We start from the raw sequence: 55669 nt of genomic DNA on the forward strand, positions 1-55669 counted from the left end.
TGTCATGGCAGAGCTTCGTCGCGTTCGGTCTCGGCGGCGCGCTGCTCGTCGCGTTCGTCTTCATCGAACGACGTGCGGCCGAGCCCGTGCTGCCGTTGTGGGTGTTCTCGCGGCGGCTCATCGTCACGACGTCGCTGATCTCGCTCGGGGTGGGCGGCGTGCTCATCGGCCTCACGTCCTACGTGCCGACGTTCCTCGAAGCGACGGCGGATGCCTCTCCCCTCGTCTCGGGTCTCGCGGTGGCCGCGCTCACCCTTGGCTGGCCGATCGCCGCCTCGAACGCCGGACGCCTGTTCCTGCGCATTGGATTCCGCCGCACGGCGCTCATCGGACTGACGATCACCGTCATGGGCGCCGCCGCCCTGCTCGCGGCCTCGTTCGCGCCGAATGTCTGGACGACAGCGCTCGCCTGCTTCATCGTCGGCCTCGGGCTCGGACTCGTCGCCTCGCCCACGCTCATCGCCGCGCAGTCGTCGGTGCCGTGGGCCGAGCGCGGCGTGGTCACCGGGGCGAACATGTTCCTGCGCTCGCTCGGCAGCGCGGTCGGGGTCGCGATCTTCGGCGCGGTGGCGAACGGCGTGATCGCCCGCTCGGGTCTCGGCGAGCACTCCCCCGTCGCGATCCAGTCGGCCTCGGCCGCGGTGTTCCTCGCGGTGGTCGTGACCGCCGTCATCACGATCGCCGCCGCCGTCGCGATGCCCGCCGCCCACGTCGACGACGTCGAGCACCGCGAGGCCGAGACGGCACCGCTGGTCGAGTAGCGCTCGAGCGCCGGCGCTCAGAGCGCCGCGATCACCCGCTCGACGAACCAGAACAGCCCGACGGAACCGACCAGGGCGCCCGCGATCCAGGTCGTGGGTCGGCCGGCTGCGGTGCGCCTGACCAGCACGAGCAGCGGGAACATGACGGCGATGATCGCGAGCTGCACCGCCTCGATGCCGAGGTTGAACGCGATGAGCGACCACAACAGCTCCCACGACCAGGCCTCGTCGACTCCGAGCGCGCCCGCGAAGCCGAGCCCGTGGAGCAGTCCGAACGCGAACACGACCGGCATCCGCCAGCGCCCCGATGCGTCGCGGCTCGAGACGACGGCCACCGCCGCCGCGACGATCGACAGCGCGATGAGCGGTTCGACGATGATGGCCGGCAGGTTCACGACGCCCATCCCCGCGAGCAGGAACGTCACGCTGTGCGCCACGGTGAACATCGTGGCGGTGAGCGCGACGCTCCGGATGGTCCGGGCGCCGAGGAGCAGCGCGAACAGGAACAGCAGGTGGTCGAGCCCGATGAGCAGGTGCTCGGCGCCGAGCAGGAAGAACTCGCCGAACCGGGGCGACTGCCCGTCGAGCTCGAGCGTCGGCGACGCCGCATCGAGCAGTCCGTTGCCGCGTTCGCCGTCGAGGTCCCACGCCACGATGGTCTCGGTGCTGTGCACGAACCCCTCGGCGTCCGGGAACAGGGCGCTCGAGACGGCGATCGCGCCGGGTTCCCGTCCACCGCAGTCATAGCTGAAGCGCACCACCGCGAACGCGCGGTCGTTCCGCTCCCGGATGTCTCCCGTGCCGGCCCGTTCGGGAACGCACCGCCGCCCGTCCGCGTCGACGGCGAACCGCTCGGTCACGTATTCCTCGACCGCGTCGGCGTTCTCGGCGAGCTGGCGGAGCTGCTCGTCGCGCTCCTTCGCCTCGTACGCCTCGGCATACAGCCACGCCGACTTCATCAGCAGGTCGTACTCGAGCTCGAGCTCGGCCGTGATCGTCGAGCCGTGCCGTTCGACGACGGCATAGGCGTCCGACGTGGCGTCGTGCGCGGCGGCTCGCGGCGCCGACCCGCCGAGCGCGACCGACATCGCGGCGATCATGGCGATCACCACGACCATCGCGGCCCGCAGCACCGGACCCCATCCGCCTCTCGATCGCATGCTCGCGCCCCCTCCGTGGTGTCGGCTGCCGAAACCTCCGGCACGGAGGGACGATCCTGCATGCCACGCTCGCGAGCGCAGATGAACGCCCGGCGTGCTGCAGGCGACGGGACGGGGTCGCGCGGGCGACGTCGAGGCGAATGCTCAGCGAAGGCGAGCGGGGCCGATGACGTCGCCCTCGAGCGTGCGCACCCAGCGATCGCCCGTCGCGCGGTGCTGTGCGCGCGTCGCGAAGCGGTAGTGGTAGGCGCGCGCCCGCACCCACCGAGGTGCTTCGCCGTCGAACGGATCGTGTGCGAGCAGCTCGAGCGTCGGGACATCCGCCTGCAGCAGGCGCTTCAGGAACGTCTCGAACCAGGGTTCCCACATGCGCCCGAGCGGCAGGAACCACATCAGCCAGTCGAGGCGCAGGTGGTACGGCGCCCACTGCCGCGGCAGGGCGCGCACGTCGCCGGGCTTGCCCTTGAAGCCGTACTCGCGCCAGTCGGAGTCGTCATCGGGTGAGGCGTCGAGCGTGCCCGCGACGACGATCTCGATGCGCCGCTTCGTGACCGTGCCGAACGCGCCGTAGGCGTTCACGAGCATCCACCGGTTGAAGCTCGCGTTCATCAGCTGCCGGCGGGAGAGCAGGTTCCTGACCGGCCACCAGCTCAGCACGAGGAGCAGCACGCTCATCGCGGCGACGATGGCGAACCACCAGAGCGGTGTCGTCGCGGAATCCGTGCCCAGGTCGGCGGGGATCGCCGGGATGAGCCAGTGCCATGCCGAGTCGGAGATCGCCGAGGCCGCGAGCACGACGGTGATCCAGTTGAGCCACGCGAAGTTGCCCGTCGCGATGAGCCAGAGCTGGGTGAGGATGACGATCGTCGCGGCGACCGAGCCGACAGGCCCGGGGATGAACAGCAGGAACGGCACGACGAGCTGCGCGAAGTGGTTGCCGAGCACCTCGCCGCGATGGAACCAGGCCGGCAGCAGGTGGGCCTGACGGCTCAACGGGTTGGGCATCGGCTGCGTCTCGTGGTGGTACATGAGCGCCGTGAGATCGCGCCACTCGCGGCCTCCGCGGATCTTGATCATGCCGGCGCCGAACTCGAGCCGGAACACGAGCCACCAGATCGCGACGACGATCGTGATCGGCGGCGGCTGGTCGTTCGACCCGAGGAACGCCACGGTGAACAGCGCCTCGCACAGCAGCATCTCCCAGCCGAACCCGTAGAACGTCTGCCCTACGTTCACGATCGACAGGTAGCCGATCCAGAGCGCGAGGAACACGAGCATCGGCACCCACGGCGGCCCGAGCTGGGGCAGGCCGAGCACGACCGATCCCGCGAGCACCATGCCGGCGATCGCGAGCGCGACGAGCCGCCGGTCGGTGTAGCCCCAGCGGAACACAGTCGGCCCCCGCAGTCGCGATGCGCGCCCCAGCAGCACGGGAACCGGCAGCAGCCCGTGCTCGCCGAGCAGAGGACGGAACTGGTTCAGCGTCGACAGGAACGCGACGAACGCGAGCGCGCCCACCCCGCGTTGCAGCACCTGGCGGGCGATCTCGTAGTCGTGCGCGTCGAACCAGCCGACCCAGTCCACGCCCTCACGCTACGCCGAAGCGCTCGCGCAGCGCGAGCTTGGCCGCCCACCACCCGTTCATGCCGTGCACGGCCGGGCCGGGCGGCGTTGCGCTCGAGCAGAGGTACACGCCCTCGACGGGGGTGCGCCACGGCGCCGTCGACACCACCGGGCGCTTCACGAGCTGCAGCATCGAGAGCTCGCCGGCGTAGATGTCGCCGCCGACGTAGTTGCGGTTGTACGCGCCGATCTCGGCCGCCGACCTGGCCGTCGACGCGAGCACCACGTCGCGGAAGCCCGGCGCGAACCGCTCGATGGCCGAGGTCACGACCTCGGTCGCGTCGAGCGTCGAACCTGCGGGCACGTGCGTGTAGGCCCAGAGCACGCCCATGCCGGCGGGCGCGCGGGTCGGGTCGACGACGCTCGGCTGGGTGACGAGCACGTACGGATGCCGCGGGGCTCCCCCGCCCGCGATCCTGGGGTTGAGCCCGGGCTGAAGGCCCCGGGCGACGGCATTCTCGGCGGCGGCCATCTCGCGGCGGCTGCCGCCGACGTGCACGGTCGGGGCGAGCGCGACGGCGGGGTTCGCCCACGGCACCGGCTCCATGAGCGCGAAGTCGACCTTTGCGACGCCGGAGCCGTAGCGGTAGCGCCGCAGCGCCCGCTCGTAGCGCGGCGGCAGGTCGGCGGTCAGCAGCAGGTCGGGCGACGTGTCGAGCAGCACCGCCCGCGAGTCGGCGGTCACGGCGTCGAGCGCGTCGACCGGGGAGTCGGTCACGATCTCGACACCGCGCTCGACGAGCTCGGCGGCGAGCGCGTCGGCGATCGCCTGCGACCCGCCCTTGGGGAGCCCCCAGCCGACGCCGTGCGCGTGCATCGCGAGCAGCAGCGCCGCCCCGGCAGTGGCGAGCGAGGGCATGCCGCCCGCGGCATGTGCCGCGACGCCCGTGAAGAGGGCGGGGGCGACATCGCCCGAGAAGCGCGTGTTCCACGCGCCCGAGCCCTGTTCGAGGGCGCGCAGCCCGAAGCGAAGTGCGGCGATGGGGTCGCGCGGGACGCGCAGCAGCTGCCCGCCCGTGAAGTCGACGACACCGCGCTGTCGCGCGAGCAGCGGTGCGATGAGACGCCGCCACGCGGGCCCGTCGGCGCCGAGCCCCGCAGCGGTGCGGTCGAGGTCGCGCCACGCGATGCCCGCGCGCCCCCCGGGCAGCGGGTGCGCGTAGGACGCCTCGGGCACGATCCACTCGGGCGCGTGCGGGCCGTCGAACAGGCCGAGCTTGCGGAACACCGGCGAGGCGAGCCCCGCCGGGTGCACGGCCGAGCACACGTCGTGGCGGAATCCGGGCAGGGTGAGCTCGGCCGTGCGCACCCCGCCGCCGATCGTCGGCGCGGCCTCGAGCACGCGCACGCTCAGCCCGGCGCGGGCTGCGATGACGGCCGCGACGAGCCCGTTGGGCCCGCTGCCGACGACAGTGACGTCAGCCACGGTTCAGAACGCGCTCAGATAGACCCACGGCAGTGAGTCCATCACGAGTCGGTGGCGGGGTCCGGCAGCGCCCGCGGGCTCGGCGGCGGGGTCGTACTCGGCGTCCTCCTGCCAGAGGACCATGCGGCGAGCATCGTCGCGTCGCGCGCGGAAGTCGTGCACGCCGCGGCCGGCGAGGTCGGCGAGCGCCTCGTCGACGGATGCCGCGTGCGTGAAGCCGTGCAGGGTGACCCAGGTGGGCGGCCACAGCAGCATGGCGCCCTCGGCATGACGGTCGAGCGCGTCGGCCGGCCGCACCCATTCGGTCGAGACGACTTCGTCGGGCGCGAGCACGAGCTCGCCGTCGGGCACGCGCACGGCGAAGAACGTCGTCGTGAGGGGCTTCGGCGCCCCCTGCGGCGGAGTCCACACGGCGATCGGCACGAGCTCGTCGGCATCGACCTCGAGGCCGACCTCTTCGCGGGTCTCGCGCACGGCCGCACGACGGGCGGCCTCGATACTGCCGATCGCGTCGCCCGCGACATCCGCCGGCTCGACGGCTCCGCCGGGGAACACCCATGCGCCCGCGAACGAGCCCCGGTCGCCCGGTCGCTCTGCCAGCAGCACCTCGAGGCCGCGCTCGCCGTCGCGGAGCAGCACGACCGTCGCGGCCCAGCCCGCACCCTCGATCGGTCGGTTCGGTGCGTTGTCGGCCATGCGGTTCAGCCTATGCCCGGCGCGACACCCGCGCAGCGGCGGCGGATACACTGCGGGCATGGACGAGCCCCGACCGGCCGGAGTGGCGGCCACGACCTTCGCGCGGGTCGTGCTCGCGCCGAACCCCTCCCCCATGACCCTCGACGGCACGAACTCGTTCGTGCTGCGCGCGCCCGGGTCCGAAGGCGTCGTGGTGGTCGACCCCGGTCCCGCCGATGCCGGGCACCTCGCGCGCCTCGCGGGCTTCGGTCGGGTCGAGCTCGTGCTCGTCACCCACAACCACCGCGATCACACCGAGTCGCTCGCCGAGTTCGCGCGCATGACGGATGCCCCGGTCCGAGCGATCGACGCGGCGTTCTGCATCGGCGGCGACCCCCTCGTCGACGGCGAGCGCATCGACGTGGCCGGGCTCGTCATCGACGTCGTCGCGACACCGGGTCACACGGCCGACTCGGTGTGCTTCGCGCTGCCCGGTGACGCGCCGCTCGGCGATGGTGCGTCGCACGGTTCGGTGCTCACGGGCGACACGATCCTCGGCCGCGGCACCACGATCATCTCCGACCCCGACGGCGCGCTCGGCCCCTACCTCGCATCGCTCGAGCGACTGCGCGCACTCGGCACGCCCGGCCCGGTGGTGGCGCTCACGGGGCACGGCCCCGTGCTGCCCGACCTCGCCGCGATCTGCGACGCGTACCTCGCGCATCGCGCCGAGCGGCTCGACCAGGTGCGCGCAGCGCTGCGCGAGCTCGGCGACGACGCGACGACCGCGCAGGTCACCGACGTCGTCTACGCAGACACGGATGCCTCGGTGCGAGTCGCAGCCGAGGCATCCGTTCGTGCGCAATTGCGGTACCTGCGCGGCACCGCCTGAGTGGTTACGCGGCGACCGCGAACCCACCCGTCCACTGGATCTTCTCCTGCACCGCGAGGGTGAGCTGCAGGAAGCCGACGGCCTCGAGCTCGCGGGCGCGCTTGAGCGAACCGGCGTCGACGGCGGCGACGCCACCGGCGCGCACGATGTCGATGAGGGTGTTCTTGGCGTCGGCGTCGTCACCGGCGACGAGCACGGTGGTGGGCTGCCCGCCGACCTGCTTCGAGGCGAGGGTCGCCGCGAAGTTGGTGTTGAAGGCCTTGAGCACGCGCGAGTTCGGCAGGGCCGCGGCGATCTCGCCCGCCTTCGAGCCGTCGGCGGGGGCGACGAGCGAGTCGAAGGTCTCGAAGTTCAGGGGGTTCGTGATGTCGACGACGATCTTGCCGGCGAGCTGTGCGCCGCGCTGCTCGAGGATCTCGGCGACCGCGGGGTGCGCCACGGCGAGCACGACGATCTCGCCGTTGATGTCGGCGGTGTCGCGGTCGATGTACTCGACCGTGTGGCCGCCCGCGGCGATGATGCCGCCGATCGCAGAGCCCATGTTGCCGTTTCCGATGATGCTGACCGTCGTCATGATGTTCCTCCCCGCATCGATCTCGATGCGTTTACTTGTTCCGACAACCAATACCCTAGCCCACTTCAGTTGTTGCGTCAACTATTGCGGTAGACTGATCGCATGACGAGTGAAACGAAATGGCTGAACTCCGAGGAATCCGCCGCCTGGGTACGCCTCGTCGCGCTCGCAGAACTGCTGCCCGGGGCCCTCGACACGCAGCTGCTGCGCGACGCGGGACTCACGCATTTCGAGTACGGCGCGCTCATGGCGATCGCCGACGCCCCCGACCGCACCATGCGCATGACCGAGCTCGCGTCGCGCACGAACGCGACGCTGCCGCGACTCTCGCACGTCGCGCGCAGGCTCGAGGAGCGCGGGCTCATCCGCCGGTTCCCCTGTCCCGAAGACCGTCGCGCGACCAACGCCACAATCACCGACGCCGGCATGCAGCTCATCGCCGAGGCCGCCCCCGGGCATGTCGCCACCGTGCGCGAGACCGTGCTCGACGCACTCACGCCCGAGCAGCTCGAGCAGCTCTACGCGATCGCGGGCGCCGTGCTCACGCGGCTCGACCCCGACTCGCGCCTCACCGCGACCTCGTGCCAGTTCAGCGAGGGCCCGATCCTCGCCCACGCCGGCTGAACCGCTCACTGCACACCCGCGCCGCGCCTTCCCTTCACCGAGAGTGCAGTTCCCGCCTGATTCAGGGCGGGGAGTGCACTCTCGGCGCAGTCGAACAGGGCAGGTCGAAGCCCGCGCTGCCCACGGCAGTGCTGCCGTGAGCGGCATCGGCCCCACGGCGCGGGCATCGCGCGCAGGCTGGGGTCATGACCGATCACGAGACCCCACCGATCCATCCGATCGACGCCGAGCTCACCCGACGCCTCTTCCATGAGCGGGTGATCGTGCTCGGCGACGAACTCGACCAGGCGGGCGGCAACCGCCTCATCGCCCAGCTGCTCACGCTCGCGGCCGACGACCCGCGCCGGGACATCCGCTTCTTCATCAACTCGCCCGGCGGCTCGGTGCCCGCCATGCTCGCGATCATGGACGTGATGCGCGCCATCCCGAACGACGTCGCGACCGTCGCGATCGGATGGGCGGCGAGCGCAGGGCAGTTCCTGCTCACCGCGGGCACGCCCGGCAAGCGGCTCGCACTGCCGCACGCCCGGGTGCTCATGCACCAGGGCTCGGCGGGCATCGGCGGCACCGCGGTCGACGTCGAGCTGCAGGCCGACGACCTTCGATACACGCGCGACGTCGTGCTCGGCATCACCGCCGAGCTCACCGGCCAGCCGATCGAGCGCATCACGCAGGATTCGCTTCGCGACCGCTGGTACACGGCCGAGCAGGCCGTCGACTACGGCTTCGTCGACCGCGTCGTCGAGGAGTTCGACGAGCTGTACCCGAGTCCCGCGCACGCCGCAGCCGGATTGCGGGTACCGGCATGAGCGGTTACACGATCCCCTACGTGGTCGAGAGGCGCGGCAACAGCGAGCGCTCGCTCGACGTCTACAGCCGCCTGCTGTCGGAACGCATCGTCTACCTCGGCACCGAGATCGACGACGGTGTCGCGAACGTGCTCATCGCCCAGTTCCTGCACCTCGCGTCGGAGTCGAGCGAGACCCCCATCAGTCTGTACCTGAACTCCCCCGGCGGGTCGCCGAGCGCGGCCCTCGCGGTCTACGACACGATGCAGCACATCCGGCCGGATGTCGCGACCACGTGCGTCGGGCAGGCCGGTGGGCCGGCCGCAGTGCTATTGGCGGGCGGGGCCAAGGGGCAGCGCGCGATGCTGCCGCACAGCACGGTGACGCTGCACCAGCCGTCGACCCAGGGGCGCGGCACGGTGCCCGACCTCATCATCCACGCCGACGAGGTCGTGCGGGTGCGCGCCGAGCTCGAGGCGGCCCTGGCCGCCGACACCGGGCGCTCGGTCGAGGCGCTGCGCCACGACACCGATCGCGACCTGATCCTGCCCGCCGCGGCCGCCGTGGCGTACGGACTCGCCGATCACGTGCTCGCGGCGCAGGCGTGACGTCGGCGCAGGCGCGAGATCGGCGCCCGGCGTGAGCACGGCGCCCGACGTGAGATCGGCGGCCGGTGCTACCGTCGAAGCATGACCCCGCAGGAGCTCGAGACCCTCGCGCACCTGCGCCGCGCCAAGGACCTGATCGACCGCGACTACGCGAAGCCGCTCGACGTGCCGACCATGGCCGACAAGGCGCTCATGTCACCCGCGCACTTCTCACGCCAATTCCGTGCGGCCTACGGCGAAACACCGTACAGCTACCTCATGACGCGACGCATCGAACGGGCGATGGCGTTGCTGCGGGTCGGCATGAGCGTCACCGACGCGTGCATGGCGGTCGGCTGTACGTCGCTCGGCTCCTTCAGCTCGCGGTTCACCGAGATCGTCGGAATGACCCCGTCGGAGTACGGGCGCCACGAGCACGAAGCGATCAGGGCCATGCCCCCGTTCGTCGCGAAGACGCTCACACGCCCGGCCCGGAAGGCATCGAGCAGGATCGGAGAAGCGACCGGTCGAGCCGGCGCGTAGCGTCGCTGACATGACCATCGCACTCCAATTCCTCAACATCACCGTCAACGACGTCGACGAGTCGCTTCCCTTCTACCGCGACGCACTCGGCCTCGACGTGCAGAACGACGTGTCCTCCGGCGACTACCGCTGGGTCACCCTCGGCAGCGACGCCCAGCCGGGCCTCGGCATCGTGCTCTCGGTGCCTCACGCAGGCCGCTCGCAGGCCGACGGCGACGCACTTCAGGAGCTGCTGACCAAGGGCTCCCTGCCGCTGCTCGTGTTCCGCTCCGACGACCTCGACACCACGTTCGAGACCCTGCGCGCATCGGGCGCCGAAGTGCTGCAGGAGCCCATGGACCAGGGCTGGGGCCCGCGCGACTGCGCGTTCCGCGACCCGTCGGGCAACACCGTCCGCATCGCGCAGGCACCTGCCGCCTGACCGCGCGACTCGCAGCCCGGGCGCTCCACGCGAGCGCTCGGGCCGCGAACAGGACTCAGGCTGCCAGCAGGAACGTGTCCGCCGAGCGGCTCGCGGCTGCGACATCCGATTCGAATGCAGCGAGCGGATGCCGCGACGCGGCGTCGAGCCGGAACGCGAGCGACGCCTCGACGGCGAGCCGCTCGCGACGCTCGGCCTCGCGACGCTCGTCGTCGAGCCGGCTGGCGAGCCGCTCGCCGACGCGCCGCACGACGTCGAACAGGTCGAGGCCGAGGGCGTCGGCCACCGAGCCGAGGATCTCGCTCGACGGCTCCTTGCGACCGCGCTCGATCTCGGAGAGGTACTGCGGCGAGACGCCCGCCGTGGCGGCGACCTCGGTGAGGATGCGCTCCTGATCGAGGCGCTCTGCGCGCAGCACCTCGCCCAGCACATCGCGCCACAGTGGTTTCGAGATGCGCGGGCGAGTCTCCCGCGCGAACTCCACGACGTCACCCATGTCGAGAGGCTAACCGCCGGGCGGGTGGCCCGGAAGGTCGATCCGCTCAGAGCAGAATGATCGGGCGGTTCAACCTGCGGACATGTGTTCGACGTCGCGCTGATCGCGCAGCCGATCGAGCAGGCGCGCCGAACCGCTCGCGATGGCCGCCTTCTCGTCGGCGGTGAGCACGTCGAGGAAGTGGGTGCGGATCGCGGACGCGTGGTCGCGCATGGCACCGAGGAGGGCGCGCCGACCGTCATTGGTGAGCACGACGAGCGAGCCTCGGGCATCGGTGTCGCAGTCGACGCGCTCGACGAGCCCCCGCGCGGCCATGCGCGTGAGCTGGTGCGAGAGGCGGCTCTTCTCCCACCCGATCGCGTCGGCCAGCACGCCCGGGCGCAGCCGTCGGTCTTCGGCCTTGAAGAGCGTGAGCATGACGGTGTAGTCGCCCTGCGAGAGGCCGGCGTCGCTCATGAGCCGACGATCGAGCTCGCGGGCGAGTTCGCGGTGCACGAGCACGAAATCGGCCCACATCGCCCACTCGGATTCGTCGATCGCGGACACCTCGGACATGGTTCGACTCTACCGACGCGTGCGTCGGCAGCGTCGGGAGAGCTGGCAGCGTCCGCAACGTCGAACCCCGGACGGCGTCATCGGTCCTGATCACGGGCGCGCCGCCACCGCCGAGGCCTAATCGAGGTCGATGTCGACGTAGATCGCGGCGTGATCGGACGCGGCCTCGTGTTCGGCCTCGATGGTGTCGAAGTGAGGGAACAGGGTTCCGTTGATGCCGCCCCACACGCCCATGCGGAAGATTCCCGCGCTCGTGGCGCGGGCGAACAGGCCGGGTGACAGCAGCAGGTAGTCGATCTTGTTCGACTTCGTGCCGTTGCCGAACGTGCCGGGCCGATCCTCGTCGGGGTCGCCGTCGTCGAACGGCTGCACGGCCGCGATGTCCTTCAGGTCGGTCTCCGCGAGCAACGGCTGCAGCGCTTCGCTCTCGGGCGTGTCGTTGAGATCGCCGAGGACCACGACATGGTCGACGCCCGCGGCGCGGAGCTCGTCGTAGATGTCCGCGACCCGTTCGGCCTGGCGTTTGCGCCTGGCGATGCTCGCGGGGTTGTTGCCGCCGAACTTGCTCTTGAAGTGATTGACGAGCACGACCAGCTGCTGCCCGGCCAGCGCGGATCCCGCCGGGAAGGTGAACCAGTACTCGGGGCAGTCGCGACTGAACACCCGGTCGCCGAACGGACCGTCGTCGATGTGAGAACGCATCATGCCCAGCGGGAACTCCTTCGTCGCGAGGACGCCGACGTCGATGCCACGGGGATCGTTCCCGTCGATCACCATGACATGCGGGTACCGCGGCTCCGCGTCGACCGGGTCCAGAAGCAGGGAATCGGCGAACCGCGCGAGGGTCAAGCGGTCCTCGGCCTCGACGACGCCGACGATGTCCGCCTCGACTTCACGGATCACGCGGGCGGTGTTGGTGATCGCCTTCTCTTCGATGCGGTCCTTGATCAGCTCGACCCATCCCGTCCAGTCGCCTCGCCCGTTCGCGATCACGGTCACCTGCGACCCGTCGGGGTCGTTCCGAGGTCGCCGCAGCAGCCGCCCGCGGATGCGCCGCAGGATGGCGAACGTCGACGTGCGGGTCGCATCGCCGTCGTCGCGCAGCAGCCTGAGCTCGTCGAGCAGCAGAAGGATCTCAGCCTTCACCGCAGGCGTGTACACCTCCTGTTCGAACAGCTCATTCACTCGCGCATGCGCTCGCAGCACCGCTGCCGCGACCGCTACCGGCTGATTCATCGCGCGTGGACGCGAGAACAGGTTCTCCACGTTGTACGCCGCGATCCTGATCGAGTGCTGCACCATGGCTTCCCCCTCGGCCTGTACACCACCAGTGTGACAACTGCGCCGGTCACACGCCACGCGGCGCGGTCCCGGCGGACGCTCGTCTCAAGCGCCGGTCGGTCTCGGACGTCCGCGGAACGGCACCGATGCTGCGAGCGCGAGCGTGAGCACCGACCCTGCCCCGAGCACCGCCGTGAGTGCGCCACGCGGCTTGGACAGGGCGAGACGGGATCCGCCGATCGACGGCACGCTCGCGGCGGCACCGACTGCGATCGCCGCGGCGATCGCTCCCGTCGCCACCCGTGACCACTTCGGTCCCCGGCCGGCGACGGCATAGCCGCCGCCGATCGCCGCGAGGGCCACGCCGCTCGCAGCGCTGCCCTCGCCGGTCTGGCGCAGGGTCGCCACGGCTCCGGGCCGGGTGAGCGGGAGCAAACCGATCGCGATCGGGGCCGCGGCGATCGTGCGGCGGAGTGGGAGGTCCTCGCCGTTCGCTCGGCGCTGCTCGGCCCAGCCGAAGAGCGCCCCGACGGCTGCCGCGGGGAGGAGGATCGTGCCGAACGTGCCGTACCAGGTGACCTTCGACTCCGTGCCGACGAGCGACGCCATGTATTCGCGGAATCCGGCGGCCCACGTCAGGCCGGCGACGGCGCCGACGGCGACACCAGCGCCTGCGGGCATCATCGTGCCGCTCCGTTCAGGAGCGCCCCGCGCGGCGCGGCCCGACACGGTGTTCGTGGATTCGACCTGCGTGACAGCCATGTCGACGCACCCCCGATCTCGAGGCCGTTCACCGGGATGACCGGTGGTGCGGCCAGTCTATGACGGGGGCGTCGGACGCCATCGGGGCCAGCGGTTCCCCTGCGGACCGCCAAGGATGGCGGTACCATGAGTTCGACCTATGTCGCCGGGCTGACCGTTGGGGATGATCAGCGGCGGGCGTGGCTCGGCCGGTCCGTGATGCGGGGTGTTGCGCGACTGATTCACATGGGTGACGGTGTGCGAGGGGGCAGACATGATCCGTCGTCGGAGTCGGCTGGGGTTGGCGTTGGCAGCTGTGTCGCTCGCGGCGGTGATGTCGGTCGGCCTGGCCGGGCCGGCCCACGCGGCCGTCAGCGTCGAACGGGCTGAGGTGAGTGGCGACCGGCTGAGGATCGAGGGGTCGGCGATCGCCAACCGTGCGATCACCGTCGACGGTGTGCAGATGGCCACGAGCGACGGATCCGGAGAGTTCAAGATCGACCGGTCGGGTTACACGCGGCCCGCGGACTGCACGGTGGACGTGAACGACGGCTCGGCGACGGCCACCACCGTCGGGCTCTCGGGATGCACGGTGACCGCGGCCGCCCTCAGCTCGGTCACGCTGAGCCCGTCGACCGTGCAGGGAGGGGCCTCGGGCTCGGCAACGGTGACGCTCACGGCCGCCGCCCCATCCGGGGGCGCCGTCGTGTCGCTGACCAGCAGCAACACCGCCGCGGCCACCGTCCCCTCCAGCCTGACCGTCCCCGCGGGGGCCACGTCGGCCACGACGGCCTCCGTCGCGACAAGTTCCGTCACCTCCACCACCACGGCGGTGATCTCCGCGACCTACAACGGCATCACCCGAACGGCCACACTGACCGTCACCGCGCCGGCTCCGCCGCCGACGACGGCCGCACTCGACACGGTCAGCCTCAGTCCGGCGAGCGTGCAGGGAGGATCCGCGTCGTCGACGACCGTGACGCTCACCGCGCCCGCCCCTGCAGGCGGGGCCGTCGTCTCGTTCTCGAGCAGCAACACGGCCGTTGCGACGGTGCCGGCCACGATGACGGTGCCTGAGGGGGTCAACAGCAGGGTGGTGGTGAACTTCGTGTCCACCAGCCCGGTCTCGGCCACCACCACGTCGGTGATCTCCGCGACGTACAACGGGGTCACTCGGACGGCCACCCTGACCGTCACTCCGCCTCCACCACCGCAGCCGGGCGGCGCGCTCGCGTCGATCACGTTGAGTCCCTCGACCGTGCAGACGGGCACCACGAGCACCTCCGCCACGTTGACGTTCACCGCCCAGACGCCGACCGGCGGGGCGACCGTCTCGCTGGCGAGCAGCAATACGGCGATCGCCACGGTTCCCGCCACGGTGACGGTTCCGGCCTTCAGTTCGACCGGCGCGTTCCCGGTGACGATCAGCCCGTCGGCCGTCGGCACGGCCACCATCTCCGCGACCTACAACGGGGTCACCCGTTCGGCCGTGCTCACCGTCACCTCGCAGTCGTTGTTGCGGATCACGACGAACTCTCCACTCCCGAACGCACGGGTCGGGGCCAACTACGCCGGGTTCATCGAGGCGTGCTGCGGTCAGGGCAGCGGCCCGATCCGGTGGTCGCTCGTGAACGGCACCGTGCCCGACGGGCTCCGGTTCGCCGGCAACGACCTGAAGCTGTCCCAGACCACGGCCGTCACCGGTGTCGCGACGCGGGTCCAGACGACGACGTTCACCGTGCGGGCGCGTGACGGAGCGGGCAACACCGCCACCAAGACCTTCACGCTGACGGTGGATCCGGCGAGTCCACTGGTCATCACGAATGGCACCGACCAGCTCAGGGACGGCAACGTGGGCGTCGCCTACCAGGCCAGCCTCTTCCCGGGTGGCGGCACGCCGCCGTACTCGTGGTCGCGCATCGCGGGCACCCTCCCGCCGGGCCTGAGTGTGCAGGCATCCCCCGGCAGGGTCCTCGGCACACCCACGACTGCCGGTACCTACACCTTCACCGTTCGTGTCAATGACAGCGGCGGACAGACCGCGTCGCAGCAGTTCACCATCCGAATCCTTCCCTGAGTCCAGGTCGGGGTGACCGCTTGGAGGCAGCGTCGACGGTCGCTCCGACGAGCGCCTCCGGCACCGTCGTCGCACGGGGATCCGTCAGCGCGACCCTTCGTCGCGGCCGACTCGGATCACTGAGCGATCCAGCGGCAGTTCATCGTGGCGGATCCCGGCATCGACGCCTTCGAACGGCAGCTCTCCGGTGGGTTCGAGACCGAGGTTGTCGTCCCAGAGGCGTTCGGTGATGTGCCCGAGCAGTTCGAACTCATCGAAGACGTAGGGCACGCCGTCGGATGGGAAGAAGGTGGGCTCTGTCTGCAGATGGAAATGCAGGTGCGGGGTGGTGGAGTTTCCGCTGCTGCCGATGAGTCCGAGCTCCTGACCCGGCTCCACGCGGTCGCCGACTCGTACCCGCACCGATCCGGGATCCATGTGACCGTAGAGCGCGAAGATCCCCGGTTCGATCTCGACGACGACGTGGTTGCCGACCGTGTGCTCGATCGGCGGTATCGGCGGTGGTCCCGGCAGCGACGTGGTGTTCGGGATCCCGTCGATCGCCGCCACGACAGTGCCAGCGGCGGCCGCCACGATGGGCTGCTGGTAGGTGAAGTAGCTCGAGAGCTGACTGGGATCCCCCTCCCACGTGCGGTGCTCCTCGTCGAGCAGGTAGAAGTCGATCGCATAGCGCTGGGGAACGAGTGCCTCGCCGTTGATGGGCGCAAGACCCCGGCGGTGGTGAGTGCTCTCGGCGCAGCATCCTTCGCTCATGTACCAGATGCCGTCTTGCACGGGTACGCCGACAACGGTCGCGGACCGGTCATCCACCGCCGTCGTGCCGACGGTGGATGAGAACTCCGCGGGTTCGCCTTCCGGACGGATGATGGCCCCGGATGCCGCGAGCTCAAGTGCTTTCGGAACGTCGGCGTCGGTCGCGATCGGAACATCGACCCACGCGACCCAGGTTTCTGCCGGACCGAGGAGCAGTGGGTCGGTGCTGTCGACGCCATCGGCTGATTCGCCGAGACGCGTGACCGACAGGTTCAGTTGCGCGCCTTCCTCGGTCAACAGTGCATCGCCGGAATCCGCGTCACGCACCTCGAGACGATCGAGTTGCACCGGCAGGGAGGTGGCGTTGGTGATGAGGATGTCGTAGGTCAGATGAACCATCTCATCCGTGCCCTTCACCGGCATCGGCGGTGTGAGCACCGAGGTGGCGAGCGGGGTGAATCTCGTGTCCGGGTCGAGGTCACCGCCCTCGGCCGGCAGTGCAGTGCTCGCCGGCGGTGTGCTGCCCGCCGTGTCGGAGGGCCCGGCCGTGCACGCGGCGAGGACGCCGAGGACAGCCAACCCGACGCACAGTCGAGCGATGGTTCGCGATGGTGACGAATGGGAACGAAGCACCTCTACCCCCCGGTGAGATCCGCCCGCAGACTGTGTCCGATCACGCAAAAGACTTCGCCCCAGGACCTGAGGCGCAGATTATCACCACCCCGCCGCAGCGCCCACGGCACTCGGTGCCGACCGGCCGCGTTCGATTCCGCTGGAGTGTCAGCGAACCTCGTAGGTGAGGCAGTCGGCGCTGTCGGCGCCCGGGCCGATGCGCACCGAGGCCGCCGTGCACTCGAGGTTCGAGTTGTGGATGCATTCGCCGCGCTGGCACGCGCCCACGTGCGTCAGCACCTTGTCGAGCCCGCCCTTGCTGCTGAGCGGAATGAAGGTCGCGCATTCGGCGTGGTCGGCCGTGCCGGCGATCGTGACGGCTGCCGCGTGGCAGTGGGAATGGTCGTTGTAGGAGCATCCGGCCACCGAACACTCGGCGACAGCGGGCAGATCGTCGAGCGTCATGCTCATGGTGACCTCCAGAGGCGGTTTCGACCGTTCGCGTATCTGGATGGTAGCCCTGTGCACCTCGATCGCGCAGTACCCCGCTGGACGGTTTGCGCAGATCACGGCAACTTTTTACTTAGGTGAGGCTCACCTTTCGACGCCGGATCCCCGCGTCATGAGGTCGCTACGCCGGCGCGTTGTCGGGGTCGACCGACTCGATCGTGTCCTCTTCGACCGCGTTGTCGGCGTCGAGGTCGTTGGGGTCGTCGCCGCGCTGGAGCTCGCCGTCGATCTCGTCGTCGCTCGCGGGCACCTGCCGCCCGTCGTCGCGCCCGCCCTCGCGAGGCTCCAGCGGACGACCCCGTCCGAGATCTTCGTTGTTCGTCATGCGTCCAGCGTGCGCGGCGACCACGAGGCCCGTCAACGCCTTGACACGCGCCGCTCGGCGCTCAGTACTCGCGCACGTAGCCCAAGTGGGTGTGCGCGACCTCGAATCCGTGCGCCGTGTAGAGGCCGAGCGCGCCCGTGGGGTTCTCGGCGTCGACGTCGAGGGTGGCCTTCTCGAGCCCGGCGCGCCGGCAGGCCTCGAGGTGCTCGGCGAGCAGCGCCTGCGCGATGCGCCGTCCACGCCACTCGCGCACGACACCCACGAGTTGAACATACGACGACGTGAACCCCTGCCCGGCCCAGTCCGACTCGTTGCGCAGCGCGAGCACGAACCCGACGACCTCGGCACCGGGTCCGGCACCGGGACCGGCGCCCGCATCCGCGATCGCGAGGAACGAGAGCTCCGGCGCGAACTGCTCGCCGTCGACGAACCTCGCCCAGGCCTCGACGCCCCTCGACTGGCTGCCCCAGTGATCGGCGAACGCGGCATTGCGCGCGCGCCTCGTCGATTCCGACCAAGCCGCCGCCCAGTGCACGAACTCGACGCCGGCAGGAACGGGTGCGTGGCCGACCGGTGCCTCGAGTTCGCGCTCGAGGGTGAAGAAGTGGCGCTGCAGGGACAGCCCGGCGCGCTCGAGCAACGCCTGCGCGTCGGGCGCCCGCTGCTCGGCGTAGGCCATGATCCAGCCCGGCAGGAGCTTCTCGCTTGCCGCGAGCTGTTGCCGAGCACGAGCAAGCTCCCAGTCGAGCAGCGCCCGCCCGATGCCGCGGCCGCGGACGTCGGGTCGCACGGCACCGAGCACGATCGATCGCACGAGCGTCTCCTGTCCGGGTGGGCAGACCACCGAACCGCTCGCGAGGATGCGCCCGTCGGCGCCGACGCCGACGAGGGTGTCGCGCTCGGGTTCGATGTACGAGAGCTCGAACACCTCGACCACGTCGTCGCGCGTCTCGACCCAGTTCGGATGATCAGCGCGAGCGACCGCGGCGGCGAAGGCGAGCAGTTCGTCGGTGTCGCCGATCACCGCGGGACGCCAGGTCACGACGTCGGGGTGCAGGGGCAAGGCGACGGGTGGCACGGTGCCGAGTCGGGCGGCGAGCGGAAGGGCCGGGGCGGACATGCGTCCGATCCTCGCAGGTGCCGGCAGGTGCGATCCAGCGGCGCGCTGGCCCGTCGCGCGCCGACCGGTGCAGAATGGGACCACTGACGTGGAGGTGTGCGGTGTCAACCGAATTCGTGCTGTGGTCGATCATCGGACTGATCGGGCTGGTAGGCGGCGTGCTGTTCCTCGCCGCGGGCTGGGCGCTCGTGCGGCGACCCCCCGAGCGCTGACCTGCGGGCGCGCGGCCGCGGCGGGCGAAGCTGCGGCGCCCGTCAGCCGATCGCGTCGGCGATCGGCGTCTCGCCCGCGTTGAAGCGGATCGTGCGCCCGATCGTCGTGGGACGCTGCAGCACGGCCGCGGCGACGGCCGCCACGTCGGCACGGCTGACGCGATGACTTTCGGATGCCCCGGCGTCGATCAGTCCCGTCGCCTCGCCGTCGGTGAGCGTGCTCGGTCCGAGGATCGTCCAATCGAGGGCCGTCGTCGCGAGATGCTCGTCGGCGGCCGCCTTCGCCTCGGCATAGGCGTGGAACGAGTGCGACTCGGGCACGGAGTGGTCGGGCGAGCCGAAGTACGACACCATCACGTACCGGGAGGCGCCCGCCTGCTCGGCCGCCGACATGCTGCGGATCGCGGCGTCGCGGTCGACCGCGTAGGTGCGCGCGGGATCGCCGCCGCCGGCGCCCGCCGACCAGACGATCGCATCGCGCCCGCGGAACAGTTCGGCCAAGCCGTCGACGTCGAGCGTCTCGATGTCGGCAACCACGGGGGTCGCGCCGGTCGAGGCGACATCGAGCGCGTGATCGGGATTGCGGATGACTGCCTCGACCTCGTCGCCGTGGTCGGTCAGCAGACGTTCGAGCTGCAGCGCGACCTTTCCGTGACCCCCGATGAGTACGATGCGTGCCATGGGTGACTCCTTCGCGTGCGATGCGTGCGATACTCCACCACGTTATCGGGCACGCATGATGCGGCAAGGTGGCGTGCCGTGCCCGTGACGAGCGCGGGACTCCTGCTCTTCCGCGGCGCACCCGACCTCGAGGTGTTCATCGCACACATGGGCGGCCCCTTCTGGGCGGCGAAGCACGAGGGCGGTTGGACGATCCCGAAGGGCGAGTACTCCACCGACGAGGACCCGCTCGCGGCCGCGCGCCGCGAGTTCGCCGAGGAGATCGGAGTGCCCGCCCCCGACGCCGAATTGCTCGATCTCGGCGAGTTCCGGTACTCGAGCGGCAAGCTCGTGCACGTCTTCGCGGGCGCCGCGCCGACGTTCGAGATCGAGGCCGTGCAGAGCAACCTCTTCGAGCTCGAGTGGCCGCCGCGCTCGGGCCGCCGCGAGTCCTTCCCCGAAGTCGACGAGGCACGCTGGGTCGCGCTCGACGAGGCGCGCGTGCTGCTCACCAAGGGCCAGCGGCCGGTGCTCGACGCCCTCGTCGTCAGCCTTGGCCTCGTCTGAACGGCGACGCGCGATCAGCCGCCGTCGAGCACCTCGTCGACCCAGGCGGGCACGACCATGCTCGCCGGGCCGTGCCGCACCTCGTCGAACAGCGGGGTGATCTCGCTCGCGGCCAGGTTGAGCTCGATCGTGCGCGCGCCGCGCTCGGCCGCGACCATGACGAACCCGGCCGCGGGGTACACCGCGCCCGACGTGCCGATGGCCGCGAACTCATCGCACGCCAGCAGCGCCTCGTCGATGTGGTCGAGCTCATAGGGCACCTCGCCGAACCACACGACATCGGGGCGGAGCATCCGTTCGCCGCATTCAGGGCACGGGGGCCGCTCGACGAGGTCCGCGCGCACGGGCGATCGCGCACCGCACGCGGCGCACAGCGCCGACCCGAGCTCGCCGTGCATGTGCACCACCCGGTGCGACCCGGCCCGCTCGTGCAGGTCGTCGATGTTCTGCGTGACGATGAGCAGGTCGTCGACGAGCTCCGCCTCGAGCCGTGCGAGGGCCAGATGCGCGGGGTTCGGCTCCGTGAGCGCGACGGCGTGTCGACGCGCGTCGTAGAACCGCTGCACCGTGTCGGGGTCGCGATCGAACGCCTCGGGCGTGGCGACGTCTTCGACGCGATGGCCCTCCCACAGCCCGCCCGCGTCGCGGAATGTCGGCACGCCGCTCTCGGCCGAGATGCCGGCACCGGTGAGCACGACGAGTCGCATCCCCCCATTAGACCGTGTCGGCGCGACGTTCGACAGCCCTTCTGCCCTGGCCCCCGATCCGACAGGATGGTCTGCATGCCCGGCGACGCGCTCACCGAGATCGCGGCGGAGCTCTACGGCCTCCTCCCCGATGAGTTCACCGCGGCGCGCAACGAGCGCGGCCGAGCTGCGCGCGGCGACGATCGCGATCTCGCCGCGCGCATCCAAGACCTGAAGCGACCGTCGCCGGCGGCCTGGCTCGTCAACCAGCTCGTGCGCCATCGCTCCGCCGAGCTCGATACCGTGCTCGAGCTCGGCGCCGACCTGCGCGCGGCGCAGGACGACCTCGACGCGGCACAGCTCGCGCAGTTGACGAAGCAACGCCGGCAGCTCGTCGCGGCGATCGCGCGCGAGGCGGGCGCGCTCGCCGAGGAACTCGGCAATCCGGTGCGCGGCCCCGTGCTCGACCAGGTCGCGCAGACGCTGCAGGCCGCGATGTCGGATGTCGCCGCCACGGCCGCGGTGCGCACCGGCCGGCTCGTGCGCGGTCTCGAGGCCGTCGGCCTCGAGGTCGATCTCGACGGCGCGGTCGCCGGCGAGGTACCGGAGACCCCGGGGTCGGGTGGATTGAAAGACGACGAAGGAGCATCTCGAAACCTCGCTCGATCGCCCGGCGGGCGGGGGGCGGGCGCAGCCGGCGCGACTCGTGAGTCCCGCGAGGAGCGTGCCGCCCGAGAAGCGGCGGAAGCCCGCGAACGAGCGGCACGTGCAGCCGACGACGCGGAGCAGCTCGCCGACGAGGCATCCGATCAGCTCACCGAACTCGACGCTCGCGTGGCCGACCTGCAACGCGCGACCGAGGAGCGCACCGCGGCCCGCGATGAGCTCGAGGCGCAGCTTCGCCGGGCCGACGACGAGCTCGCCGAGACCGAACGGGAGTTGCGCGCGGTCACCCGCGATCGCGACCGCGCGGCGCGGGCCGCGACGGCAGCGCGGCGCTCGGCCGACGACGCGCGAGAGGCACTCGAAGCCCTCGAGGGCTAGCACTCACGCTCCGGGCGACCGCCCGTCGAACAGCAGCGTGGGCACGGGCCCGAACGGCAGCGATCGCACCCGCACTCGCCGCACGTCGGCTGGCTCGAACCCGGCGGCGGTGAGCGTGGCGAACGTGTCGCGGTCCCAATGGCAGCCGTGGCAGCAGCGCGAGGAGATCGGCGTGGCGACGCGTTGCACGGCGCGCTTCAGGGTTCGCGGCGGGGCGACGACGTGGTCGATGAACACGGCACGCCCGCCTGGCACGAGCACGCGACGCACCTCGGCGAGCGCGGCGGCGGGATCTGCGACCGAGCAGAGCACGTACGTGCCGACGACCGCGTCGACGGAGTGGTCGGGCAGCGGGATCGACTCGGCGACCGCGTCGAACGGCGTCGAGGTGTGGCCCCACTCGCGAGCTCGGGTCGCGAGCTCCTTGCGGCGCTCGCCGTCGGGCTCGAGTCCCATCCACAGCACGCCCGGATCGAACGCGCCGAAGTTCTCCCCCTCGCCTGCGCCGATCTCGAGCACTCGTCCGCGCACGCGCCCGACGAGCTCGCGCTCGAACTCCTCAAGCTGCTCGTCGTCGATCAGTGCGGGGGCTGCGCCGTTCGGGTACGTTCCCACCCCGCCATGCGAACACGTCGGTGCGCGCGAGTCAACCCCGCGCGTCAACCTGCGCGCCCGGTGTGGCACCCGTAACCCGACGGGTCGAGGCGCCTCAGCGTTCGATCGAATCCTGCGAGCGCGAGCGTCCGATCGCCGAGCGCAGGACGAAGAACACGATCACCGCGACGACGGCCACGATCGCGAGCTTGCCGATGAACCAGAGCAGGCTGAACAGCACGTCGACGAGGAACCACGCGATGATCACGGCGAGGATGACGCCGATGACGGTCCAGGCGGTGCGACTCATGCGTCAAGGCTAGCCGCTGCGCCTGACCGTGAGCCGGGCCGCTCCTCGCACCACGGTGGTGCACAGCTCAGGAGATGGGGCCCTATGGGCGCTGAGACGGGGGTATGGGTCCTCTTCTCCTCAGTTATCGTCGCCGCCACGCCGGGGGCATGTGACGGGCTCCGGGCGAGCCCGGCCGCGCGGGTCGCGGCGTCGATGAACGCGGGGCGCACGCGCGCTCCCAGCCGTCGAGGTAGCCCCCAAGGGCGCGGAGCTCACGCTCCGCGCCCTTCGCCGTGCCGCGTATCCTGACGAGGCGAACGGATGTCCCGTGCCGCGACACTCCCCGGAGGACCCCGCCATGACCGACCCCACGACTCCCCTGGCGCTACGACCCGAGACGGTCGCGGTCGTCGCCGGGCGACCCTCGCACACGGCGGACCAGCCGCTCAACGTGCCGGTGCACCTCGCATCGACGTACGTCGCGGGCGGCGAGCTCGAGTACGGGCGCTACGGCAACCCTTCGTGGACGGCGTTCGAAGACACCCTCGGCGCGCTCGAGGGCGGGCGCTGCGTCGCGTTCGCGTCGGGCATCGCGGCGGTCTCAGCCGTACTCGACCTGGTGCCGACGGGCGGTCGGGTGGTGGCTCCGCGGCACTCGTACACGGGGACTGTCATGCAACTCGACGATCGGGCCGCGGCCGGACGCATCACGGTGGAGTACGTCGACATCACCGACACCTCGGCGGTGACCGCCGCGTGCGAGGGCGCCGCGATGCTCTGGTTCGAGTCGCCCACCAACCCGGCGCTCGAGGTCGCCGACATCCCCGCGGTCACCGCCGCCGCGCACGCGCACGGTGCGCTCGTGGCGGTCGACAACACGTTTGCGACGCCCGTCCTGCAACGGCCGCTCGCCGACGGCGTCGACCTCGTCGTGCACTCGGCGACCAAGTACATCTCGGGTCACAGCGACGTCCTCATGGGCGCCGTGGTCGCCGCCGACCCGGCCCACGCCGATGCCCTCACGACCCGCCGGTCGCTCGGCGGCGCCATCCCGTCGGCGCTCGAGGCGTTCCTCGCCCTGCGCGGCCTGCGCACGCTGCCCGTGCGCCTGGAGCGCGCACAGGCCACCGCGACCGAACTCGTCGCGCGTCTCGCCGACCACCCGGCCCTCGACGAGGTGCGCTACCCCGGCTTCGGCGCGATCATCTCGATCGTGCTCCGCGGCGGCGCGGCCGCCGCCGACGCGCTCGTCGGCCGCACCCGGCTGTGGATCCACGCGACGAGCCTCGGCGGCGTCGAGTCGACCTTCGAACGCCGGCGCCGGTGGGCGGCCGAGGCACCGACCATCCCCGAGGGGCTCGTGCGCCTGTCGGTCGGGCTCGAGCACGTCGACGACCTGCACGCCGACCTCGTGGCCGCGCTCGACGGGGTCGCGGGCGACGCCGAGTCGCGGCATCCGCTCACCTGAGGTTCTTCCGCTCGTCACCGTGGAGGCCTACCGTGTCAGGTGAATCGGCCGTGTCACGAAGGAGAGCGCATGTCCACGAAACACCGCATCACCACCGCACTGACCGCCACCGCGGTCGGCGTGCTCGCCGCCGCGACCGTCGGCGCGGGCGCCGCGGTCGCAGCCCCGCCGGCGGGCGCCGGCACCACCGACCTGCGGGTGGCCACCTACAACCTGTCGCTCAACCGCAACGTCGCGGGCCAGCTCGTCACCGACCTCAGAACCACGACGAACGCCCAGGCGAAGACCGTCGCCGAGATCATCCAGCGGGTGAATCCCGACGTCGTGCTGCTCAACGAGTTCGACTTCGTCGAGGGCGGTCTCGCGGCCGACCTGTTCCGCGAGAACTACCTCGAACTGTCGCAGGGCGGCGCCGACCCGGTCGTGTACCCCTACGCCTTCGTCGCACCGTCGAACACCGGTATCGCGAGCGGCTTCGACCTCAACAACAACGGCGCGACGGTCACCACCCCGGGTGCACCGGGTTACGGCGACGACGCCTTCGGATTCGGCGCGTTCCCGGGCCAGTTCGGCATGGCCGTGCTTTCGAAGCACCCGATCGACACCGACGCCGTGCGCACGTTCCAGAACTTCCTGTGGAAGGACATGCCGAGTGCGCTGCTGCCCGACGACCCGAGCACGGCGGCCCCGGCCGACTGGTACTCGGCCGAAGAGCTCGACGTGTTCCGCCTCTCGAGCAAGTCTCACTGGGACGTGCCGATCGACGTGAACGGGCGTACCGTGCACGCGCTCGTGTCGCACCCGACACCGCCCACGTTCGACGGCGCCGAAGACCGCAACGGCAAGCGCAACCACGACGAGATCCGGTTCTGGGCCGACTACGTCACGCCCGGCACGACCTCGCGCTACATCTCCGACGACGAAGGCGCGACGGGCGGTCTCAAGCCCGGCGAGTCGTTCGTGATCCTCGGCGACCAGAACGCCGACCCGCTCGACGGCGACTCGGTCGACCAGGCCATCGACCAGTTGCTCGACCACCCGCGCATCACCGACCCGCAGCCGGCCTCCGCGGGTGCGGCTGAGGCGTCGGTGCTGCAGGGCGGCGCCAACCTGGCGCACGAGGGCGACCCGGCGCTCGACACCGCCGACTTCAACGACAACCCTGCGCCGGGCAACCTGCGCGCCGACTACGTGCTGCCGTCGAAGGACCTGCGCGTGCGCGACGCCGGGGTGTTCTGGCCGGTGCAGGCCGACCCGCTGTCGGCGCTCACGGGCGTGTTCCCGTTCCCGTCGAGCGACCACCGGCTCGTGTGGGTCGACGTGAAGGTGCGCGGCTGACGCCGCGCTCGGTGAGCGACGCATGACGGATGCCGCGGGCTTCGGCTCGCGGCATCCGTTCGTCGTCGCCCAGTGGTGCTCGCCGGGCGTTCGCGGCAGTCAGGCGATGTGCAACACGACGCTGCCCGTCTTGTGGCCGGTGTCGACGTGGCGGTGCGCCTCGACGACGTCGTCGAGATCGTAGGTGCGGTCGATGACCGGCCGCAGCGCACCGGAGTCGGCGAGCCGCGACAGCTCGGCGAACCGCTCGTGCGAGACGGGCGCGCCCGAGGCCGTGACGAGCTTGCCGCTGCGTCGGCTGTCGCGTGAGGCCCGAAGCATCCCGCGCAGGCTCGTGACGACCAGCAGCAGAGCGCCGCCGGGCTTGATCGAGTCGGCGACCCGGTCGAACGGCGCGTTGCCGACGCAGTCGAGGATGGCGTCGTAGGTCTCGCCGTTCTGGGTGAAGTCGTCAGACGTGTAGTCGATGACCCGGTCGGCACCGAGCGAGCGCACCAGTTCGACGTTGCGCGTGCCGCACACGGCGGTGACCCGCGCGCCGCGCTGCTTCGCGAGCTGCACGGCCGCCGTGCCGACGGCGCCCGACGCCCCGTTGACGAGCACCTCGTCGCCGGGCCCGACCTCGGCCCGGTCGAGGAACGCGAGCGCGGTGTGCCCGCCGAACACGAGCGCGACCGACTGCTGCATGTCGAGGCCCGCCGGCTTGCGGGCGATCGCCTTCGACTGCGGAATTCGCGCGTACTCGGCGTGCCCGCCGAAGGTCGAACCGAGCATCGCGATGACCTCGTCGCCGGGCGCGAACCCCGTGACCTCGTCGCCGACGGCGACGACCACGCCCGCGACGTCCATGCCGAGGACGGGCTTGCGCGGACGGAACACGCCGAGCGAGATCGGCACGAGGAACCCGAGCCCCTCGGGCAGGTCGCGGCTGCGCATGCGGTGGTCGGCGATGCTCACGGTGCTCGCGTGCACGCGGACGAGCAACTCGTCGGCCCTCGGGGTCGGCATCGGCCGCTGCTCGACGCGAACCGCCTCGGGGCCGCCGAACCGGTAGGCGACGGCGGCACGCATCCGCGTGCCCTGCTGCTGTTCGGTCGTCATGACTGCTTCCCTTGCCTTCACCTTGAACCTTACGTTGTAAGTCTTACGCTGTAAGATAGCGCGATATCGTAGAGATGTCGAGGGGTTCTCGAGAAATATCCGTGATCGAGTCGGCAGCAGGCGCCGCTGTGTACCGTTGACGCGAGGGGAGGCAGCCGATGCCGTCGATCGCCGAGCAGGCAGCAGAGCCGGGCCGCGCGCGTCGCACCCCGCTCACCCGCGACCGCGTGCTGCAGACCGCCGTCGACCTCGCCGATGCCGGCGGCATCGCGGCGCTCACCATCCGCGCGCTCGCCGAGCAGCTCGGCGTCGAGGCGATGTCCCTCTACTACCACGTGGCCAACAAAGAGGCGATCCTCGACGGCGTCGTCGACCTGGTGTTCCGCGAGATCGAGCAGGTCGCCGGCGGCTTCGAGGTCGCCGAGACGGATGACTCGTGGAAGGCCTCGCTCCGCGCACGCATCCTCGGCGCGCGCACGGTCATGCTGCGGCATCCCTGGGCTCCCGGCGTCCTCGACACCCGCACCGGTCTCGGCCTCGCCCAAGCCCGCTACGTCGACTCGGTCGTCGGCACCCTGCGCGCGGGCGGGTTCACGTACGACCTCATCCACCACTCCATGCACGCCCTCGGCAGCCGCATGTTCGGCTTCTCGCAAGAGCTCGGCGACGATGGCGACGCCGGCGGCGGCGACCTGGCACAGCTCGCCGAGCACGTGCCGCACCTCGCGAACATGCTCGCGGTCGTCGCGCACACCGACCCCGAGTCGACCCTCGGGTGGTGCGACGACCAATTCGAGTTCGAGTTCGGGCTCGACATCGTGCTCGACGGACTCGAGCGGGCGCAGCGGCGCGAAGCGCACGGCTGACGGCTCACGCTGGCGCGCGCAGCCCGTCCGTCGGCGATCAGCTCGCGGGCTGCAACTCCCCGGCTCGCTCGAGGTCGACGAGCACGTCGTCGAAGGGGACGCCGGCGACGGTGAGCACCCGCCACGCGGCATCCGTCGACCGCGACGCGGCCTCGGCCGACGCAGCCGACCGGTTCGACCGAACGTGCGACCACGAGAGGTTGTCGAGCCGCGGGTAGTCGCGAGCGTCGTGCCCGGTGATCGCCGCGAGGGTGTAGCGGATGAGGGTGCCGTGCGCGACGACGAGCACGCGCTTGCCATCCTGGTCGCGGGCGACGCGCTCGAGGCCGAGTACGCCACGTTCGCCGACCTCGTGGTCGGGCTCCTTGCCGGCGAAGTCGCGGTTGGGCCAGCGGGTGTCGAGGTCGGCGACGAGGGTGCCCTCGGCCTCGCCGAACTCCTGCTCGACGAGCTCGTCGTAGGCGGCGCCGAGCGGCAGGTCGAGGTGCTCGGCGAGGATCGCGGCGGTCTCGCGCGCGCGGCCGAGCGGCGAACTCACGACCGCATGCCACGGCTCGGCGGCGAACGCGGCCGCCGCGGCACGCGCCTGCGCACGACCGGTGTCGTTGAGCGGGATGTCGGTGCGGCCCTGCATGCGGGCGGCGAGGTTCCAGTCGGTCTGTCCGTGACGGATGAGGGCGAGCACCATATCCTCCAGCCTATGCATGCAAGATGAACGGATGCCCCGTGCGCCCACCCCGGGCGCACTTTAGGCTGATGCCGTGATCAGGCGGTTCGCATCGGGGGTGGCCCTGCTCGCTCGCGGCTTCGGCTTCTGGCGCCGGCGCCCCGAGGCGATGGCGCTCGGCCTCCTGCCTGCCGCGATCGTGTTCGCGGTCATGGTCGCCGGGCTCATCACGCTCGGCATCAACCTGCCGGGTCTCGTCGAGTGGGCGACCCCGTTCGCCGACGGCTGGGACGCCTTCTGGGCGAATGCGTTGCGCTACGCGATCGCGTTCGTCGCGTTCACCGGCGCGGTCGTGCTCGCGGCCATCACCTTCACGGCGCTGACGCTCGCGGTCGGCGATCCGTTCTACGAGCGCATCTGGCGCGCGGTCGAACTCGACCTCGGCGGCGAGGTGCCCGAACATGGTGCCGGGTTCTGGAAGGGCGTCGCGGATGCCGCGGGGCTCGTCGCCCTCGGCATCGTCGCGGCCCTCGTGGTCGCACTCGTCGGCTTCATCCCGCTCGTCGGCGGCGTCGCGGCTCCCGTGCTCGGCGTCGTCGCGTCGGGCTGGCTGCTCGCCCGGGAGCTCACCTCGCGCGCGTTCGACGCGCGGGGAATCTCGGGCTCCGACCGGGCCGCGCTGCTGCGCGGGAGCCGCGCGCAGTTGCTCGGGTTCGGCGTCGCCACCCAGCTCTGCTTCCTGGTGCCGCTCGGCGCGATCATCACCATGCCCGCCGCGGTCGCCGGCGGGGCGATGCTCGCCCGCGGCGTGCTCGACACCGCGCCTGCGGCTCCCCTGCCGGCCTCACCCGCCGAGCTTCCCCCGCCCGCCTGACGGAATGCAGGCGGGCGCTCAGCTCGCGGCGGTGCGATACCCCTCGGTGACCTCGTCCTTGTGGGCGGCGAACGCGGCGAGGACCTCGCCCTTCTCGCGTTCCGGCACACCGACGGCGTCGAGCGTGCGCCCGAGCTCGGCGGCCACCTCGTCGAATTCGTCGGGCGAGATCCGCAGCTTGCGGTGGGCCTCTTCGAGACCGAGGACCGTGCTGCCGGGAACGGTGGCCGTGTACTCGAAGGGTCCGCCGGCCACATTGCAGACCCAGAGAGTGCGCATGAACTTCAGGCCGGGGAGCCTTCCCAGATTCTGGGTATGCCACTCGCGGAGGGCCGGATTGGCTGACTGCTGGCCGACCATCGGATTCTGCACGACGGCGTCGCTGAAGTGGTCGACGACGGCGGCGATGGCGAACACGCCACCGAGGCGTTCGTAGAGGCTTGGCTCTGACATGGCTGATCCCCTTTGATCTCGTGTCTGATGGCCGACGCGGTCACGGGACTGCCTCCCGTGTTTCTATAGTCGACCGATGTTGATTATACAGCGTGGGCCATCCGACGTCCATCGGCTGTTCCTTGACACCGGCCACCGGCCGGAGGAGGCTCGCACCGAGGACCACGGGCGCGCACCCGCTCACGAGGAGGTGGGGCCGATGACACGACCGATCGAGGGAGTCGGCACAGCGGTTGCGGCCTTCGTCGGGCTCGCCCCGGGCCCGCCCGACTTCGAAACGCCGACCACGTTCGACGAATGGGGCACCGACGAGGACGCGCTCTTCGACCACCTCCGAGGTCGTGCCCTGGGCAGCGCGGTGCGGGCCTTCTTCGAGAACGGAGGTCGGACCGCGGTGGTGATCGGCGTCGAGGACGCCGGGTCCGCAGCCGTGCGGGCCGGCCTCGAAGCGCTCGACACGGTGGACCTCGTCAACCTGCTCGTGCTCCCGGCGGAGTCCGCGGATCGCGAGGACGCCCGTGACACCGTGGCCGAGGCCGTCGCGTTCTGCGAGCGCCGACGAGCGATGCTGCTCGTCGGCCCTCCGCCGGGCTGGACCGACACCGCTGCGATCGAGGCCGCACTGGCGCGGGGCGTGGAGGCGGCGGTCGGCACCTCGAGCCCGAACGCCGCGCTCTACCTGCCGCGGCTGCGCTGGTCCGACCCGGTCCAGGGCGCGGTGCCCGAGGTGTCGTCGGCGGCCGGCGCCGTGGCCGGCGTGATCGCCCGCACCGACGCGACCGAGGGTGTGTGGAGCGCTCCGGCGGGGATGGACGCCGAGCTTCGCGGGGCCGTCGGCCTCGATTTCGAGCTGGACCAGGACGACGCGCATGCACTGAACACCGCCGGCGTCAACACCCTGCGCATGTTCCCGGGGCGGCGGAGCCCGATCGTCTGGGGCGCGCGCACCCTCGCGGGCGCCGACTCCGCAGCGAGTGAGTGGAAGTACGTGCCGGTGCGCCGCACCGCGCTGTTCCTCGAGGAGAGCATCGAGCGCGGCTTGGACTGGACGCAGTTCGAGCCGAACGACGGGGCGCTGTGGGAGACGGTGCGCGACGCGGTGGGCACGTTCCTGTACGACCTGCACCGGGCAGGCGCGTTCCAGGGTCGATCGCCCCGCGACGCGTACTTCGTGCGTTGCGATCGCGACACGATGACGCAGCACGATCGCGAGACGGGTCGCGTGGTCGTGCGCGTCGGCTTCGCGCCGATCAGGCCGGGCGAGTTCGTCGTGCTCACCATCCTGGCGTCGGCACTGCCCGCGACCTGATCCGATGCCGCACCAGGACGGCGCTGCCGAACCGCGCACGGCGCGAGCGCCGCGCACACCGCGCTTCTCACGATCGTCCTGGACGATCGCGGCGCTCTGCAGCGGCACCGCGCTGAGCGCACTGAACTCGGGGATGATCGCCGTCTCGCTCAGCACCCTCCGGCGCGAGTTCGCGGTGGATGCGGCCGCGGTCACCTGGGTGATCTCGGTGTTCTACCTCACGTCGGCGGTGCTCCAACCGCTCATGGGGCGCCTCGCCGACCGATACGGGCCGCGCCGCGTGTTCAGGATCGGTATGTGCATCGTCATCGTGGCCGGCGTGCTCGGGCCGTTCAGCCCCTCGCTCGAGTGGCTGTGCGCCGCCCGGGTGGTGCTCGCGGTCGGCACGGCGACGACGTTCCCATCGGCGGCGTCGATGCTCCGGTCGATCTCGGCGGTTTCGGGCAGGAGCGCGCCGAAGATGATCGGCCGCATCCAGCTCATCGACACGAGCACGGCCGCGATCGGACCCATCGTCGGCGGCGTGCTCCTCGTGCTCTTCGGATGGGAGGCGATCTTCTGGATCAACGTGCCCCTCGCCGCGATCGCGATCGTCAGCACCTCGATACTCGCTCCGAGAGACGGGACTCGCGACCGCCTGCCGTTGCGAACGACCCTCGCCGAGTCGGACATCCCGGGCATCCTCGCCTTCAGCGTCACGATCGTCGCGCTGCTCATGTTCCTGCTCGAGGTGACGACGGATCCGAACTGGCTGCTGCTGCCGGCCGCCGTCCTGGCTGCGGGGCTGTTCGTGTGGCGCGAGCTGCGCTGCGCGGCGCCGTTCATCGACCTGCGCCTGCTCGCCGCGAACGTGCCGCTCATCCGCGTGTACCTCACGTTCATCCTCGCGAACCTCGTGCTCTACAGCGCGCTCTTCGGCATGCCGCAGTTCCTCGAGGACCACGCCGGGTTCAGCACGGCAGCCGTCGGTGCGATGCTCGTTCCGCTCGCCGCGTTCAACATCGTCATGACACCCGTCGTCGAGCGGCTCATCGACCGCCGCGGCCTCCGCACCGCGCTCGTGATCGGATCGGCCGGACTCGCGGTCGCGACGCTGGGGCTCCTCGTTCTCGCCGTGTCGACCGCGGCGTGGGTGGTGCTGCTCGTCACGGCGGCGATCGGCATTCCGTACGTCGTCGTGCTCATCGCGATCACCCAGTCGCTCTACGTGGCGGCGCCGCCCGATGAGGTCGGCGAGGCCGCGGGGCTCTTCCAAACGGCACGATCGCTCGGATGCATCGGCTCGACGGTCGTCGTCGGCGTCTCGTTCGCGTCGGGCACCGGGCCGATCGATTGGCTGCTGCTCGCCGGCACCACCGTGGTGCTGGCCGTGCTGGTGCTCGTGGTCATCGTGTTCTGGCGGACACGACCCTCGGACGGATAGGCGAGCGGATGCCGCGAGCCTCAGCCCGCGGCATCCGCCCGACGTGCTCCAGCGGGTGACCCGGATCAGCCCCGCAGCGACGCGAAGAAGGCGCGGATGTCGCCGACGACGGCGTCGGGCACCTCGAGTGCGGCGTAGTGACCGCCCTCCTCGAACCGGCTCCAGTGGACGATGTTGGAGTTGTCGCGCTCGGCGAACACCTTGATCGTCTGGAAGTCGTCCTTGAACACCGCGACGCCGGTGGGCGCGCCGTTCACCTGCGGCCCAGTCTCGTCGGACGCGGCATCGGCCCGCGCGTTCTCGAGGTAGCTGCGGCTCATGCCGGCGGCGGCGTTCGCGAACCAGTTCACGCTCACCTCGGTGAGGATCTTCTCGAGCGGCACGAGCGAGGTGCCGTTGCCGAACGAGTTGAACAGCTCGCTGTAGGCGAGCAGGGCGACGGGCGAGTCGCTGAGGCCGACAGCGACGGTCTGCGGCCGCGAGGCGTTCATCGTGTTGTAGCCGCCGACCGACTGGAACCACTGCATGTGCTCGAGCCCCGCGTAGTCCTGCGGCTCGAGGCGCTCGAACTCGCTCGGGTCGCCCGACGGGAACGAGAACAGCTGCAGCACGTGCAGGCCGAGGAAGCCCTCGGGGCTCTGCAGGCCGAGCTCGCGGGCGACGAGCGCGCCGTTGTCGGAGCCGTGGATGCCGTACTCGGAGTATCCGAGCCGGTGCATCAGCTCGTCATAGGCGCGGGCGACGCGGGCCATCGCCCAGCCGGTCTCGGTGACGGGGTTCGAGAAGCCGTAGCCCGGGGCATCCGGCACGACGACGTCGAAGGCGTCCTCGGCGCGCCCGCCGTGCGCGACCGGGTCGGTGAGCGGGCCGATCATGTCGAGGTAGTCGACGGATGACCCGGGGTAGGTGTGCGCGAGGATCAGCGGCGTGGCGTCGGGGTGCGGCGAGCGCACGTGGATGAAGTGGATGGGCTGCCCGTCGATCTCGGTGATGAAGTGCGGGAACGCGTTGATGCGCTCCTCGGCGGCGCGCCAGTCGAAGTCGCGCCACTGGTCGACGGCGTCGCGCAGGTAGTGGTTCGGGGTGCCGGAGTCCCAGTCGTCCACGGCTGCGGGGTGGGGCAGGCGGGTGCGCGCGAGGCGCTCCACGAGGTCGTCGAGCTCGGCCTGGTCGACCTCGACGCGGAACGGGCGGATGTCGGTGCTGAGTGTCGTGGTGTTCGTCATGTCTTCGACGGTACGGTGCAATCAGGCACGTTCCGTTCCTAATTTCGGAAGAGAATCACGATATGTCCGATACCGCCGCACGCCTCCTCGCGCTGCTCTCGTTGCTGCAGTCGCGGCCCGGCTGGACCGGGAGCGAGCTGGCCGCTCGACTCGGCGTGACCCCGCGGACCATTCGCAACGACATCGACCGACTCCGCGAACTGGACTACCCCGTCGACGCCGCTCGCGGCGCCGCCGGCGGCTACCGCCTCGGTGCCGGCGGCAAGCTGCCGCCCCTCCTGCTCGACGACGAGGAGGCCGTCGCCGTCGCGATCGGCCTGCGCGCCGCAACCGGCATCGCCGGCATCGAGGAGTCGAGCGCCCGTGCGCTCGCGAAGCTCGAACAGGTGCTCCCGGAACGCCTTCGGCCCACGGTGTCGGCGATCGGCGCGGTCGTCGACCGGGCACCCGAGAACACCGGCACGGATGCCCCCGACCCCGAGGTCGACCCCGCCGTGCTCGCGGCCATCGCCGCCGCCATCCGCGACGTCGAGTGGTTGCGGTTCGAGGACCGCGGCACGCCGCGGCTCGTCGAGCCCTACCGTCTGCTGAGCTGGGAGCGCCGCTGGTACCTGGTCGGGCGCGACCCGCGCTCGGACGAGTGGGGCGTGTTCCGGGCGGACTGGATCGAGCCGCGGATGCCGACCCGCCGACGATTCTCACCCGTTCCGTTGCCCGGCGGTGACTACTCGGCCTTCGCGATGCGCTCGATCGCCATGAGCGGGTGGAACGTGCACGCGAGGCTCCGCGTCGCCGCCCGGGCGGACGCCGTGATCGCGCGCATCAACCCGACCGTCGGCGTCGTCGAGGCGGTCTCCGAAGCGGAGTCGGTGCTCGTGACCGGCGCCGACAGCCTCGACACGATCGCCGCCTACATCGGGATGCTCAACATGGACTTCACCGTGGAGTCGCCGCCCGAGCTCGTGCCGCTGCTGCGCACGCTGTCGCGACGGTATGCTCGCGCGGCCGACGGTGCGAGGCTTGAGGCATGACGACGAAGATCGTGCTCCACGTCGATGTCGCGGCCTCACCCGAGGACGTGTTCGACCTCGTGTGCGACCTGCACAGCTACGGTCGCTGGCTGCCGTCGGCCGGCGACTACGAGGGCACGAGCGAGATCTCGCCGCCGCCCGTCGCGGTCGGCACCACCTACGTCGAGCACAGCCGCACCGGCGTGCGACACGGCCTCGTGATCGCACTCGCCCGGCCCGACGTGGTCGCGTTCCGACAGCCGATGGCCCTCCGTCCGCGCAGTCTCGGCAGGATCGAGAGCATCGTGAGCATGTCGTTCGCCGCGACCGCCGGCGGGGTGCGCGTCACGCGCACGGTCGAACTCGGCATCCCCCGGCGGCTCAAGCTCGTGCGCTCGATCATCGTCGGGCGCTACGCCCGCGAGAGCGAACGGATGCTCGATGCGCTGAAGGCGTACGCGGAGCGACCCGGCGCGGCCGGGACATCCGCCTGACTGCGACGACGCCGCCGCGGACTCAGTTCGCGCCCGGCAGGCCGACGCGGTCGGGAATCGCGCCCCTGACCTTCGGCAGCCACGCATCGACGTCGGGCCAGGCACGCGCGGTCGGCAGGTGCCGCAGCAGCCCCGCGAGCGAATCGTCGGCCGAAGGCCACGGGATGACCCGGCTCGGCGACGCGCTCGAGAGCACGCCGAGCCACCAGTGCTTCCACGTGACGGGCAGCACCTCGGGGTGGATCACGACGTAGTAGTCGGGCACGCTGAAGTCGTGGCGCACGGCGGCGTCGAGTGCGCGCTCGATCTCGAGTTCGAGCACGCCGTAGGTCGACTGGTCGTCGAAGAACTCGACCCATGCGGCCGCGACATGTGCGAGCGGATCGTGGTCGTGCACGACATACGGTGCGGCGGAGGTGGCCGACCAGCGCGCGACCTCGGCATCGGTCGCGTCGTGCAATGACGCGGCCTGCACGTTGGCGTACCCCTCGAGCGCATGGATCGCGTTCGTCGCCTCATCTCCGACGACGACCAGGGTGGTGCTGGCCGGGGCCTCCATTTCCGAAGTCTACGTCTGCCACGGCCGTCGCAGGGGCAACCGCGCCGAACCGTGATCGGGTCGTGTCACGCGGCGTGCCACGCGGCCCGCTTCGGCCGAAAGTACGAGGTGATTCGAGCCCGGCGGCCGATGTCGCCCCCGGCGGGAGTCGCGAGCATCGAGACATGACCGAATCATCCGCCGCCCGCCTGTCCGCGCACGTCGGCGGCGCCTCGCCCAGCCGTCCCGCCTCGAAACCGCGAGCCCACTGGCTCGCACCGACCGGGCTCATCCTGCTCAGCCTCGTGCCGATCGCGGCGGGCGCATTCCGCCTCACCGAGCTCACGAGCGGCGGCGCCGTGACGCCCGCCAACGCGAGGTTCTTCGACTCGCCGGTTCCCGTCGCGGTGCACATCGTCGCCTCGAGCGTGTTCCTCGTGCTCGGGGCGCTGCAGTTCGCGCCGGGGCTGCGACGGCGTCGCTGGCACCGGTACTCCGGGCGCATCGTGGCGCCCGCGGGCCTCGCCTCGGCACTCTCGGCGCTGTGGATGACGCTGTTCTACGCAATGCCCGCGGTCAACGGCGAGGCCCTCTTCGTGATGCGCCTCGTGTTCGGCACCGCGATGGCGGCGGCGATCGTCGTCGCGTTCGTAGCGATCCGCCGCGGTGATGTGGCGACGCACAGCGCGTGGATGACGCGCGCCTACGCGATCGGGCTCGGCGCCGGGACCCAGGTGTTCACTTTCCTTCCGTGGACGCTCGCGCTCGGCGCTCCCGACGAGACGATGCACGCGGTGCTCATGGGTGCGGGCTGGGTGATCAACCTCGCCGTCGCCGAGCTCGTCATCCGGCGCAGAGCCGCGCGATCGACCCGCACGTCCCGTACTTCCGGCCGATCCGGCGCCGCCGATGCCCGCCTATCATGAGGGCATGACGCGCCTCGTCCGCTCGCTGTGGAATGCGCCGGCGGCGGCGTCGCCGCCTCCGCGGCGGGTGTGGCGCGACTGGGTGCTGGTGGCGGTGATTCCGCCGCTGGTGCTGTTCGAGGCCGCAGTGCGACCGGATGTCCCGTGGCGGTGGCTCTGGGCGGCCGTGCTGATCGGGCTCGTGCCGACGCTGCTGTGGCGCCGCACCCGACCGCTCCTGATGCTCGCGATCGCGTTCGCCGTCGGCTGGGTGGGCTCAGCCGCGACCGGCGGCGATCCGCAGCTCGTCACGACCGCGTACTTCCTGATCCTCGTGTACGCGGTGTTCCGCTGGGGCGACGGTCGCGCATTCGTCGGCGGGGCTGCGCTGCTGGTGGCGTCGTCGGCGGTGTCGTTCGTGCTCGGGTCGACGACCGTGGGAGATGTCATCGGCGGGCTGGGCGTGCTCGTCGCGACCGTCGCCCTCGGCGTGGCGTTCCGCTGGCGCGCGGGTGCGCGTGCCCGCGAACTCGATCGCGTCAAGCTCGTCGAACGCGAGCAGCTCGCACGCGACCTGCACGACACGGTGGCGCACCACGTCTCGGCGATCGCGATCCAGGCGCAGGCGGGCACCGCGGTCGCGGCGACGAGCCCCGATGCGGCCGCCGCCGCCCTGCGGACGATCGAGCTCGAGGCGTCGCGCACCCTTGCCGAGATGCGCTCGATCGTGCGCGTGCTGCGCAACGACGATGCCGCCGAACGCACACCCGGCCCGGGCATCGCCGATCTGCGCGCGCTCGCCCGAGCCGAGCCCGGCTCGCCGATCGTCGACGTTCGCGTCGAGGGCGACGTCGACGCGGTGCCGCCGACCATCGCCGCCGCGCTCTACCGGCTCGCGCAGGAAGCCGTGACGAACGCGCGACGACACGCCCGCAACGCCACGCGTGTCGACGTGCACGTTCGGGTCGACGCCGCTGACATCAGGCTCGACGTCGACGATGACGGCGAGCCTGCGACATCCGCGACGCCCGGATTCGGCATCACGGGCATGCGAGAACGTGCGACGCTGCTCGGGGGCACCTTCCGGGCCGGCCCTGCAGCGGGCGGCGGCTGGTCGGTCACGGCCGTCATCCCCCGCACCGGGTGGCCGACGTGACCGTGCGCGTGATCGTCGCCGACGACCAGGAACTCGTGCGCGCCGGCCTGCGCATGATCCTCGACGTGCAACCCGACATCGAGGTGGTCGGCGAGGCCGCGGACGGAGCCGAGGCGGTCGCCCTCGCCCACCGGTTGCGGCCCGACGTCTGCCTGCTCGACATCCGCATGCCCGTGCTCGACGGCATCGACGCCACCCGCGAGCTCGCGGGGCCCGATGTCGCCGATCCGATCCCCGTGGTCGTGATCACGACGTTCGACCTCGACGAGCACGTCTATGCGGCATTGCGCGCCGGGGCGCGCGGCTTCCTGCTGAAGGACGCGGGCCCCGCGATGCTCGCCGAAGCAGTCCACGCGGCCGCGCGCGGTGACGCGCTCATCGCCCCGAGCATCACGGTGCGCCTGCTCGAGGCATTCGCGGGGTCGGCGCAGTCGGCGCCGGCGGTGAATCCCGCGGAACCGCTCACCCGCCGCGAGCAGGACGTGCTCGCCGAGGTTGCGCGCGGCCTCGGCAACACCGAGATCGCCGCCGAACTGCACATCTCGCTCAGCACGGTGAAGACGCACATCGCGAGCATCATGGCCAAGATCGGCGCTCGCAATCGGGTCGAGCTGGCGATCTGGGCGCTCGGTCGGCGAGGCCGGGACTCGCAGGTGCGGCACCCCGAATGAATCCGGGAGCACCCTGTCAAGGCAGCCACATCGGGCCCCGGCCTGCGTAGGCTGGAGCCGATGAAGGTCGTCAGCTACAACCTCCGCAAGCACCGGGCAATCGATGAGCTCGCTGCGCTCGATGAGCGGTACTCCCCCGATGTGCTCTGCCTGCAAGAGGTCGAGACCACCGGGCTCGCCGAGCACGTCGGGCGGCTGCAACTGGCGCACTCCACCACGGGCAATCGGCTCGGGCTGGCCGTGTACTTCCGGCCCGACCGCTACGAGTTCGAGGTCGTGCAGAGCTTCGCGCTCAAGAAGTCCTTGCACGACCACCTGCTGCGGCCGGCCCACGAGCGCCTCGTCGGCGTGCGGCTGCGAGACCTCGCGGCCGACCGCGAGTTCGTCGTCGCCTCGTTCCACGCGGCCCCGCTGACGGCGCTGAACTCGCTCCGTCGTCACCAGATCCACGCGGCGCTCGCCGAGCTGCAGGGCATCGGGCCCGGCCTGCCGATCCTCATGGTCGGCGACTACAACTACCCCGTGTTCAAGGACAATCTCGCCGAGAAGGTGCGCGAGGCGGGCTACGAGCTCACCCTCAGTGACAGCCGCACGTACACGCGCTACAAGTTCTTCCGCGGGCACTTCGATCTCGCGACCTCGGTCGGCTTCGACATCGAACGGGTCGAGACGCTCCCGCGAGGGTCATCCGATCACCTGCCGATCCTCGTCGACGCGCGCTACACGTCCGCGGCCGAATCCGAGATCGAGGAGGCCATCGGCGCCTGACCCCGACCGAAGGAGCACATCATGGGAACCATCGTCGCCGACCTGTTCGTCACGCTCGACGGCGTCTACCAGGCACCGGGCGGTGCGAACGAGGATGACGAGGGCGGCTTCGAGTTCGGCGGCTGGCAGGCGCCCTACTTCGACGGCGAGACCGGCGAGGCGCTCGACGCGGGCTTCGCCGACTTCGACGCGCTGCTGCTCGGCCGCAAGACCTACGACATCTTCGCCGGCTACTGGCCGAAGCAATCCGCCGACATGCCGATCGCACGGAAGCTCAACGAGGTGCCGAAGTTCGTGGTCTCGCACACGCCGTTCGAGCCGACGTGGCAGGGCACGACGGTGCTGACCGAGGTCTCGAGTGAGATCGCACCGCTGAAGCAGCGGTTCGGCACGACACGCGTGATCGGCAGCGGCCACCTCGTGCAGTCGCTGCTCGAGGCCGACCTCGTCGATCGCCTGAACCTGTACGTCTACCCGATCACGTTCGGGTCGGGCAAGAGCCTCTTCACCCGCGGCGTGCCGGCGGCGTTCACGCTCGCCGAGCCGCCCCGGGCGTTCCCGAAGGGCGCGGTGCTGCTCGCCTATGACCGCGCGGGCGCGCCCGTCACCGGGATCGATATCGACGCGTAGCGGTTCGCTCAGCGGCGCAGCCGACGCGCCTCACACGCGTCACACGCCTCACACGCCTCACACGCCTCACTCGCCTCACACGCCTCACACGCCTCACACGCCTCACACGCCTCACACGCCGATCGTGAGCGCCGCGGTGTAGCCGTTCGCGACCGAGCCCGACATGCTCGCGATCTGGTGGATGCCGCCGTCGTCGCCGAACACGTTGTCGCCCGCGAGGCTCACCTGCGACACGTTGCGCACGCTCTGCTCGTAACCCGCGGTGGAGTAGACGAGTGCGTTGGCCTCTTCGGGCAGCGCGATCTGCGAGGTCTTCACGATCGGCCCAGAGGCGACGGCGTTGTCGACATCGGAGTAGACCTCGAAGTGGATGTGCGGCCACCGCCCCGAGTAGCAGGCCGGGTAGATCGAGGTGAACCGCACGGTGCCCATCTCGTCGGTCGCCTGCACGCCGCGCAGGTAGTTCACGTCGTCGAGCCCGCCGGTGTACAGCGAGTAGTCACCGTTGCGGTCGCAGTGCCAGAGGTAGACGCCCGCGCCGACGAGCGCGCTGCCGGTCGCCGCATCGCGCACGGTCAGCTCGATCGTGAGCGGCACGCCCTCGGCGACGACCGTCGAGGATCCGAAGCTCGAGCGGATGTCGCTGCGCACGATGCCCGAGTCGTCGAGCACGTTCACGCCGTTCGAGCCGTCGCCCGGGTAGGGTCCGCCGGTCTCGTCGGGCACCTCGGTGAGCGGATCGGATGCCCCGGCGGTGGCGGATGTCGACGGCGATGCGTCGCCCGTGGCGGGGGTCGTCGCACTCGCGGGCGTCTGGGGTTCGGGTGCGGCGCACGCCGCGAGCAGCGAGGTGAGGCCGATACCGCCGAAGATGCCGAGGGCGCGGCGGCGGTCGATGAGGGTGCGGATGTCGTAGACGAGGCCGCGGTGGTCTTCGTCGATCGGGTTGCCGTGCTCGTCGAGCCAGCGGGGGTCGGTGGGGGTCTCGGTCATCGTCGTCGTCTCCTTCACGTTGCAGCCACCGTGCCACTCGAATGCGGTTGCGTGCTGTGCGCGGGCTATGAGCGCGCCATGAGCGCGACGTCATCGAACGAGCATGAAATCGCCCTATACATCCGATCTTTCCTTCGCCATCATGGAGGGTGTTGCCTGCGGATGCCGCAATGCTGTACGCAACGCGATGAAACAACAGACCAATGATGCTCAGGAGACTTCATGATTCTCGAATCTCAACTGCCCCGCCGACGTGTCCTCCAACTCGGCGGCATCGTCGCCCTGTCGCCCCTGCTGACCGACTTCGTCGCCTCGCGACCGGCCGCCGCCGCCCCGCTCACCGGCTCGGCATTCCGCGCGGCGGGTGCACCAGTCACCGTGCCCGACCTCTCGCCGAAGTCGCTCTGGTACCGGCTGCCGGCCACCGACTGGCAGTCGCAGGCCCTGCCGATCGGCAATGCGCGCCTCGGCGCGATGCTCTACGGCGCCCCCGAGGAAGAGGTGGTGCAGTTCAACGAGCAGAGCCTCTGGGGCGGCGTCAACAACTACGACAACGCGCTCATGGGCCAGCCCGACGGCGCCTTCGACACCGGCATGCTCGGCTTCGGCTCGTACCGTGACTTCGGGTCGCTGCGCATCACGTTCGCTGCTCGCCCGAAGGTCACGTCGCCGGGCGGCCCGTACCAGATCTCGGGATCCGAGAGCCTCGAGAAGACCTACGACGGCAACGCGGGCACCAAGTGGTGCATCATCTCGCCGCCCGCCACCGTGCAGTGGCAGGCGCAGCTCCCCGAGGCCACCGTCGTCACGAGCTACACGCTCACGAGTGCCAACGACGTGCCCGCGCGCGACCCGCAGGACTGGGTGTTCGAGGGTTCCGCAGACGGCTCCGCCTGGTTGACGCTCGACACCCGCCACGTCGCGCCGTTCGAACAACGGTTCCAGGCCAAGCAGTTCACGTTCTCGAACTCCGAGGCGTACCGCTTCTACCGGTTCGTGATCACGCCCAAGCCAGGCGTCTCGCACTTCCAGGTCGGCGAGATCGCGCTGGGTGGCGTCAGCCTGGCATCAGGGGCGACGGTCTACGTGTCGTCTCCCAGCGGCCACGCGGCGGGGGCATCCGCCGGTTCAGACATCACGCGCAGCGTCGACAACGACGCCGCGACGGTGTGGCGCGTCGATGAGCCGGGCGACGGCGTGCAGTGGCAGCTCGACCTTCCCGCGGCACACGCCATGACGTCGTACCGGCTGCAGGCGGGCCCCGACGCTCCCGAGCACGACCCCCGGGGCTGGGTGCTCGAGGCGACGGTGAACGGGCGCGACTGGAAGACCCTCGACACGCGTACGGGCGGATCGCCGTTCACGGCTCGCGGCGAGGAGCAGCGCTTCACGTTCGCGAACTCGACGGCCTACTCGAGCTACCGACTGACGTTCACGACGGCCTCGCCGACCACGCCGCTGCAGTTGGCGAGGGTCGCGTTCGCGAGCGCATCGACCGACACCGCCACGCGCGCCGCCGTCGCGGAGTACCGCCGTGCCCTCGACCCGGCGATCGGCCTGCACGCGACCTCGTACGCGACGGTCGCCGGCCGCGTGCTGCGCGAGGCGTTCGCGAGCCGCGACGCCGACGTCATCGTGCTGCGCTACACGACGGACTCCGCGGCGGGCATGTCGGCCGAGCTGTCGCTCACCTCCGCCCAGGAGAACGCCCCGACCTCGGCTCACGGCGACGGTCGCGGGCTCGGGTTCGCGAGCGCCATGGGCAACGGCCTGAAGCACGCGGCGACCGTGCGCGTCGTCGATGCCGACGGCGAGATCTCCGCGTCGGGCGAGACGCTTCGCATCGCCGGCGCCACGCGCCTCACCCTTCTGCTCGATGCCCGCACCGACTACAAGATGAGCGCCGCCGACGGATGGCGCGGGGCCGCCCCGCAGCCCCGCATCGATGCGGCGATCGCCGCCGCGGCGGGTCGCTCGTACGACGACCTCTTCACGGAGCACGTCGACGAGGTCTCGGAGCTGACCTCGCGCGCCGCGATCGAGTGGGGCGACACCGACCCCGGCGTGCTCACGCTGTCGACGAGCGAGCGGCTCGCCCGGTACGCGACGGGCGCGGCCGATCCCACGCTCGAGCAGGCCATGTACGACTACGGCCGATACCTGCTGATCAGCTCGTCGAAGCCCGGCGGGCTCCCCGCGAACCTGCAGGGGCTGTGGAACAACAGCAACCAGCCGGCATGGGCTTCCGACTACCACACGAACATCAACGTGCAGATGAACTACTGGAGCGCCGAGACGACCGACCTGCCCGAGAGCCATGAGGCGCTCGCCGCGTTCATCGAACAGGTCGCCGTGCCGAGTCGTGTGGCGACGAGGAACGCGTTCGGCGAGGACACCCCCGGGTGGACGGCCCGCACGTCGCAGAGCATCTTCGGCGGCAACTCGTGGGAGTGGAACACCATCGCGAGCGCCTGGTACGCGCAGCACCTCTACGAGCACTGGGCGTTCACGCAGGACATGGACTTCCTCGAGCGGCTCGGCTACCCGCTCATCAAGGAGATCTGCGAATTCTGGGTGCACGAGCTGAAGGAACTGCCCGACGGCACCCTCGTCGCACCCAACGGCTGGTCGCCCGAGCACGGCCCGCGCGAAGACGGCGTCATGCACGATCAGCAGATCATCTGGGACCTGTTCCAGAACTATGTCGAATGCGCCGAGGCGCTCGAGGTCGACGCCGAGTACCGCACGACGATCGCCGGCCTGCAGTCCCGACTCGCGCCGAACAAGATCGGCCGCTGGGGCCAGCTGCAGGAGTGGCAGACCGACCGAGACGACCCGAACGACCTGCACCGCCACACGTCGCACCTGTTCGCGGTCTACCCGGGCCGGCAGATCACCGCGGCGACGCCCGAGCTGGCGGCCGCGGCGCTCGTCTCGCTGAAGGCGCGCTGCGGCGAGAAGGAGGGCGTGCCGTTCACCCCCGGCACCGTGTCGGGTGACAGCCGCAGGTCGTGGACCTGGCCGTGGCGTACGGCGCTGTTCGCGCGCCTCGGCGACGCCGAGCGGGCGAAGGTCATGGTTCGCGGCCTGCTCACCTACAACACGCTGCAGAACCTGTTCTGCAACCACCCGCCGTTCCAGCTCGACGGAAACTTCGGCATCGCCGGCGCGATCCCCGAGATGCTGCTGCAGAGCCACGGCGGTGTCATCCACCTGCTGCCCGCCCTGCCGAGCGACTGGGCGCCGAGCGGTTCGTTCACCGGCCTGCGTGCCCGAGGGGGCTACGAGATCAGCTGCGAGTGGCGTGACGGACGGGTCACCTCGTACGACGTGCGCGCCGACCGTGCACCGAACATGAGCAACGTCACGGTCGTCGTGAACGGCGAGCGCCGCAAGGTGAAGCCCGCGAACGTCAAGAACGGCAACCCGATGCGCGACCTCGGGACGGCCGCGGACTGAGTCGACGACGGTGCGGATGCTGCGACCACGCGGCATCCGCATCGTCGCGTTCCGGGCGCTCCCTGACGAAATCTCCGTGTGCTGCACGGATGTCGCGACTCGGCGGTGCGAGCACGCTGGCCCCGAAGCATCCGAATCTGCCTGCTTCCCATCCCAGCAAGGAGACCACCGATGTCCGACGCCCAGACCATTCCCGCCATCCGATCCGACGCCGACCGCGCGCTCAAGCAGAAGCACCGCGCGATGTGGGCCTCGGGCGACTACCCGAGGCTCGCGAGCGAACTCATCTGGCGGCTCGGGCCGCGCCTCGTCGCAGCAACCGCGGTGCAGCCCGGTGAACGCGTGCTCGACGTCGCGGCCGGCAGCGGGAACGTCGCCATTCCGGCGGCACTGCACGGTGCGACCGTCGTCGCGAGCGACCTCACGCCCGAATTGTTCGACGTCGGTCGGCGCCTCGCCACCGAGGCTGGGGCCGAGCTCGAGTGGCGCGAGGCCGATGCCGAGGCGCTGCCGTTCCCCGACGGCTCGTTCGACGTGGTGCTCTCATGCGTGGGCGTGATGTTCGCACCCCACCACCAGCAGGCCGCCGACGAGCTCGTCCGCGTCACCGCGCGAGGCGGGCGCATCGGCCTCATCAGCTGGACCCCCGACGGGTTCATCGGCCGCATGTTCAAGACCATGAAGCCGTTCGCGGCGCCGTTGCCCGACGGCGCGCAGCCGGCACCGCTCTGGGGCGATGAGCAGCACGTGCGCGAACTGCTCGGCGACCGCGTCGACGACGTCGACGCCAAGCGCCAGACCGTCGCGATCGACGCCCTCACGACGCCCGAAGCGTTCCGCGACTACTTCAAGACCAACTACGGCCCCACCATCGCCGTCTACAACCGCATCGCCGACGACCCCGACCAGGTTCGTGCGCTCGACGATGCCCTCGTCGCCCTCGCGGCCGAACACGGCCTCGGCAGGACCGGCGAACCGATGCAGTGGGAGTACCTGCTGCTCACCGCGCGAAAGCGGTGAGCCTCGGGGCACCCCCGAAGGAGAGACCATCATGTACCTCAGCGAAGACTACGTCGCAGCAGCACTGCACCGCGCTGCCGAGCAGCGCATGCTGCGCGACCTCGAGCGGCGACGAGTGATCGCCGAGCGCGCCGCCGAGACCGCCGAGGCCGCCGCGGGGGTGACGGATGCCGCGCGCCCGCGCCGAGGCATCCGCGCCCTGCTCCCCCGGCGCCTCGGGCCGCTCATGCCACCGCGCCCGCTCGCCTCGTAAGGCACTCGCCGGCGACGCCCTGCGCGCACTGGTCGCCCCGGTCGCACTGGTCGCCCCGGTCGCACCGGTCGCCCCGGTCGCCCCGATCGCCACGGTCGCCCCGGTCGCCCCGGTCGCCCCGGTGACATCGTGGCCGCCGAACGGGCACGAAAACCCGTGCGGCGCAGGGCGCGCCGTTCTAGACTGAGCGCCGTGTCGACCCGTGAAGACACGCTGACCCCTCGCGAGAGCGCGGTCCTCGCCGCAGTCGAGCGGCGACTGAGCAACCCCGAGATCGCGGCGGAGTTGTTCATCTCGGTGCGCACCGTCGAGAGCCACATCGCGAGCCTGAAGCGCAAGCTCGGCGCCGAGAGCCGGGGCGAGTTGATGGCGGCGGCCGGCGAGCGACGCGAGCGGGCGGCATCCGTTCGCCTTCCGCACAACGCGTTCGTCGGCCGTGAGGCCGACCTCGCCGCCCTCGGCGCGCTGATCGACGACCACTCGTGGGTGACCGTGGTGGGCCCGGGCGGTGTCGGCAAGACGCGGCTCGCGCTCGAGTTCGCGAGCATGGACGAGCGCGTGCCGGTGGTCGTCGAGCTCGAGCATGCCGAGCCCGGCGACGTCGTCGCCCGCATCGCGCGGGCGCTCGACCTCGAGGCCGGTCCGGGCAGCGACGTGGCGTCGTCGGTGTCGCTCGCGCTCGCCACCCACCCGTACCTGCTGGTGCTCGACAACGTCGACCGGGTCGGTGTCGCAGTCGGCGAGACGGTCGCGCGGGCGCACGCCACCGCGACGGCGCTGCGGGTGCTGACCACCTCGCGCACGCCGATCGGCGACGCCGGCGAAGCGGTCTATGCGCTCGCGCCGCTCGCGGTGGGCGACGAGCATGCCCCCGCCGTGACGATGTTCCTCGACCGGCTCGCGGCGGCCGGGCGAACCGAGGCGGCGCCGATGCGTCTCTCGGCATCGCGCGCGTCGCCGGGCGAGGTGGAGCTCGCGGCCGAGGTCTGCGCTCGTCTCGACGGGCTGCCGCTCGCGATCGAGCTCGCGGCGGCCGTCGCGCGCCACCTCTCGCTCGCCGAGCTCGCCTCGCGCCTCGAGCGCGACTTCGCCACCCTCGACCGCGCGGTGCCCGAGGGGCGGCATCGCACCCTCGAGACGGCGTTCGAGTGGACCTGGGACCTGCTGACCGACGAGGAGCGCGAGGTGCTCTGCCGGCTCGGCGCGCTGCCGCGCACGTTCGACGTCGACCTGGCTGCCGCGGTCACGCATCCGGGTGCCGAAGGGGTCGTACTGCGCCTCCTCGACCACTCGCTGATCGTGCCTGCGGGCGGACACCCGAGGCGGTTCCGCCTGCTCGCCGTCACTCGTGAGTTCGTGCGCTCGCGCACCGATCCCGAGATCATCCACGAGGTGCTGCGGCAGCACGCCGAGTACCTCGACCAGAGCGTGCTCGTGTTCGTCGCGACGGCCCGCACCGACAGCAGCCTCGAGGCCGTGCACCGGTCCGAGACGCTGTGCCCCGAGGTCAACGCCGCGCTGCGGTGGGCGCTCGCGGCGCGGCATCCGGCTGCGGTCTCGCTCGCGAACTCGCTCTCGATCGGCGTCGAGCAGTTCGGATCCGACGCCGACAGCATCCGCACGCTCGCGATGGCCGCGCACGACGAGGGCTTCCTCGCGGCCGCCTCCCCGTCGCAGCTGCTGTCGATCGGCACCGCACTGGCGTTCATGGACGTCGCGCTCGTGAGCGAACTCGCGCAGCGCGCCCTCGCGCTGGCGGCCGACGATCACGACCTGCTCGCGGCGCACCACCTCGCCGGTCTGGCCGACGCCTACGCCGAGCGCCACGACTCGGCGCTCGAGCACCTCGACGAGGCCGCCCGTCTCGCCGCCGCACAGCACGAGGAGTGGGATCTCGCTGCCGTGCGCCAGATGCGGGGCCTCGCGATGCGCGACTCGACGGTCGAGGGGGCCCGGCGTGCGATCGCCGAGTTCGAGGCCGCGATGCGCGGCTACGCGCTCGCCGGCGATGAGATCCACGTCAACAACACGCGCTACATGATGGCGCACACCGCCGCCGAGGCCGGCATCGAGCTCGACCGCGCGGCGCAGTGGGCGGCCGAGTGCGTCGACTACGCGCACTCGATCGGCAACGAGCACGAGCTCGCGCACGCGCAGCTCGTGCAGGCCACGCTCGGTTCCGATTCACCGGGCGAGCTCGAGGGGCTCGTCGGCAGGTTCCGCAGGCTCGGCGACCTCCGGTGCGTCACCCGCGGCCTCGTGCTGCGTGCCGAACGGGCGACACCGCTCGAGCGCGTCGCCCTGCTCGACGAGGCGCTCGGGGTCGCGGCAGACGCCGGCGACACCGCCAAGCAGATCGCGATCCTCTCGCGCCTCGTCGAGGTGCGCTGGTCGCTCGACGACCGCCAGGGTACCCTCGTCGCGCTGGATCGACTCGCCGCCGTCGGCGGGCCGGATGTCGCAGCCGAGGCGTGCCCGCACGAGCTCGCCGATGCAGTGGTGGGCGCGAGGGCGGGGTGACGCGCGCGCCTTCCCTGCCCCCGCGCGCGAAAACAGGAACTCTCGCGCGACACGCCGTCGCGATCGCCTGTTTTCGAGCCCGCTACGGCGTGTCTTCCTGTTTTCGGTACGAGCGGAGGCGCGGAACCCGGCCGCCGACACGTCGCCTGGAGCCCGGGTAGCCGCCGGTGCCCGCCGCCGGTGCCGGCCACCAGCGACCGGCGTCAGAAGTCGGTGTGGCCCAGGTCGGGGCGCGCGACGAACCGCAGCGTGGGCCGGGCCGCTCCATGCAGCTCGAGCACGATGATCTCGTTGGCGCCCGCCGTGAGGAACGGGGCGGGCACGTAGAGCGTACGCTGGGGGCCCGCCGACCAGTACCGGCCGATCATCGACCCGTTGATCCACACGACGCCCTTGCCCCAGCCGCTGGTGTCGAGGAAGAGGTCGGCGGGCGCGTCGAGTGTGAATCCCCCGCGGCGATACGCGGGCCCGACGACAGGTCCATTCGGAACGAGACGAGGTCGCACGGCATCGAGCCGGCCGATGTCGAGGGGGCGCACGCACCAGCGCCCGAGCGTCTGGCCGTTCAGTCGCGCCGAGCCGATGAGGCCCTTGGCCTCGCCGATGCGGGGGCCGTAATTGACCCGGCCCTGGTCCTCGACGAGCACGTCGAGCCGACCTCGCACGTCGTCGGGGAGGCTGATCGCAGACGCGCGCTGCTCGCGCTCGAGGACGCCGACCGGTCGCTGATCGACGAAGACGTGGGCGCGGTCGCGCACTTCGTCCACGTCGAACACGGCGGAGCCGTCCGCCGCGATGTCCGCCGAGTACAGCACGAACCCCTCGAAGATGCCGAGGTCGTCCATCGTGGGGAGTTCGTCGTGCGGCGACTGCTCGCCCAGGTCGTCGGTCACGCTCCACAGCGAGGCGTGGCCCTCGAGCTCGACCACGAGTTCCGGGGCGGGACCGGACATCGCGGGCTTCTCGTCGGGGACGGGTGCGTAGCGCGCGATGACCTCCCGGAACGCCCAGTACTTGGCCGTGGGGTCGCCCGCCTCGTCGAGCGGGGCATCGTAGTCGTAGCTCGTCACGTACGGCTGGTAGGCGCCCTTGTCGTTGGCGCCGTTCGTCAGGCCGAAGTTCGTGCCGCCGTGGAACATGTAGATGTTGACGGATGCCCCTGCGGCGAGCAGCACGTCGAGCTCGCGAGCGGAGGATGCGGCATCCGTCGTATGGTGGTGCGCGCCCCAGTGGTCGAACCAGCCGCACCAGAACTCGCTGCACATGAGCGGTCCGGTCGGCTGGTGGCGGCGCAGCGTCGCGAGGCGCTCCGTCACGCGGGAGCCGAACGACGCGGTCCTGTGCAGGCCGGGGATGCTGCCGCGCTCGAGCATCTCAGGCTGCGGCTGGTCGACCGTGATGAACGGCACGGTGAGGCCGATGCCTCGATGGAGCTCGACGAGCCGCTCGAGGTAGCTCGCATCGTCGCCGTAGGCGCCGTACTCGTTCTCGACCTGCACGAGCACTACGGGGCCACCGCGATCGACCTGGCGGGGCACGAGGATCGGGGCGAGCTGGTCGAGGTACTCCGCGATGGCGTCGAGGTACTGCGGTTCGTTGCGTCGCACACCGACCGACGGGTCGGTGAAGAGCCACGAGGGCAGGCCGCCGTTCGTCCACTCGGCGCAGATGTAGGGTCCGGGGCGCACGATGGCGTGCATGCCCTCGGCCGCGATGAGATCGAGGAATCGCCCGAGGTCGAGCCGGCCGGTGGTGTCGAACGTCCCACGCTGCGGGGCGTGCGCGTTCCACGCCACGTACGTCTCGATGGTGTTGAGCCCCATGAGACGCGCCTTGCGAAGGCGGTCGGCCCATTGCTCGGGGTGCACTCGGAAGTAGTGCATGGCACCTGAGATGATCTGGTGGGGTCGGCTGTCGAGCAGGAAGTCCTGCTCGCCGATGGTGATGGTCGCCACGTGGTGATTCCTCGGTTCAGGCTGGAAGGGCGTGGGGCCGGCTGTCGCCGGCCGCACGCCGGGTGATCGCAGTGCTAGTCGTTCTCGACGGTGAAGCCCTGCTCGTTGCCGTAGTCGGTGCTCGCCTCCTGCCATGCGGCGAGGCCCTCGTTGAGGTCGCCCTTCGACGCGTAGGCCTGCCCGACGGTGTCGCCGAAGATGCTGTTGGCGTACGTCTGGAAAGGCAGGTACTGCCACCCGGGTACGACGTCCTTCGCGGCCTGGACCAGCACCTCGTTGATCTGCTGCCCGCCGAAGTACTCGCTCTCGTAGCCGAGGAATTCGTCGGACTCGAGGTCGGCGAGGGTCGACGGGAAGCCGCCATTCGCTGCGTGGATCGCGGCGCCCTCGGGCCCGTTCAGGAACTCGAGGAATCCGTAGGCGACGAGCTTGTTCTCGCTCTGCTGCAGCACCGCGTCTCCGCCGCCGCCGTTCTCGGCCGCCGCGGGCGAGCCGTCGTAGCTCGGCATCGGCGCGACTCGCCACTCGCCGGCTCCATCGGGAGCACCGGACTCGAGGTTCGCGGGCATCCACGCTCCGATGACGAGGGTCGCGATGCTGCCATCGCCGAGCGCCTGGAACCACTCGTCGCTCCACGACGGGACGGGTGCCACGAGGTCGTTCTGCACGAGCCGGTTCCATGTGTCGGCCCACTTCGTCGAGCCCTCGTCGGCGAAGTCGATCGTCACGTTCTCGCCGTCGACGCGGTAGGGCTGGCCGCCGGCCTGCCAGATCATGCTCGTCGTGAAGCCCGCATCGCCGATGTCGTTCGTGATGTACGCGTTCGGGTCGGCGGCGTGGATCTTCTCGGCTGCGGCGATGTACTCGTCCCAGGTGGTCGGCACTTCGATGCCGTGTCGCTCGAAGACATCCGCGCGGTAGAACATGGCCATCGGGCCGGAGTCCTGCGGCAGCGCGTAGATGCCCCCGCCGATCGCGACGGAGCCCCACGTCGAGGCCGTGTAGTCGTCTTCGAGCTCACCTGCGCCGAAGTCCGTGAGGTCGACGAACGCATCGGAGAGGGCGAACTGCGGCAGCGCGTAGTACTCGACCTGGGCGACGTCGGGAGCGCCGGTGCCGGCCTTGATCGCGTTCTGCAGCTTCGTGTAGTGGTCGTTGCCGGTGCCCACGTTCTCGAGCTTCACGTCGATCTGCGGGTACTTCTCCTCGAAGGCCTCGACGATGGGCTCGAGCTGCGGCGCCCAGCCCCACACTGTGATGCTCGACTCCTCCTGGAGGGCGGCGGCGATCTCCTCGGCGGTCGCGCCGGTGGCATCTCCGGAGCCCTGCTGGGCGCCTGGTGCGCACGCGGCGAGCGTGGCGGTGAGCGCCGCGGCGGTCGCGAGCCCGACCCAGCGGCGGGTGCTGCGGTGTGCGGTCATGGTGTTCCCTTTCACTTCGATGTGCGGTTGAGAGTGCTGATGAGCAGGACTGCTCGGTGGAGCGATGAACGCGAGGTCGCCACGTGTCGTGCGGGGCCGCGCGGTGTCGGCAGTGGCATCCGTCACTGCTTGACGCTTCCCGCCGCGAGCCCCGACTGCCAGTAGCGCTGGAGCACGAGGAACGCGACGATGATCGGGATGATCGTGAGCAGTGAGCCCGTGATCACCAGGTTGAAGATCGCTTCGCCGCCGGCGGTGAACGCCTGGGCGTTCCACGCGTTCAAGCCGACGGTGAGGGGGTACCAGGTCGAGTCGCTGAGCATGATCAGCGGGAGGAAGTAGTTGTTCCACGTCGCGACGATGGTGAAGAGCAGCACCGTGACGAATCCCGGCGCGAGCAGCTTGGCGGAGATGGTGAAGAACGTCCGGAACTCTCCCGCGCCGTCGATGCGCGCCGCCTCGAGCAGTTCGGTCGGGACGGCGTCGATCGCGTAGACCCAGATGAGGTAGAGGCCGAAGGGGCTGATCAGCGAGGGCAGGATGATCGCCCACGGGGTGTTGGTGAGCCCCATCTGGCTGAACATGAGGAACGTCGGCACCGCAAGCGCAGTGCCCGGCACCGCGACCGCGCCGAGCACGACGGCGAACACCGCGCGGCGACCGGGGAAGTCGAACTTCGCGAGGCCGTACCCGGCGAGCGTCGCGAGCAGGGTCGCCCCGCCTGCACCGAGCACGACGTAGAGCACGGTGTTGCCGAACCAGCGCACGAAGGCGCCGTCGTCGTAGGTCAGGGTCTGCACGATGTTGTCCCAGAGGGCGAAGTCGCCCGAGAACCACAGTCCGAAGCTCGACAGGAGCGCCTGCTGGGTCTTCGTGGAGTTCACGACCAGCCAGAACAGCGGCAGCAGGGCGTAGAGCGCGAGGAGTCCCATCACGATCGTGAGCAGGATGGAGCGCCTCGGTGCCGTGCTGCTGCGGCGCTCCGTGGAGCGGAGTGCGGCCGGGCGGCGGCCGGCGAGCTTGGCGGGCTGGGTCATCGCGCGCGTCTCGGTCATCGTGTCCGCTCCTTCCGTGCGCCGGAGAGCTGGACCGCGTACGCGATGACGACGGTGATCAGCCCCATGATGATGGCGACCGCGGCCGAGTAGTCGAATTGCTGGCCGGCGAACGAGAGGTTGTATGCGTACATGTTCGGCGTGTAGTAGGTGCTGATCGCGTTCGGGGCGAGCGGCTTCAGGATGTTGGGCTCGTTGAAGAGCTGGAAGCTGCCGATCACGGAGAAGATGGCGGCGATCACGATGGCCCCGCGGATGGCGGGGATCTTGATGTGGCGGACGATGCGGAAGGCGCCCGCTCCGTCGAGGGCGGCCGCTTCGTACAGATCGGTCGGGATGACCCGGAGCGCGGCGTAGAAGATGAGCATGTTGTAGCCGACGAACTCCCAGGTGACGATGTTGCCGATCGAGGCGAGCACCCAGTTGGCCGAGAGCGGGGCAGGCAGATCGAGTCCGAGGAAATCGTTGATGTTGCCCACGAGCCCGAACCGGGTGCCGTACATGAAGCCCCACATGAGCGTCGCGACCACCGCGGGCACCGCGTACGGGAGGAAGACCGAGATTCGGAAGAAGGCGGCCAGGCGGAGTCGGCCGCTGTCGATCGCGAGCGCGGCGACGAGCGCGATGCCGAGCATGATCGGCACCTGCACGACGAGGAAGAGGAGCACGCGTCCGAACGCATCCCAGAACTTCGGGTCGGCGAGGGCTTCGGCGTAGTTCGCGAGTCCGACGAAGCTCGTGCCGCCGATCAGCTGCTCGCGGAAGAGGCTGAGGTAGATCGCATAGATCACGGGGGCCACGAGCACCAGGGCGAACACAGCCATGAACGGTGCGACGAACGCCCAGCCCGTCCAGTTCGGGCGGTCGCGGCGCACGGTCGCTGGAACCGGGGGTGCGGACGTCGCTGTCATCGTCTGTTTCCAATCGGGTTGCATGTTCACGTCAACATGCGATGCGACCACCGTAGCATGTTGACGTGAACATGCGCTACTGCCAGCATGGATGGATGAAGGAGCGAGCATGACGACCATCCGATCGGAAGCGACGTCCGCCCGCCGTCGCGGGCCGTCGATGGCGGATGTCGCGCGCGCGGCGAACGTCTCGGGCCAGACGGTCTCGCGGGTGTCGAACGGTCGCCACAACGTCGACCCCGAGACCCGCGAGCGCGTGCTCGAGGCGATGCGCAGGCTCGGCTACCGCCCGAACAGCGCCGCCCGCGCGCTCCGCTCGGGCCGGTTCCACAGCATCGGCGTGATCATGTTCACGCTGTCGAGCTTCGGCAACATGCGCACGCTCGACGCCATCGCGATCGCGGCTGCCGATGCCGGCTACTCGATCACGCTCATCCCCGTGCCGCATCCGACCCAGGGCGAGATCTCGGTCGCGTTCGACCGCCTCAGCGAGGAGGCGGTCGACGGCGTGATCATCATCGTCGAGGCGCACCTGCTCGACGAGAACGACGTCGTGCTCCCCGCCGGCCTGCCGGTCGTCGTGGTCGACTCGACTGCAGGCGACCGCTACCCCGTCGTCGACACCGACCAGGCGCACGGCGCACGCCTCGCGACCGAGCACCTGCTCGGCCTCGGACATCGCACCGTTTGGCACCTCGCGGGGCCCGAACGGTCGTACTCGGCCACCCACCGACGGGAGTCATGGGAGGCGACGCTGCGCGCCCACGGCGCCGACGTGCCGCGCGCGCTCGTCGGCGACTGGTCGAGCGAGTCCGGCCACGAGCTCGGGCTCCGGCTCGCGGCGGATCCCGAGGTCACGGCGATCTTCGCGGCGAACGACCAGATGGCGCTCGGCGTGCTCCGCGCCATGCACGAAGCGGGTCGCTCGGTGCCGGGCGACGTGAGCGTCGTCGGCTTCGACGACATGGAGGAGTCGCGCAGCTTCTGGCCGCCGCTCACGACCGTGCGGCAGTTCTTCGGCGAGGTCGGCCGCCGATCGGTCGAGGCGCTGCTGCACGAGGTCGAGTCGGGCGAGCGCGACGAGAGCATGCTCGTGGCGACCGAGCTCGTCGTGCGCGCGAGCACCGCAGCCCCGCGCGCCTGACCACGTCGTCATCACCCCCGCAGCAGCCCCCGCAACGCCTGGATCGTGTCTGCGTCTTCGGGCCGCTTGTCGTCGCGGTAGCCCTTGACGCGCGCGAAGCGCAACGCGATGCCGCCCGGGTAGCGGCTCGAGCGCTGCACACCGTCGATGGCGATCTCGACGACGACGACCGGTTCGATGAACACCGTCGACTCGGTGCGCCGCACCTCGAGTTGCGGGAACCGCTCGGTCTGCCATCGCAGCACCGCATCGGTGAGCCCCTTGAACGTCTTGCCGACCATGACGTACTCGCCCGGCTCACCGAACTCGCCCACGGGATCGAGTGCCCCGAGGTGCAGGTTCGACAGCCAGCCGGTGCGCCGCCCGTAGCCCCATTCGGCGGCGAGCACGACGAGGTCGTAGGTGTGCACGGGCTTCACCTTGATCCAGCTCGACCCGCGTCGCCCGGCCGCGTACGGCGAGTCGATCGCCTTGACGACGACTCCCTCGTGCCCGGCGGCAAGCGCCTCGGTCGAGACGCGTTCGGCGACCTCGGGATCGGCGGTGACTTCGCCGGGCATGCGGTGGCCGGGTGCGATGCGCTCGAGTTCAGCGAGGCGCAATGAGAGCGGCTCGTCGAGCAGGTCGCGCCCGTCGACGTGCAGCACGTCGAAGAACCACGGATGCAGCACCGTCGCACGCGCGCGCTCGGCGCCGAAGCGCGACATGGTGTCTTGGAACGGCCGCGGCCCGCCGTCTTCGTCGAGCGAGAGCGTTTCACCGTCGAGGATGACGTCGCGCACGGGCATCGCCCGCACGACCTCGACGACCTCGGGCAGCCGGTGCGTGATGTCGGCGAGGTTGCGGGTGAACACGCGCACCTCGTCGCCGGCGCGATGCACCTGGATGCGCGCCCCATCGAGCTTGAATTCGACGGATGCCTCGCCCACGGCCTCGACCGCCTCGCCTGGAGTCGCCGCCGTGGCCGCGAGCATCGGCAGCACCGGCCGCCCGACGACGAGGCCGACCGCGTCGAGTTCGTCGGCCGTGCCGGTGAGCGCGAGCCGCGCGGTCTCGCCGAGATCGCCCCGGAGCATCGCCGCTCGGCGCACCGCATCGCCCGGCCGGTCGGCGGCTCGCGCGATCGCGTCCATGAGCACGCCCTCGAGCGCGCCGGTTCGCATGTCGCCGATGAGCACCCGGCCGATGAAGTCCTGCTCGCGCTCGGTGGCCCGCACCGTCAGCTCGCGCAGCTCGCGGGCGCGCGCACCGCTCGACCCCGAGCCCGACCCCGACAATGCGGCCAGCCGGTCGAGCAGCGCGTCGAGATCGGCGATCGTGAGGCCCGGGTCTTCTGCCGGATCGCCCATCGCCGCCGCCAACCCACGCCACCCGACGCCCACCCGCCCCTGTCGCGCCCTGCCGACCAAGAACCCGACCGCCGGTGCGATCTCGTCGGGTTG

Annotated in this window: 58 protein-coding genes (2 of these 58 running past the window's edge); 28 read left to right on the forward strand and 30 right to left on the reverse strand. The window is 70.8% G+C overall.

Annotated features, from left to right (window positions below):
• Window positions 1-761 carry the 3' portion of an MDR family MFS transporter gene (locus tag LQ757_RS11835; protein WP_231048174.1) on the forward strand. The gene continues 625 nt to the left of window position 1, outside the view, so the window shows 761 of its 1386 coding nt (coding positions 626-1386); its start codon lies off the left edge, out of view; its stop codon occupies window positions 759-761.
• A gap of 17 nt (window positions 762-778) precedes the next feature.
• Here LQ757_RS11835 and LQ757_RS11840 read toward each other — a convergent pair whose 3' ends face one another.
• The 4 genes from LQ757_RS11840 to LQ757_RS11855 all read right to left on the reverse strand — a co-directional run bounded on the left by LQ757_RS11840 (window position 779) and on the right by LQ757_RS11855 (window position 5666).
• Window positions 779-1921: a HupE/UreJ family protein gene (locus LQ757_RS11840; RefSeq protein WP_231047450.1), complete on the reverse strand. Its 1143-nt coding sequence runs from the start codon at window positions 1919-1921 to the stop codon at window positions 779-781.
• A gap of 144 nt (window positions 1922-2065) precedes the next feature.
• The gene (locus tag LQ757_RS11845; protein ID WP_231047451.1) at window positions 2066-3505 is read right to left on the reverse strand and encodes a lipase maturation factor family protein; all 1440 of its coding nucleotides are present in this window, start codon (window positions 3503-3505) and stop codon (window positions 2066-2068) included.
• 4 nt (window positions 3506-3509) lie between these two features.
• The gene (locus tag LQ757_RS11850) at window positions 3510-4970 is read right to left on the reverse strand and encodes a phytoene desaturase family protein (protein ID WP_231047452.1); all 1461 of its coding nucleotides are present in this window, start codon (window positions 4968-4970) and stop codon (window positions 3510-3512) included.
• 3 nt (window positions 4971-4973) lie between these two features.
• Window positions 4974-5666, reverse strand: a complete 693-nt coding sequence (locus LQ757_RS11855) for an NUDIX hydrolase (protein ID WP_231047453.1) — start codon at window positions 5664-5666, stop codon at window positions 4974-4976.
• A gap of 58 nt (window positions 5667-5724) precedes the next feature.
• On the opposite strand from LQ757_RS11855, the gene LQ757_RS11860 reads away from it, so the two are divergent.
• The gene (locus tag LQ757_RS11860) at window positions 5725-6537 is read left to right on the forward strand and encodes an MBL fold metallo-hydrolase (RefSeq protein WP_231047454.1); all 813 of its coding nucleotides are present in this window, start codon (window positions 5725-5727) and stop codon (window positions 6535-6537) included.
• A 4-nt stretch (window positions 6538-6541) separates the two neighbouring features.
• On the opposite strand, the gene LQ757_RS11865 is transcribed toward LQ757_RS11860, so the two are convergent.
• Window positions 6542-7111, reverse strand: a complete 570-nt coding sequence (locus LQ757_RS11865; RefSeq protein ID WP_231047455.1) for an NADPH-dependent F420 reductase — start codon at window positions 7109-7111, stop codon at window positions 6542-6544.
• 102 nt (window positions 7112-7213) lie between these two features.
• Between LQ757_RS11865 and LQ757_RS11870 the strand changes: the two genes are divergently transcribed.
• From LQ757_RS11870 to LQ757_RS11890, 5 genes are all read left to right on the forward strand, one after another.
• Window positions 7214-7735 (forward strand): MarR family winged helix-turn-helix transcriptional regulator, encoded by a 522-nt coding sequence (locus tag LQ757_RS11870; protein WP_231047456.1) that lies wholly within the window; start codon window positions 7214-7216, stop codon window positions 7733-7735.
• 185 nt (window positions 7736-7920) lie between these two features.
• Window positions 7921-8544, forward strand: coding sequence for a ClpP family protease (locus tag LQ757_RS11875; protein WP_231047457.1), 624 nt, complete (start codon window positions 7921-7923; stop codon window positions 8542-8544).
• Entirely contained in the window at window positions 8541-9131 is a 591-nt protein-coding gene (locus LQ757_RS11880; RefSeq protein ID WP_231047458.1) for a ClpP family protease, read from the forward strand. Before LQ757_RS11875 ends, LQ757_RS11880 begins: the two co-directional genes overlap by 4 nt.
• An 81-nt stretch (window positions 9132-9212) precedes the next feature.
• The gene (locus LQ757_RS11885; protein ID WP_231047459.1) at window positions 9213-9653 is read left to right on the forward strand and encodes a helix-turn-helix transcriptional regulator; all 441 of its coding nucleotides are present in this window, start codon (window positions 9213-9215) and stop codon (window positions 9651-9653) included.
• 10 nt (window positions 9654-9663) lie between these two features.
• Window positions 9664-10074 carry a VOC family protein gene (locus LQ757_RS11890; protein ID WP_231047460.1) on the forward strand — a complete coding sequence of 137 codons (411 nt, stop codon included), beginning with the start codon at window positions 9664-9666 and terminating at the stop codon, window positions 10072-10074.
• Window positions 10075-10129: 55 nt separating this feature from the next.
• On the opposite strand, the gene LQ757_RS11895 is transcribed toward LQ757_RS11890, so the two are convergent.
• The 6 genes from LQ757_RS11895 to LQ757_RS19405 all read right to left on the reverse strand — a co-directional run bounded on the left by LQ757_RS11895 (window position 10130) and on the right by LQ757_RS19405 (window position 14593).
• Window positions 10130-10570 (reverse strand): helix-turn-helix domain-containing protein, encoded by a 441-nt coding sequence (locus tag LQ757_RS11895; RefSeq protein WP_231047461.1) that lies wholly within the window; start codon window positions 10568-10570, stop codon window positions 10130-10132.
• A gap of 69 nt (window positions 10571-10639) precedes the next feature.
• Window positions 10640-11125 carry a MarR family winged helix-turn-helix transcriptional regulator gene (locus LQ757_RS11900; RefSeq protein WP_231047462.1) on the reverse strand — a complete coding sequence of 162 codons (486 nt, stop codon included), beginning with the start codon at window positions 11123-11125 and terminating at the stop codon, window positions 10640-10642.
• 117 nt (window positions 11126-11242) lie between these two features.
• Window positions 11243-12427: an endonuclease/exonuclease/phosphatase family protein gene (locus LQ757_RS11905; RefSeq protein ID WP_231047463.1), complete on the reverse strand. Its 1185-nt coding sequence runs from the start codon at window positions 12425-12427 to the stop codon at window positions 11243-11245.
• Between the two features lie 84 nt (window positions 12428-12511).
• Window positions 12512-13168, reverse strand: coding sequence for a hypothetical protein (locus LQ757_RS11910; protein WP_231047464.1), 657 nt, complete (start codon window positions 13166-13168; stop codon window positions 12512-12514).
• Between the two features lie 489 nt (window positions 13169-13657).
• On the reverse strand, window positions 13658-13963 hold the full coding sequence (locus LQ757_RS11915) for a hypothetical protein (protein WP_231047465.1): 306 nt from the start codon (window positions 13961-13963) through the stop codon (window positions 13658-13660).
• 30 nt (window positions 13964-13993) lie between these two features.
• On the reverse strand, window positions 13994-14593 hold the full coding sequence (locus LQ757_RS19405; protein ID WP_231047466.1) for a hypothetical protein: 600 nt from the start codon (window positions 14591-14593) through the stop codon (window positions 13994-13996).
• Here LQ757_RS19405 and LQ757_RS11925 point away from each other — a divergent pair.
• The gene (locus LQ757_RS11925; protein ID WP_231047467.1) at window positions 14565-15224 is read left to right on the forward strand and encodes an Ig domain-containing protein; all 660 of its coding nucleotides are present in this window, start codon (window positions 14565-14567) and stop codon (window positions 15222-15224) included. The genes LQ757_RS19405 and LQ757_RS11925 overlap by 29 nt on opposite strands.
• A gap of 84 nt (window positions 15225-15308) precedes the next feature.
• On the opposite strand, the gene LQ757_RS11930 is transcribed toward LQ757_RS11925, so the two are convergent.
• From LQ757_RS11930 to LQ757_RS11950, 5 genes are all read right to left on the reverse strand, one after another.
• Window positions 15309-16556, reverse strand: coding sequence for a M23 family metallopeptidase (locus LQ757_RS11930; RefSeq protein ID WP_231047468.1), 1248 nt, complete (start codon window positions 16554-16556; stop codon window positions 15309-15311).
• Between the two features lie 201 nt (window positions 16557-16757).
• On the reverse strand, window positions 16758-17060 hold the full coding sequence (locus tag LQ757_RS11935) for a DUF1540 domain-containing protein (RefSeq protein WP_231047469.1): 303 nt from the start codon (window positions 17058-17060) through the stop codon (window positions 16758-16760).
• A 160-nt stretch (window positions 17061-17220) separates the two neighbouring features.
• Window positions 17221-17424 carry a hypothetical protein gene (locus tag LQ757_RS11940; RefSeq protein WP_231047470.1) on the reverse strand — a complete coding sequence of 68 codons (204 nt, stop codon included), beginning with the start codon at window positions 17422-17424 and terminating at the stop codon, window positions 17221-17223.
• Between the two features lie 61 nt (window positions 17425-17485).
• The gene (locus LQ757_RS11945; protein ID WP_231047471.1) at window positions 17486-18544 is read right to left on the reverse strand and encodes a GNAT family N-acetyltransferase; all 1059 of its coding nucleotides are present in this window, start codon (window positions 18542-18544) and stop codon (window positions 17486-17488) included.
• Between the two features lie 254 nt (window positions 18545-18798).
• Window positions 18799-19437, reverse strand: coding sequence for an NAD(P)H-binding protein (locus tag LQ757_RS11950; protein WP_231047472.1), 639 nt, complete (start codon window positions 19435-19437; stop codon window positions 18799-18801).
• A gap of 78 nt (window positions 19438-19515) precedes the next feature.
• On the opposite strand from LQ757_RS11950, the gene LQ757_RS11955 reads away from it, so the two are divergent.
• Window positions 19516-19983: an NUDIX hydrolase gene (locus tag LQ757_RS11955; RefSeq protein WP_231047473.1), complete on the forward strand. Its 468-nt coding sequence runs from the start codon at window positions 19516-19518 to the stop codon at window positions 19981-19983.
• 14 nt (window positions 19984-19997) lie between these two features.
• On the opposite strand, the gene LQ757_RS11960 is transcribed toward LQ757_RS11955, so the two are convergent.
• The gene (locus LQ757_RS11960; protein ID WP_231047474.1) at window positions 19998-20690 is read right to left on the reverse strand and encodes an NAD-dependent deacylase; all 693 of its coding nucleotides are present in this window, start codon (window positions 20688-20690) and stop codon (window positions 19998-20000) included.
• Window positions 20691-20765: 75 nt separating this feature from the next.
• Between LQ757_RS11960 and LQ757_RS11965 the strand changes: the two genes are divergently transcribed.
• Entirely contained in the window at window positions 20766-21713 is a 948-nt protein-coding gene (locus tag LQ757_RS11965; protein WP_231047475.1) for a transposase, read from the forward strand.
• A 3-nt stretch (window positions 21714-21716) separates the two neighbouring features.
• On the opposite strand, the gene LQ757_RS11970 is transcribed toward LQ757_RS11965, so the two are convergent.
• Window positions 21717-22328: a class I SAM-dependent methyltransferase gene (locus LQ757_RS11970; protein ID WP_231047476.1), complete on the reverse strand. Its 612-nt coding sequence runs from the start codon at window positions 22326-22328 to the stop codon at window positions 21717-21719.
• A gap of 94 nt (window positions 22329-22422) precedes the next feature.
• Window positions 22423-22617 carry a hypothetical protein gene (locus LQ757_RS11975; RefSeq protein ID WP_231047477.1) on the reverse strand — a complete coding sequence of 65 codons (195 nt, stop codon included), beginning with the start codon at window positions 22615-22617 and terminating at the stop codon, window positions 22423-22425.
• Between the two features lie 340 nt (window positions 22618-22957).
• On the opposite strand from LQ757_RS11975, the gene LQ757_RS11980 reads away from it, so the two are divergent.
• Window positions 22958-24067, forward strand: coding sequence for a trans-sulfuration enzyme family protein (locus tag LQ757_RS11980; RefSeq protein ID WP_231047478.1), 1110 nt, complete (start codon window positions 22958-22960; stop codon window positions 24065-24067).
• A gap of 69 nt (window positions 24068-24136) precedes the next feature.
• A complete protein-coding gene (locus LQ757_RS11985; RefSeq protein WP_231047479.1) occupies window positions 24137-25405 on the forward strand; it encodes an endonuclease/exonuclease/phosphatase family protein in 1269 nt (422 codons plus the stop codon).
• A 99-nt stretch (window positions 25406-25504) separates the two neighbouring features.
• Here the strand turns inward: LQ757_RS11985 and LQ757_RS11990 are convergent, their stop codons facing one another.
• Complete coding sequence (locus LQ757_RS11990; protein WP_231047480.1) at window positions 25505-26506, reverse strand: NAD(P)-dependent alcohol dehydrogenase; 1002 nt, start codon at window positions 26504-26506, stop codon at window positions 25505-25507.
• 158 nt (window positions 26507-26664) lie between these two features.
• Here LQ757_RS11990 and LQ757_RS11995 point away from each other — a divergent pair, with 158 nt between their 5' ends.
• Window positions 26665-27372, forward strand: coding sequence for a TetR/AcrR family transcriptional regulator (locus LQ757_RS11995; RefSeq protein WP_231047481.1), 708 nt, complete (start codon window positions 26665-26667; stop codon window positions 27370-27372).
• A 37-nt stretch (window positions 27373-27409) separates the two neighbouring features.
• Here the strand turns inward: LQ757_RS11995 and LQ757_RS12000 are convergent, their stop codons facing one another.
• On the reverse strand, window positions 27410-28060 hold the full coding sequence (locus tag LQ757_RS12000; RefSeq protein ID WP_231047482.1) for a histidine phosphatase family protein: 651 nt from the start codon (window positions 28058-28060) through the stop codon (window positions 27410-27412).
• Window positions 28061-28133: 73 nt separating this feature from the next.
• On the opposite strand from LQ757_RS12000, the gene LQ757_RS12005 reads away from it, so the two are divergent.
• The gene (locus LQ757_RS12005; RefSeq protein ID WP_231047483.1) at window positions 28134-28913 is read left to right on the forward strand and encodes an EI24 domain-containing protein; all 780 of its coding nucleotides are present in this window, start codon (window positions 28134-28136) and stop codon (window positions 28911-28913) included.
• 18 nt (window positions 28914-28931) lie between these two features.
• On the opposite strand, the gene LQ757_RS12010 is transcribed toward LQ757_RS12005, so the two are convergent.
• Window positions 28932-29366: a group I truncated hemoglobin gene (locus LQ757_RS12010; protein ID WP_231047484.1), complete on the reverse strand. Its 435-nt coding sequence runs from the start codon at window positions 29364-29366 to the stop codon at window positions 28932-28934.
• A 199-nt stretch (window positions 29367-29565) separates the two neighbouring features.
• Here LQ757_RS12010 and LQ757_RS12015 point away from each other — a divergent pair, with 199 nt between their 5' ends.
• Together LQ757_RS12015 and LQ757_RS12020 are read left to right on the forward strand one after the other, a co-directional pair.
• Window positions 29566-30675, forward strand: coding sequence for a phage tail sheath family protein (locus LQ757_RS12015; protein WP_231047485.1), 1110 nt, complete (start codon window positions 29566-29568; stop codon window positions 30673-30675).
• Window positions 30676-30679: 4 nt separating this feature from the next.
• The gene (locus LQ757_RS12020; RefSeq protein ID WP_231047486.1) at window positions 30680-32098 is read left to right on the forward strand and encodes an MFS transporter; all 1419 of its coding nucleotides are present in this window, start codon (window positions 30680-30682) and stop codon (window positions 32096-32098) included.
• A 65-nt stretch (window positions 32099-32163) separates the two neighbouring features.
• Here LQ757_RS12020 and LQ757_RS12025 read toward each other — a convergent pair whose 3' ends face one another.
• On the reverse strand, window positions 32164-33324 hold the full coding sequence (locus LQ757_RS12025; RefSeq protein WP_231047487.1) for an epoxide hydrolase family protein: 1161 nt from the start codon (window positions 33322-33324) through the stop codon (window positions 32164-32166).
• 62 nt (window positions 33325-33386) lie between these two features.
• Here LQ757_RS12025 and LQ757_RS12030 point away from each other — a divergent pair, with 62 nt between their 5' ends.
• Together LQ757_RS12030 and LQ757_RS12035 are read left to right on the forward strand one after the other, a co-directional pair.
• On the forward strand, window positions 33387-34355 hold the full coding sequence (locus LQ757_RS12030) for a helix-turn-helix transcriptional regulator (protein ID WP_231047488.1): 969 nt from the start codon (window positions 33387-33389) through the stop codon (window positions 34353-34355).
• The gene (locus tag LQ757_RS12035; protein WP_231047489.1) at window positions 34352-34828 is read left to right on the forward strand and encodes an SRPBCC family protein; all 477 of its coding nucleotides are present in this window, start codon (window positions 34352-34354) and stop codon (window positions 34826-34828) included. The genes LQ757_RS12030 and LQ757_RS12035 overlap by 4 nt, the downstream gene beginning before the upstream one ends.
• A gap of 22 nt (window positions 34829-34850) precedes the next feature.
• Here LQ757_RS12035 and LQ757_RS12040 read toward each other — a convergent pair whose 3' ends face one another.
• Entirely contained in the window at window positions 34851-35387 is a 537-nt protein-coding gene (locus LQ757_RS12040) for a hypothetical protein (protein ID WP_231047490.1), read from the reverse strand.
• A 164-nt stretch (window positions 35388-35551) separates the two neighbouring features.
• On the opposite strand from LQ757_RS12040, the gene LQ757_RS12045 reads away from it, so the two are divergent.
• From LQ757_RS12045 to LQ757_RS12065, 5 genes are read left to right on the forward strand one after another with little or no spacing between them, the layout of a single operon-like run.
• Window positions 35552-36292: a DUF2306 domain-containing protein gene (locus LQ757_RS12045; RefSeq protein ID WP_231047491.1), complete on the forward strand. Its 741-nt coding sequence runs from the start codon at window positions 35552-35554 to the stop codon at window positions 36290-36292.
• 4 nt (window positions 36293-36296) lie between these two features.
• On the forward strand, window positions 36297-37427 hold the full coding sequence (locus tag LQ757_RS12050) for a sensor histidine kinase (RefSeq protein WP_231047492.1): 1131 nt from the start codon (window positions 36297-36299) through the stop codon (window positions 37425-37427).
• On the forward strand, window positions 37424-38098 hold the full coding sequence (locus LQ757_RS12055) for a response regulator (protein ID WP_231048175.1): 675 nt from the start codon (window positions 37424-37426) through the stop codon (window positions 38096-38098). The genes LQ757_RS12050 and LQ757_RS12055 overlap by 4 nt, the downstream gene beginning before the upstream one ends.
• Window positions 38099-38158: 60 nt before the next feature.
• Window positions 38159-38866: an endonuclease/exonuclease/phosphatase family protein gene (locus LQ757_RS12060; RefSeq protein WP_231047493.1), complete on the forward strand. Its 708-nt coding sequence runs from the start codon at window positions 38159-38161 to the stop codon at window positions 38864-38866.
• A gap of 21 nt (window positions 38867-38887) precedes the next feature.
• Window positions 38888-39496 (forward strand): dihydrofolate reductase family protein, encoded by a 609-nt coding sequence (locus tag LQ757_RS12065; protein WP_231047494.1) that lies wholly within the window; start codon window positions 38888-38890, stop codon window positions 39494-39496.
• Between the two features lie 111 nt (window positions 39497-39607).
• Here LQ757_RS12065 and LQ757_RS12070 read toward each other — a convergent pair whose 3' ends face one another.
• Window positions 39608-40489 carry an intradiol ring-cleavage dioxygenase gene (locus LQ757_RS12070; protein WP_231047495.1) on the reverse strand — a complete coding sequence of 294 codons (882 nt, stop codon included), beginning with the start codon at window positions 40487-40489 and terminating at the stop codon, window positions 39608-39610.
• Window positions 40490-40711: 222 nt separating this feature from the next.
• Here LQ757_RS12070 and LQ757_RS12075 point away from each other — a divergent pair, with 222 nt between their 5' ends.
• The 4 genes from LQ757_RS12075 (at window position 40712) to LQ757_RS12090 (ending at window position 47741) form a co-directional block, all read left to right on the forward strand.
• Window positions 40712-43948, forward strand: coding sequence for a glycosyl hydrolase family 95 catalytic domain-containing protein (locus tag LQ757_RS12075; protein WP_231047496.1), 3237 nt, complete (start codon window positions 40712-40714; stop codon window positions 43946-43948).
• A 171-nt stretch (window positions 43949-44119) separates the two neighbouring features.
• Window positions 44120-44968 (forward strand): class I SAM-dependent methyltransferase, encoded by an 849-nt coding sequence (locus LQ757_RS12080; protein ID WP_304504434.1) that lies wholly within the window; start codon window positions 44120-44122, stop codon window positions 44966-44968.
• A 31-nt stretch (window positions 44969-44999) separates the two neighbouring features.
• Window positions 45000-45221, forward strand: a complete 222-nt coding sequence (locus LQ757_RS12085; protein ID WP_231047497.1) for a hypothetical protein — start codon at window positions 45000-45002, stop codon at window positions 45219-45221.
• 192 nt (window positions 45222-45413) lie between these two features.
• Entirely contained in the window at window positions 45414-47741 is a 2328-nt protein-coding gene (locus LQ757_RS12090) for an ATP-binding protein (protein ID WP_231047498.1), read from the forward strand.
• A 203-nt stretch (window positions 47742-47944) separates the two neighbouring features.
• Here the strand turns inward: LQ757_RS12090 and LQ757_RS12095 are convergent, their stop codons facing one another.
• The 4 genes from LQ757_RS12095 to LQ757_RS12110 form a co-directional block, all read right to left on the reverse strand.
• The gene (locus tag LQ757_RS12095) at window positions 47945-49696 is read right to left on the reverse strand and encodes a glycoside hydrolase family 35 protein (RefSeq protein ID WP_231047499.1); all 1752 of its coding nucleotides are present in this window, start codon (window positions 49694-49696) and stop codon (window positions 47945-47947) included.
• A gap of 74 nt (window positions 49697-49770) precedes the next feature.
• Window positions 49771-51117, reverse strand: coding sequence for an ABC transporter substrate-binding protein (locus LQ757_RS12100; protein WP_231047500.1), 1347 nt, complete (start codon window positions 51115-51117; stop codon window positions 49771-49773).
• Between the two features lie 122 nt (window positions 51118-51239).
• Complete coding sequence (locus LQ757_RS12105; RefSeq protein WP_372459662.1) at window positions 51240-52049, reverse strand: carbohydrate ABC transporter permease; 810 nt, start codon at window positions 52047-52049, stop codon at window positions 51240-51242.
• A gap of 119 nt (window positions 52050-52168) precedes the next feature.
• Window positions 52169-53083: a carbohydrate ABC transporter permease gene (locus tag LQ757_RS12110; RefSeq protein WP_231047501.1), complete on the reverse strand. Its 915-nt coding sequence runs from the start codon at window positions 53081-53083 to the stop codon at window positions 52169-52171.
• A gap of 109 nt (window positions 53084-53192) precedes the next feature.
• Between LQ757_RS12110 and LQ757_RS12115 the strand changes: the two genes are divergently transcribed.
• Window positions 53193-54227 (forward strand): LacI family DNA-binding transcriptional regulator, encoded by a 1035-nt coding sequence (locus LQ757_RS12115; RefSeq protein ID WP_231047502.1) that lies wholly within the window; start codon window positions 53193-53195, stop codon window positions 54225-54227.
• Between the two features lie 11 nt (window positions 54228-54238).
• Here the strand turns inward: LQ757_RS12115 and LQ757_RS12120 are convergent, their stop codons facing one another.
• Window positions 54239-55669 carry the 3' portion of an ATP-dependent DNA ligase gene (locus LQ757_RS12120; protein WP_231047503.1) on the reverse strand. It continues 99 nt past the right edge of the window, so only the last 1431 of its 1530 coding nucleotides appear in the window; its start codon lies off the right edge, out of view; its stop codon occupies window positions 54239-54241.

Origin of the sequence: Agromyces cavernae (assembly GCF_021044935.1) — a bacterium.
In the GTDB taxonomy this organism is placed as follows: Bacteria; Actinomycetota; Actinomycetes; order Actinomycetales; family Microbacteriaceae; genus Agromyces; species Agromyces cavernae.

Coding starts and splice junctions, on each gene's coding strand:
- LQ757_RS12065 (WP_231047494.1), top strand. CDS start 38,888: ATGGGAACCATCGTCGCCGACCTGTTCGTCACGCTCGACGGCGTCTAC.
- LQ757_RS11885 (WP_231047459.1), top strand. CDS start 9,213: ATGACCCCGCAGGAGCTCGAGACCCTCGCGCACCTGCGCCGCGCCAAG.
- LQ757_RS12110 (WP_231047501.1), bottom strand. CDS start 53,083: ATGACAGCGACGTCCGCACCCCCGGTTCCAGCGACCGTGCGCCGCGAC.
- LQ757_RS12115 (WP_231047502.1), top strand. CDS start 53,193: ATGACGACCATCCGATCGGAAGCGACGTCCGCCCGCCGTCGCGGGCCG.
- LQ757_RS11840 (WP_231047450.1), bottom strand. CDS start 1,921: ATGCGATCGAGAGGCGGATGGGGTCCGGTGCTGCGGGCCGCGATGGTC.
- LQ757_RS12045 (WP_231047491.1), top strand. CDS start 35,552: ATGACCGAATCATCCGCCGCCCGCCTGTCCGCGCACGTCGGCGGCGCC.
- LQ757_RS12100 (WP_231047500.1), bottom strand. CDS start 51,117: ATGACCGCACACCGCAGCACCCGCCGCTGGGTCGGGCTCGCGACCGCC.
- LQ757_RS11880 (WP_231047458.1), top strand. CDS start 8,541: ATGAGCGGTTACACGATCCCCTACGTGGTCGAGAGGCGCGGCAACAGC.
- LQ757_RS11965 (WP_231047475.1), top strand. CDS start 20,766: ATGCCCGGCGACGCGCTCACCGAGATCGCGGCGGAGCTCTACGGCCTC.
- LQ757_RS11975 (WP_231047477.1), bottom strand. CDS start 22,617: ATGAGTCGCACCGCCTGGACCGTCATCGGCGTCATCCTCGCCGTGATC.
- LQ757_RS12000 (WP_231047482.1), bottom strand. CDS start 28,060: ATGGTGCTCGCCCTCATCCGTCACGGACAGACCGACTGGAACCTCGCC.
- LQ757_RS12010 (WP_231047484.1), bottom strand. CDS start 29,366: ATGTCAGAGCCAAGCCTCTACGAACGCCTCGGTGGCGTGTTCGCCATC.
- LQ757_RS11980 (WP_231047478.1), top strand. CDS start 22,958: ATGACCGACCCCACGACTCCCCTGGCGCTACGACCCGAGACGGTCGCG.
- LQ757_RS12105 (WP_372459662.1), bottom strand. CDS start 52,049: ATGGGACTCCTCGCGCTCTACGCCCTGCTGCCGCTGTTCTGGCTGGTC.
- LQ757_RS11985 (WP_231047479.1), top strand. CDS start 24,137: ATGTCCACGAAACACCGCATCACCACCGCACTGACCGCCACCGCGGTC.
- LQ757_RS12070 (WP_231047495.1), bottom strand. CDS start 40,489: ATGACCGAGACCCCCACCGACCCCCGCTGGCTCGACGAGCACGGCAAC.
- LQ757_RS11900 (WP_231047462.1), bottom strand. CDS start 11,125: ATGTCCGAGGTGTCCGCGATCGACGAATCCGAGTGGGCGATGTGGGCC.
- LQ757_RS12060 (WP_231047493.1), top strand. CDS start 38,159: ATGAAGGTCGTCAGCTACAACCTCCGCAAGCACCGGGCAATCGATGAG.
- LQ757_RS11935 (WP_231047469.1), bottom strand. CDS start 17,060: ATGAGCATGACGCTCGACGATCTGCCCGCTGTCGCCGAGTGTTCGGTG.
- LQ757_RS11865 (WP_231047455.1), bottom strand. CDS start 7,111: ATGACGACGGTCAGCATCATCGGAAACGGCAACATGGGCTCTGCGATC.
- LQ757_RS11945 (WP_231047471.1), bottom strand. CDS start 18,544: ATGTCCGCCCCGGCCCTTCCGCTCGCCGCCCGACTCGGCACCGTGCCA.
- LQ757_RS12025 (WP_231047487.1), bottom strand. CDS start 33,324: ATGACGAACACCACGACACTCAGCACCGACATCCGCCCGTTCCGCGTC.
- LQ757_RS12030 (WP_231047488.1), top strand. CDS start 33,387: ATGTCCGATACCGCCGCACGCCTCCTCGCGCTGCTCTCGTTGCTGCAG.
- LQ757_RS11870 (WP_231047456.1), top strand. CDS start 7,214: ATGACGAGTGAAACGAAATGGCTGAACTCCGAGGAATCCGCCGCCTGG.
- LQ757_RS12075 (WP_231047496.1), top strand. CDS start 40,712: ATGATTCTCGAATCTCAACTGCCCCGCCGACGTGTCCTCCAACTCGGC.
- LQ757_RS12020 (WP_231047486.1), top strand. CDS start 30,680: ATGCCGCACCAGGACGGCGCTGCCGAACCGCGCACGGCGCGAGCGCCG.
- LQ757_RS11910 (WP_231047464.1), bottom strand. CDS start 13,168: ATGGCTGTCACGCAGGTCGAATCCACGAACACCGTGTCGGGCCGCGCC.
- LQ757_RS12050 (WP_231047492.1), top strand. CDS start 36,297: ATGACGCGCCTCGTCCGCTCGCTGTGGAATGCGCCGGCGGCGGCGTCG.
- LQ757_RS12080 (WP_304504434.1), top strand. CDS start 44,120: ATGTCCGACGCCCAGACCATTCCCGCCATCCGATCCGACGCCGACCGC.
- LQ757_RS11960 (WP_231047474.1), bottom strand. CDS start 20,690: ATGCGACTCGTCGTGCTCACCGGTGCCGGCATCTCGGCCGAGAGCGGC.
- LQ757_RS11995 (WP_231047481.1), top strand. CDS start 26,665: ATGCCGTCGATCGCCGAGCAGGCAGCAGAGCCGGGCCGCGCGCGTCGC.
- LQ757_RS11890 (WP_231047460.1), top strand. CDS start 9,664: ATGACCATCGCACTCCAATTCCTCAACATCACCGTCAACGACGTCGAC.
- LQ757_RS12040 (WP_231047490.1), bottom strand. CDS start 35,387: ATGGAGGCCCCGGCCAGCACCACCCTGGTCGTCGTCGGAGATGAGGCG.
- LQ757_RS12085 (WP_231047497.1), top strand. CDS start 45,000: ATGTACCTCAGCGAAGACTACGTCGCAGCAGCACTGCACCGCGCTGCC.
- LQ757_RS12015 (WP_231047485.1), top strand. CDS start 29,566: ATGACACGACCGATCGAGGGAGTCGGCACAGCGGTTGCGGCCTTCGTC.
- LQ757_RS11990 (WP_231047480.1), bottom strand. CDS start 26,506: ATGACGACCGAACAGCAGCAGGGCACGCGGATGCGTGCCGCCGTCGCC.
- LQ757_RS11860 (WP_231047454.1), top strand. CDS start 5,725: ATGGACGAGCCCCGACCGGCCGGAGTGGCGGCCACGACCTTCGCGCGG.
- LQ757_RS11905 (WP_231047463.1), bottom strand. CDS start 12,427: ATGGTGCAGCACTCGATCAGGATCGCGGCGTACAACGTGGAGAACCTG.
- LQ757_RS12035 (WP_231047489.1), top strand. CDS start 34,352: ATGACGACGAAGATCGTGCTCCACGTCGATGTCGCGGCCTCACCCGAG.
- LQ757_RS11875 (WP_231047457.1), top strand. CDS start 7,921: ATGACCGATCACGAGACCCCACCGATCCATCCGATCGACGCCGAGCTC.
- LQ757_RS11950 (WP_231047472.1), bottom strand. CDS start 19,437: ATGGCACGCATCGTACTCATCGGGGGTCACGGAAAGGTCGCGCTGCAG.
- LQ757_RS11895 (WP_231047461.1), bottom strand. CDS start 10,570: ATGGGTGACGTCGTGGAGTTCGCGCGGGAGACTCGCCCGCGCATCTCG.
- LQ757_RS11855 (WP_231047453.1), bottom strand. CDS start 5,666: ATGGCCGACAACGCACCGAACCGACCGATCGAGGGTGCGGGCTGGGCC.
- LQ757_RS11940 (WP_231047470.1), bottom strand. CDS start 17,424: ATGACGAACAACGAAGATCTCGGACGGGGTCGTCCGCTGGAGCCTCGC.